This window comes from Streptomyces sp. NPDC004721 (assembly GCF_053601495.1).
The window spans coordinates 1-51,946 of sequence record NZ_JBSGBZ010000055.1; the positions used below are offsets into that span (position 1 = coordinate 1).

Sequence of the window (51,946 nt, forward strand, 5' to 3'; positions counted from 1 at the left end):
CCGAATAGTCTTTCATCGCCATCGGCGGTGTTCTCGCTTCCTCCGGATCAAGCAGATCCAGTATCAGCGTGTCCACCACTCAGGGGGAGGCCCCGGACCATCCACCAGCGTGGCCGCCCGGTGGGCAGACCGTCAGGGTCGATCGTTTGGGAGCAGCGTCTCCACAGCCGCCGCGCAGGTCACGGGCCTGGGCCAGTTCGTCCCAGTGCCGTATTGCAGGTCGCTTGGTGCTGTGGTGCTGGGCGGGGCCGTGCTGAAGGCGGCCTGTAGGGGGTGCTGTGGGTGCGAGGTGGCGTCTGGCCCCAAGCAGGTGGATTTTGCCTGACCTCATTCGGAGTGTCAGTGGTGGTCCGTACGCTCGGTGGTATGGAGGGGGACGAACTGCGCGAAGAGTTGGCCAGTCACGACGGCGATGGTGAGGCGTGGCAGCGGTTGAGTGCGTACGCCTACCTCAGCGCACCCGAGCGCCTGGAGTATGTGGCGGTGATGCGGGTGTTTTGCGGCACGCTGCTTGCGGACCTGGCGGTGCCTGAGCTGCTGGCCAAGCTGGCACACAGGGGCGTTCCGGGGGCGGCGCTGGATGCGGAGACGCTCACCGCCCGGCTCGAGCAACTGGTGCGCTGGGGCAATCTGCTGCGCAGCACGCATACCGTCAAAGCGGCGAGCATCGCCGAATACCAGCGCTCGCGGTCCCGTTACCAGTTGTCGAAGCTGGGGGAGCGCGTGCAGCGGGACGCGGACGAGGTCATGGCCGGGGCGGACGCGGCACGCGAGGTGAGCAGCGAGCTGCTGGCCCTCGTCGACCGAGGCCTGCGCGAGATCGCCGCCATGGCCGCGGCCCCGGGCGGTGCTGATCCGCAGCAGGCATTGGAGCGGATCAGCACGCTCTTTGTGCAGTTTGCTGAATTCGCCGAGTCCGTTCGGGACTTCTACGCCTATCTGGGCCAGGTGCTGGCCCGCTACGACCTCGACTCGGTCGAGTACCAGGGATTCAAGGAACTGCTCCTCGACTACGTGGAGGCCATCACCGAGGACGTCTCCTTCCGCGCCCCGCGCATCGCGGCCCACCTGGACGCCCTTGGGCCGCACCTGCCCGCGCTGCTCGCCCGTATCGACGCGCACGCGGCGGGCATCGGATCGCTTGCCGACACACTGCCTGAGACGCGGGTGCAGCGCAGCCGCGGACGGGACCTGGCGGACTGGGAAGGGCTACGCGAGTGGTTCACCGCCACCGGAGCACACTCCAGCCAGGTGGATCAGCTCCGGGACGCCACCTTGCGCGCCCTGCAGTCGCTGCTCGCCAATGCCAAGCGGATGCTGCGTTCGGCCTCTGGTGAGATGTCCCGTCGCAAGGACCTGCTGCGGCTGGCGGCCTGGTTCGACACTGCTCAGCCGGAGGAGGCCCACGACCTCGCGGTCGCTGCCTTCGGACTGTACGGAGCACGCCATCTGGGGGTGGCGCCGGATGCCGACCGGTCCGTGCCGGCGTACGTGAGCTGGTGGACCGGACCCGTCGTGGACGTGCCGGTGGCGCTGCGCGAGCGCGGCAGCAGGGCCCCACGGGGACGTGCCGCGGCGGCCGAGGACAACTCCGAGCAAAAGCACCGCCTCTTGGAGCAGGCGCGGCAGCAGGCCGAGGCCCGGCAGGCGGCGGCCGACGAACTCCACAGCGCCTCGGGCAGGTTCGAACAGGTGCGCCTCAGCGCCCCGGCCATGCGACTACTGCTGGAACTCCTCACCACTGCCCTCGGCAACGCCCAGCTGCACAAGGATGCCCGCGACTTCCAGCTCGACGGTGCGCAGGCAGTCGACGTGGACCTCGGCATCCGGCTGACCGCATGGCGCACCCCCGGCCGGTCCACCATCCTGCGGTCCGTGGACGGTGACCTGATGGCGGACGATCTCACCGTAGCCGTCGAGAGCGCGTCCACACCCGCGGCCGGGGAGGCGAGCGCCTGATGCCGCTGCCCTCCGCACACGACGTCGCCCTCGCCGCCGAGCGCCGCACAGCCGCCCGGCTCATGCTGGCCCACCCTCTGGTCACCAGTACCGGAGAACACAGCGACACCTTCCCGCTGATCCGGCGCCATGCCGACTGGCTCGCCCAGCGCTTCCAGCAGGTGTTCGGATACCGTCTGCTGGTGGAGGCCTCCTACGCCCGGCTGTTCAAGGCAGGTCTTGGCCCTGGCTCGGGCCACCGCCTTCAGCGACCGTCGACCGGAACGCCGTTTACTCCGCGGACGTACGCCTACGTGGCCCTCGCCCTGTCGGTCCTTGTCACTGCCCCGGAACAGCTCCTGCTCTCCCAGCTCGTTGCCGACCTGCGGGCCGCCGCCGTCGACGCTGGCATCGAGATCACCGACACGGGGCGGCAGGCTGAACGGCGGACCCTCGCAGCCGCGCTGCGGCAACTCGTCGACTGGGGCGTCCTGGTGGAGACCGAGGGACAGGTCGCAGCCGTCGCCGAGGAGCGAGCCGGAGAGGCGCTGCTGACCGTGGACCGCGAGATCGCTCGGGCTATCGTCGCCGGCCCGCTCGCCCAAAGCCGCGACGGCGCAGACCTCGTGCGCCGGGCCGCCGACCCTGGTTTTGGAGGGCCGCGTACGTACGTCCGCCGGCGCCTGGTCGAAACCCCCGTCGTCCACCTCGACGACCTCACCGACGCCGAACGCGAATGGCTGCGCACCCGGCAGCGCCGCGAGGCGCAGGCATTCTCCGAACTGCTCGGCCTGGAAGCTGAGATCCGAGCCGAGGGCATCGCCCTGGTCGACCCGGACGACGAGCTCACCGACCTGCACCTGCCGGGCACCGGGACGGTGGCTCAGGCCGCGCTGCTCCTCGTGGAACGACTGGTCGACCGGCTGCGCCCTGAGAACCCCGGCCACCCCGCGGTCGGCGGACGGCTGGTGATCGGCGTACCCATCCCGGACGGACTGCTGCCCGGCCTGCTCGACGAACTGATCGAGGAGTACGGCAGGCGCAGCAACTGGCAGCGCGGCCATCTTCAGGACCGGGACGGATTCCTCGCCGCCGTCCTCGACCTCCTCGTCCGAATGCGCCTGATCGCACCCGCCGGCCCCGTGCGGGCAGACGGCCACGGCCTGCCCGAGGGATACCAGGAGACGGTAGCCGAAGGCCGCCCCGTCACCGACGTCTCCCAGGCCCGCGGCCAGGGCCATAGCGACGGCCAGTGGATACTGCTCGCCGCGGCCGCCCGGTACGCCACCACGGTGGCCCTCAAGCCCCGTACCGACCAGTCCCCAGCGGACGACGTCTCCCAGGAGCTGCCCCGATGAACGGCCTGCCGAACCTATCCCGCTACCGTCTGCACCGCGCGGGCATCCGGAACGTCTGGCAGTACGACGAGCAGGAGTTCGCCTTCGGTGAGGGGCGGCTGCTGCTGCGCGGCAAGAACGGCGCCGGTAAGTCCAAGGCCCTGGAGATGCTGCTGCCCTATCTTCTCGACGGCGAGGCCCGCGCCCTGGATGCCACGGGAACCGGACGCACCACCCTGGCCTGGCTGATGCTCGACGGCTTTGCGCAGACCAACCGGCTGGGCTACCTGTGGCTGGAGTTCACGCGGACGGACGAGGAGGGAACCGACCACCATCTGACCATTGGCGCGGCCATCCGCGCGTCCCAGTCGACCAAGACGGCGAAGCCGTTCTTCTTCACCACGCGGCTGCGGGTCGGCGAAGACCTTGACCTGGCCCCGGCCGGCCAGCCCCTGCCCGTCGACCAGCTCAAGTCGCTCCTCGGCGCGGAGAACGTCACCGACCGCGCCGTCGAGCACCGTGCCAGGGTCGCCCGCGAACTGTTCGGCCTCACCGACCCGGCGCGCTACCGCAACCTGCTCCACCTACTGCACCGGCTGCGCCGGCCCACCATCGGCGACCGCATCGACTCCGGCGGACTGGTCTCCGTCCTCGCTGAGACGCTGCCCGCCCTCGATGACGAGGTCGTGCAGAAGGTGGCCAGGGGCCTGGACGACCTCGACACCGTACGGGCCGATCTCGGGCGCCTGGAACGCACCGATCAAGCGCTGCGCACGTTCCTGGCCGGCTACCGCGGCTATCTGCACGGCGCGCTGCGCCGCCGCGCGGACGAGGCGAGTAGTGAGCTGGAGCGGCTGATGCAGCAGCGCAGGTCCACGGGGGACGCGGCGCGCACAGCGGAGGGGCTGCGCGAGCGCGAGCAGGAACTTGTCGCTCGCGTCGAAGCCCTGGAAAGCGAGGCCAGCGCCGCCGAGACGGACCTCGCCGCCCTACACGCCAGCGCCGGATACCGCAGCCTGAAGGAACTCGGGGACAAACGCCTCACCGTCACCGCCCTGCACAGCGCGGCTGTCGCCGCCTTCAAGGCCGTCCGGCAGGCCCACAGCAATCAGGAGGAGGCCGGACGGCGCCTGACCGCCCAGGCCCGGCGGCTTGGCGAAGAGCTGGTCGAACTGAGCACGGCACAAGGAGAGCTGGCGCAGGAAGCGGAGCGGTCCGGGCTCGACCCCGTCCACCTGGGCGAGCCCGTCGCGACTCCCGCCACGACGGTCGCGCCCGCCACGACAGCCGAACTGAGCGCACCGGAAGACGATGTCCACCTCGTACGGCACAGCGAGGTGCTGGCACTCGACGCCGAGCTCTGTGCGACCGCGCTGAACGCCTGGGATGCCCAGCTCGGCGCCGCGCAGCCGGTGATCAGAAACCGGTCCCGGTCCGTCACCGAACTGGGCGCCCTCATCGAACGGTCTCACCAGGCCCAACGGGAGGCTAAGGAGGCCGACGCCGCTCGTGAACGCCTGGAGGAACAGGCAGACGGTGCGCGCACCCTGGCCGAGCAGCGCCGAGAGGAAACGGTGCGTGCGGGGCAGGCCTACGCTCAGGCGGCTCGGGCCTGGACCGAGCGGTTGCAGCACCTCACCGGGGTGCCCCTTAACGCCGTGAGCGCCCTGATTGCGCACGACCCGGCGGACGGACCGCTGGCCGCCCAGGCCTCCGACGAGGTGGCCGAAGCGGCACGGTCAGCCGTCGTCGCGTGGCTGGCGGAACTGAACGAACAACGCGACACCCTCGCCCTGACCGTCCACGACCTGGCCGCCGAACAAGACCGCCTCCACCGCCGGCGCGAGGAATGGGAACACCGCACCGACCCCGAGCCGCCGCCCCCGCCCCACCGCATCACCCCCCGCACACCCGGCACCGGAGCGCCCCTGTATCGGCTGGTGGACTTCGCTGACGACCTGGCGCCGGATGCGCGAGCCGGGCTGGAAGCCGCGCTGGAGGCCAGCGGCCTGCTCGACGCCTGGGTGTGCGCCGACGGCACCGTTGTGGACCCGGCCACGCGCGACACCCTGCTGGTCCCGGCAGCACCGGTGGCCGGGGTGAGCCTCGCCCGGGTGTTGCGGCCGGTCGCCGCGCAGGACAACGCAGTGACGGTGGAACAGGTCGAGCGCGTGCTGGAGGCAGTGGCTCTGGTCGCAGGCGGGCTCCTCACCGACACCGATGCCGCCGACACACAGGCGGCTGGAGTACACACCGCCATCGGCACCGACGGCTCCTTCAAGCTCGGCATCGCCCGCGGCCGCCACGCCAAGCCCACCGCCGAGTACGTGGGCGCGCAGGTCCGCGCCGAGACCCGTCGCCGGGCACTAGCGGAACTCGACAGCCAGTTGACAAACGTGCAGCAGGAGCTGGCCGAGCATCGGAACAACCTCCATGCCCTCACCGAACACCGCGACCAGGTCGGCGACACTCTGCGGCGACCGCCCTCAGCGCGTGCGCTGACCGATGCGTGGGCTCGCACGGCCGAGGCCGAGCGCACCGCCGAATCCCTCGCCGCACAGGCGGCCGCCGCCGCCCGCGAGGCGGAGCAGACACGTGCCCGCGCGGTCGCCGCCCGGCGTGAGACCGAGGCGACAGCCAGTGCCCACAGCCTTCCGGCGGACCCCGCCGCACTCGAAACGGTCCGGCGCGCTCTCGACCGCCTCGGCCAGGGCACGCAACAGCTGCGACGGCGCCTACGCGCGGTCTTGTCCGCGGCCGACGACCACCGCGGCGGCCAGGCGGACTACGAGCGTGCCACCTTGGCCCGCCAGGAGGCTGAGTCCGACTACGCCGAGCCCCTCGGCCGCCTGGAGGCCGCCCGTCGTACCGTCCGGACTCTGCAAGAGGCACTCGGCGCTACGGAACAGCAGATCCTTGCCCGCGAGAGCGAGGCGAAACGTCGCCTGGAGGCCGTCGACCGCCAGCTCCCACGCGTGCGGAAAGACCTGGCCGACCTGCACGACCAGCGCGTACGGGCGGAAGAGGACGTCAGAGCACGACGTGAGGTGCTCGCCGCCCAGGAGACCGGAGTGCTCGCCTGCGGCAGGCAACTGCGTACGGTCCTGTCGCTGCCCGGTGTGCTTAGGGGAGCAGGTCTCGACGCCGACGCCGACAATGGTGCTCTGAAGTTGCCGGACCCTGTCCACGACGACGTGCGGGAACGCATCACAGCGTTGCGCCTGCTGATCGACGCGGTGCGCCGAGGCTTGGACACTGCACGCCACGACATCTCGGACACCACACTCCTCAACCGTCACACGGAACTGCGTGACCAGCTCTCCGGAGGCTACGACGCCACGCTCACGGAACACGACGGCATCAAGCTCTGCCAGCTCGTCGACGACCACGGTCCGCACGACGTCGCCCTCGTCGGCGAGCGGATCGCTGCCCAGGCCGCCGACGCGCGGGACCGTCTCACGGACCGCGAACGCGAGGTCTTCCAGCGTTTTTTGACCGGAGAGCTGGGCGACCACTTGTCCTCGCAGGTGCTCGCCGCGGGCGCCTTGGTCGCCGCCCTCAACACCACCCTGTCCACGGTCCGCACCTCACACGGTCTGGGTGTCGCCCTCGACTGGAGACTGGCCGACGCAGTGGATGCGGACGTCAAGGAGGCTGTCGACCTGCTGCGCAGCCCCTCCGGACTGCGCACCCGTGAGCAGTCCGAGCAACTCCGCGACATCCTCCAGCGCCGCATCGAGGACGCACGCCGCGCCGACCCGGCCGCCGGCTACGCGGCCCATCTGCGCACCGCGCTGGACTACCGCAACTGGTTCACCTTCACGCCCTGGGTGGTCAACGACGCGGCACCGGGCAGCCGCCGCAAGCTCTCCGGCCGCACGGGCCTGAGCCAGGGCGAACAGCGGGTCCTGTCTTACCTGGTCCTTTTCGCCGCGGCGGCCGCCCACTTCACCAGCCTCGCCGACGCCGCCCCACACACACCCCGCCTGATCCTCCTCGACGACGCCTTCGCCAAGGTCGACGAGCCCACCCACGCCCGCCTCGGCCGCATCCTGGTCGACCTGGACCTCGACTTCGTCCTCACCAGCGAACGCCTCATCGGCAACTGGCCCGACGTACCCTCCCTCCACATCTACGAATGCCTGCGCGATCCGCATGTGCGAGGCGTGGCGACGCTGCACTACACGTGGAACGGACGACAGCGCAGACTGATGCCGGTATGACAGACCTGACAGATCCCGGGCGTGCCGACGCACACCCCCTCGACGCAGACACCCTCACCTTCCTCACCCGACCGGGCCTCACCCGTCTTTGGACCGCGGCCCGGGCCCGCCTGGAACGCAACGGAATCCAACCGGCCGGCAGCATCAAACTCCAACGCCTCAACGCAGCCGAACGCGAAGCCCTGTCCCTCCTGCTAGCCAGACCCCTCACTGGCCCCGCCGCCACAATCAGCCTGACGGAGCTGGACGCACGCCTGCGGGCCAGCGCCGTCGGCCGGGGCCTGGCCGCCACGCTGGAAGAACTGGGCCCACCCCTGACCGACCGCCGCGCCGCCCGCCACGCGGCGACCGCTGAACGAGCTCGCATCTGGTCGACGGCGCAGACCGCGATGAAAGCCACGTCGCTATCCACCCAACCCTGGACGGCTCAGTGGCTGGAGGAGATACGACGCGGCGGCGCACTCGCCCGCCAAGCCCCCGACACCGCGACCGCGGTCGTCACCCAGGCGGTCCACACCCTGGCGATACTCTTCCCCGACACGGACCCAGACCCCACCCCGGCCACCTGGGGCCGCGGCGAACTGGCCACCAGCGCCACCGGCTCCGCCCACGGCTTGGACGACGGCACACTGCTGTCCCGGCTGGTCCTGCGCGGCATCGCGCTGGCGCACGATGTTGAGTTCCCCGCCGACGCGCCTGCACGCCGAGCCCTGTGGCGCCTGGCATCGGTCACCCCGGACGAGGTGTCCAGCACCGTGCTCACCTACAGCTTGGGCCCCACAGGCGGCACCTGGGGCGAAAAAGCCCTGCGCGAGCGGTCAGAGCACCACCTGGAAACGCACCTCACCCTGCGAGAACTACGCACCCTGCACCTGCAGATGCCAGCCCACACCCGCATCCACGTCTGCGAGAACCCCCGAGTGGTCGAAGCCGCCGCCGACGCCGGCTGCACCGCGCCGCTGATCTGCACCTCAGGTAGCGCAACGACGGTCGTCCTCACCTTGCTCGACACGCTGGCCGACGCCGGGTGCGCCTTCGCCTACCACGGGGACTTCGACTGGCCAGGCATCGCACTGGCCAACCGTGTCATGCTGCGCTACAGGGCCCAGCCCTGGCGGATGACAGCACAGGACTACGAGTACCTCGCCACCCGCACCCAGGCGCACGGCACACCGCAACTCCTCCTCACCGGCCCGCGCACCGAGGCCACATGGGATGCGGAACTGGCCCCGACCATGGACGTCGTGGGAATGGCCCTGCACGAAGAGGCGGCACTCGACCTGCTCTTGGAAGACCTCGCGTAAACCGACCCTCGACGCACCCCATCACACCGCGTGCAGGGCTGAGAAGTAGCCGCTTTCCGCACGGAGCCTTCGACGGGACGGAGCGAGCTCGTTTGAGCGGGTACAGCAAAAGCACCAGCGAGAGGGGTGGAATGCGGGCGTGGGCAGGCGCGCATCACAGGGCGAGGTCGCGGTACGACAGGTCGACGGCGCGGCAGTCAGCAAGGACAAGCTCGGTCCGCGATGGAGTGCGAGATCCGCAAGGTGCGGGCGGAGGGCCAAGGCCGCAGGAAGCTGCCGGTGAGCGAGAAGAAGATGGAGGCGCGTGTGGTAGCCCACTTCGAGATTCGAGTCCTGGTCTGGCGCCCCCTCGAAGGCGCACCCCTGGCCTGGCTGACGTCGGTGGTCTGGGTCCCGACCCGGCACAATGAGGCCATCGCCGCCTTCACCGACGCGGTCGGTGAAGGACTCGCCCAGGCGGGACATCGCCCGATCGAGGGGTCCCAGACCGTTGACTAAAGACCGGTGATCGCCCGACGCGGCGTCACCCACGGCCCCAGGCTCGGCAAGGTTCGCTGGGTGGTCGAGCGCACCTTCGCCTGGCTGCACCAGTTCAAACGACTCCGTGTCCGCTACGAGCGACGCGCCGCCCTCCACCAGGGCTTGCTCGAACTCGCCTGCGAAATCATTTGCCTCCGACGGTTTCTGCGGTCAGACGCAGCCCAGCAGTAGGCTTCTCACGCGTGACCTCCCGTCCTCACGGCGAACCGCGCCGCTCCGTCAAGAGGCCGGCACCGAAGAAGCGGACGACGATGCCTGCCGCCCCGCTCCCCGGGCGGCCGGACAGGCTGCTGCCCTGTTCTGCCGGTCGTTGCCGCGGCCTGTCTGCTCCACCCCCGCGTGAAGCAGCCCGACGGGATACGCATTCACTAGCACTTGGCCCAAGGCCGCCGGCCGGGCGAGATCGTCCCGCTGTCCACCCTCACCCAGGAACTGGGTGGCGGCGCCCACTGGCCCGAGGTCGGCGACTGGGAAGCGGTGGTGGCCGACCTCGTCCGGCTCATCCGCAAAGAGGGCTGCGACGCGCTCAGCCTGGGCCTGCCCCTCATCGAGCGCGCCCTGCTGTGCAGCGGCCCTGACAGCACGATCCGCGCCATCGACCCGGCCACCCAGGAATGCACCGCCTATGGCCCGCAGGACCGAAAAGCAGTCCTGGCCCAGGTACGCCAGCACCTCGCCTGGGCCGAATCGGGCAGTGCTTTATGGCCTGGTGACGACCTGCTCAGCCCGCCCAGGACCAGGCTGTGAAACAGGTGCAGAGTTCACGGCGCAGCACCGGTCCGCAGCCGGAGGCGGACCGTACACCGCCACAAGCGGCACCTACCTTTCCAGCAGCCTTGTCGGTGCCCAGCAGTTGCCAGTTGTCTGGCATACGGGGGTAGGGCCAGCCGAACGCCCCAGCCAGGACCGCGGTGACGTGCCTGAAACCTGACGACTTTCTCAAGGGCTGCGTGATCGGTGTGGAGGTGAGCACCGTGGCGGGGAGCTGGCCCGTCATCCATTCCTATGGCGACGGGCCAGGCCTTTGCCTCGCAACCCTGCACACCAGTCAGACAGCTGCCTGGACAGCTTGGTGCTCGTGTGCGCGGGTTCAGCCGGTGGGAAGCCCGGCTCGGTTTCTGCTCTGTCGAGTGCGGATCTCGTATAGCGATGTGACGAGGGCCGCGAGGTTGAGGGGGAAGGCGATGACGTTGGCTATCTGGGGGAGGTCGAAGGCGCGCAGGAGGCTGGCGCCGAGCGCGATCAGGAAGAGGGACAGGGGGAGGTATCGGCGCCGCGAGGGGAGGTTCTGCATCCGGGCAACGGTGAGCGAGCACCAGAGCGTGAGGCAGAAGACGGTGATGCCCACGACGGCGATTGCGATCAGCATGAGGGACGTTGTCTCTGTAGGGGGAGGGGGGTCGTTCCGTTCGCACGTGGGGTCCGCGCGGCAGGGAAGGGGTGGTGCCCCGCGGAAGGTCTCTGCGGGGCACCACCGTATGGGTTGCTGGTGTGGAGGGGCTCAGCCCTTCGTGTAGACGATGCGGTAGCTGGACACGTAGCTCATGTACGTCCTGGCCCAGCTCCAGCCTCCGGTCCGGGTCCACTTGATGCCGGTGAACGCGATCCGGTAGGTGGTGCGGTCACGGTAGGAGTACTGGTAATGCGTCTCGTAAGTGGCGAGGATCTTCTGTCGGCCCCAGCCATACCAGGCCACGACCTTGCATTTGAAGATGTACTGCTTGCGGTAGCGGTACTGGCGCTTCCACGAGGTGATCGGCACGGGACCGTAGTCGCCGCTGACCACGTCCCAGAACCAGTGGTAGTTGTAGTTCTGCCAGCTGCTGTAGCTCCACCGGGTGGTGCGCAGGACGGTGCTGAAGCTCCGGCCGGTCCAAGCGTGTTTGGGGACGCGGCAGGTGGCGCAGCCGGTGACGTCGTCGTTGTTGACGGGATCGGCGCAGGCGTAGTCGTAGGCGTTGCAGCTACCACCCGGTACAGGGTCGGCGGACAGGAAGCGGCCGGTCGCCGGGTTGTACAGGCGCACGCCCATGAGGGTGAGTCCCGTGACGGTCTCCGCGGAGCGATGCATGCCGCCGTGCCAGCCGTAGCGGACGTTGGTCTGGGCGCCGGTGCGGTTGCCGTACTCGTCGGTGCTCAGAACCGTGGGTGCCTGGCCCGCGGTCAGCGGCAGCTGCATCACCACGTCGCCGTGCAGGTTCACCATCTGCAGCACGATGTTCCCGGTCTTGGCGGTGGTGGCGACCAACTGGCCGTCAAATCCGTTGATGTTGCGGGTGAGCGCCCCTGTCGCGGTGTCCTCCACGATCCAGCGGGGGACGTCTACGTCGGAGCCGTAGTGGTTGAGCTTGGACTGAGTCTGCGTCCAGGTGCCCGAGGAGTTGGATTCGACTGTCCAGCCGCGGAAGCGGAGCTGGGAGTCGAGGGTCCAGGTCTGACGCTGGCTGCCGGCGATCTGCTGGCGGACCAGGTCGTTGGTGTAGTACGTCAACGTTGTGCCGGGGGCCGCCGTGGTGCGGCCGAGGGCGTCGTAGGCGTAGCCGGAGTCGACCAGCCGGTCGGCGCTGTCGTAGGTGTGGCTCACCGTCGTCGCACCACTGCTGGTGCACTCCAGGCCGGGCTGTGCGGCCGAGGTGGCCAGCGTCTTGCGGTTGGAGTTCTTGTCGAAGGTGTAGCTGCGGGTGACGCAGACGGCGTCGACGGTGTCGTCCTCCGCCTTCACCAGCCGGCCGACCTTGTCATACCGGTAGCTTTGGTTGGAGGTCTGCCCCAGCGAACCGGTGTAGAGCGACCGCTGTCCGTGGACCGTGGGCACCAGGGTCTCGGAGAAGAGGACCTCGCCGTCGCTGTCCCGGGTGTAGGTGCGCTGGGTGGCCATGCCTGCGGGGTTGGTGCTCTGGCGCAGGGTGTAGCCGCTGGGCAGCTTTTGACTCAGCACCTGACCGTCGGCGTCGTAACTGACCGAGAAGGAGCCGGCCACCGAGTCCGTGATCGAGGTGGGCAGGTCCCGCGGGTCGACCGCGGTGTCGTAGGCGTACGACGTGGTGGACGGCACGCTGTCGCTGACACTGAGCGGGCGGTCCTGAGCGTCGTACTCGCTGGTGGTCACGCCGCCGTCGGCGTCCGTGTAGGAGATGAGGCGGCCGAGCTTGTCGTAGACCTTCCTGATCGTTCCGCCGTTGGTGGATGTGATCGTGGCAACCTTGCCGCTGGCGGAATCGTACGTCGTGGTGACAGCCGGGACGGCCGTGCCGAGGCCACCGGTGATCGTCACGGTCTTCGCGCGGCCGGCGGCGTCGTACTCGGTCGTCTTGACACGGGTGCTGCCGTTCGCGGTCTCCGTCAGCTTGGCGGTCTCGCCCCAGCGGTCGTACTCGGCCGTGGTGGTCGCCAGCTCCGCCGGGTTCGAGCCGCCGCCGGTGATCGCCGCCGCCGGGCGGGTGCGGCACACCTCGTCGGCCCACTCAGGGCGGCCGCCGCAGACGCCGGTGCCATCACCCGTGTAGTAGTCGGTGATCACGGTGCCGGCGTCGGATCCGCTGGACGCGGGCAGGCTCCGGCTGATCTGGAGTCCGGCGGCGTCGTAGCTCGCCTTCTCGGTGATGGCCAGACCACCGGGATCCTGGATGGTGCTGGTGGGCTTGCCGACCACCCAGTCGTAGACGGTCTGCGTGACCCGGGCGTCGGCCGTGAGCGTCGGCCAGTTGCGCGGCTGTCCGCCCTCGGTGCTCTTGGTGACCTTGTCGGAGACGGATGCAGTGCCGTCGGTGGGACGGCCGCTGTCGTACTCGTTGACCGTACGGTGACGGACGGCCAACTGCTCACCGGCGGCGGCCACCGTGGTAGTGCCGTCCTTCAGGTCGCTCTCCAGCACGACGCGGTGCAGCGGCCCGAGAGTCTCCAGCTCACGGGAGCCGTCGGTGTTGTAGACACTGCGGTTGGAGAGCAGTTCGGCGCGCTCGCCGGCGGGCAGGGCTGAGATACCGAGGTCGGCCAGCTGGGCCTTGTCGGCGTCGGTAGTGCCCAGCGCCAGGGCGCGGTTGGCCGCGGACAGCTCGCGCACAGCGTTGCCGGACGCGTCGTACTCCGTGGTGGTGATGTTCTTGGCCGGGTCCAGGGTGTTGACCTCACGCCCGGAGGCGTTCAGGTAGTGGACCATGGCGCGCCCGTAGGCGTTTGCCGTCAGACTGGCGCCATCGTGCGACGCCGGGGTGACGCCCGTGGGGATGATGGCTGTGGCGTCGGTGGGGGCATCCAGCTGACCCCACGCCTGCACATCGCCGGAGCCCATGGCGCGCGGCGCCTTGGCACCGGTGAGCGGGACTCCGTAGACGATGGAGGTCTCGGCGGCATTGCCGTCGAGCTCGTCGGCGGATCCGGCCTTGAGCGTGGGGCGGGAGACCTTGAGCAGCATGCCGTCGCCGGCTACCGGGTCGGTGCCGACCTTGCCGTAGACGAAGGTCCACGGCAGCTGGCCGGGCGGCGTCATCTGGGTGACCCGTCCCAAGCTGTCATAGGCGTACGTCGTCTTCAGCGCCGGAGAGATCCGGGGGTCCCAGGTCTCGCGCAGGCGGCCGGAGTTGTCGTAGGCGTACTTCGCCACGGTCGTCGCCGTCGAGACCGTGGCTCCCGGGAGGGTGGCCCAGGCGCGGATCTCCGCCACCTGGTCCTTCACATCACCGAAGGCGCCCGCCGTGGCCGTCGTCGAGGTCGCGTAGACAAACTCCAAGACGCGGCATCCCCGGGTGGCCGGGGCGGTCTCGCAGGTGCCGACGCTCACCGCGCTGGTGGCAGCGATGACACGCTTGGGCCGTGCGAGCACCTTTCCGTCCACCGTGACGGCCTCGGATACCACCTCGGTGGTCGAGTGTGCCTGGCCGTCGATCAAGGAACGCGACACGGTCCACGCTGCAGCTGAGGAGTTCACCCGGCTGAACGTGGTCACGGTGCCCTCGGTGTCCGACAGGGTGAAGTCGCCGCTGGAGAAGCTGCCCTTGAGGGTGAGGTTCTCGGCTCCCGGCTCGGGAATCCAGCCGGTCTTGGCCGCGTTCGCGGTGAAGGAGATCGTCTCGCCGTCAGTGGTGACCACGTCGAGCGAGGTCGCGGAGGTCTTGACCAGCTCGGAGTAGTCGGACTCGACGGTCTGGGCCGCCGTTCCGCTCGTCCACTCCTTGCCGAAGATCGCCGCCTGGCCGTTCTGGGCCGCCCCTGCCTGCGGGGTACGCGAGGACGCAGCGCGGGTCACCGTCGTGTCGAACAGCGAGACATCGGTGCCCGACAGGCTGTAGTCGCCGGTGAGCAGGTTCAGCGAACCGGGGCCGGCCTCGGCCGCGGCCGCGCCGCTGGCGTTGCGATCCACCACGGCCGACAGCGGCTGGGTGCTGCCGGAGGCGCTGTTCGGGCCCGTGAAGTCGGCCTTGACCTGGATCGAACCGTCCGGGTTGACGGTGTCGGTGGTGTTCCAGACCAGGGTGCTGTTCTTGCCGTTGGTGACGGGCACCGGCCACGCGGTCAGCGGGCTGCCACCGGAGGTCACATCACCGGCCGGGATCTTCACCCAGTCGTCCGCCTCCGAGCGGCGCCAGGAGAACGACACCTTGTCATATTTCGCAGCGTCGGCCTCGGCGACCAGCGGCAGACGGCGTGCGGTGCGCTCACCCTCGGCGGGCTGTACGAAGCCGCCGGGACCGGCGTGGAAGACGTACTCGGCCGGCTCGGACTTGTTGTCCGCCTTGTCGACCGAGCGGACCTGGAGCGTGTGCGTGCCGTCCTTGGGCGGGGCGACGCTGATGGCCTTGTCAGCGGTCGATCCGCCGGTCGGGACCTTGGTCCAGGTCACCCCGTCGAGTGACCACTCCAGCCAGTCGTGGTCACCGCCGGCGGGCGGGGTGACGGTGAAGGTGCCGGCCTGGCCGGCGCCCTTGACCCACTTGTCCGACGGGTAGTCCGTGGAGACGATCTTCGTCGGGGCGGACGGGGCCTTGGTGTCGACGGTGAAGGTCTTCCACGCCGACCAGCCGGCGTTGTAGTGCGTTCCGTCGTAGGGGCTGGTGCGGAACTTGTACGTCTTGCCGTCCGCGAGCACACCTGCCGGGACGGTCACCGAGGCGACCTGCCCGGAGGGCACGTACTTCGACACCAGGACGTTGCCGACCTGGGTGTTGGTGGCGTTGTCGTAGATCTGGAAGGTGCCGTTGACCTTGTCGCCGTCGGCGTCGACGAAGGTGTCCCGCAGGGTGGGCGTGGTGGTGTTGACGACGTAGGTGCCGCCGTAGGAGAAGTACGGCGGGCCGGCCTCCTGCTTGGTGCCGGTGCGCGGCCGGTAGTTGTAGTTGACGACCAGCTTCGGCGGGTTGGAGGCGGCGTTGGCGGAGTTGACGCGCTTCCACTGGGCCACGACCGACTCGTCGGTGGCGCGGATGCCCATGTGGCCGCGGGTGGCCTTGGCCGAGGCCCACTCCTGCACCAGCGTGGTGATGTCGGCGTTGATCCAGCCCTTGGGCTGGGTGCTGGTGCACGACGGGTTGCCGCGCGTCTCGGTGGAGGTGGCCTTCTTCGCCGTCATCGTCGGGCGGTTGGTCCACCGGCTAGAGGTGGAGGCAGCGGGGGAGGACCACACCTCCCACGGGTACGCCTTGCAGTCGGTGTTGCCCGAGTGGAAGTTGTACAGCGACAGCTTCGCGTCCAGCACCAGCGCGTCCTGGATCGGCGTGGTGTTCCAGGAGATGAAGGACTGCGCGGTGCGCGGGGTGCCGTCGGTGTTCTTGGTGCCGGGGTTGCCGAAGTCCAGCTCGGTGTCGGTGGACCAGTCGACGGTCTCGCCCTGCTGCACGTAGGTGTCGAAGACGTTGGACAGCGAGGAGGTGGACGGGTCGATGGTGACCGGGTACTTGGTGTCCGGGTCGGTAAGGAAGTCGGCGTCCGGGGTGATCACCAGGTCGACGGAGGCGCCCTTCTGGACCACCTTCAGGCCGACCCTGGTCTTGCGGGTGTGCTCACCGGAGCGCTCGTCGACGGTGGCGTCCCACATCACCGGCGCGGGCATGACAGCCCGCTTTTTGTTCCTCTTGTCGGTGAATAGCACGCTGCCGTCGGCGAGTTGCTTCGCCTTCAGGCCCTCGGCCTTCAGCGGAAGCGTGTAGGAATAGCCGCCCGCGTCACCGGTCTCGGGACGCTGCTTGAGCTCGACGTACTGCTCGAAACCGGTCCGGGTGGCCTCCACTACGACATCCGCGCCGGGTACGGCGTTGACGTACTCCGCCCGCGTGCCGTCCAGCTTCGGCTGCGGCAGGCCGCCCTTCCACTGGAGCGTGATCTGCTGATCGCCCTCGCCCAGGGTCACCAGGTCGGTGGCTTTGGCCTGCTGAGCGGCCTTCAGTGACTTCGCCGGGGTCCCGGACCTGCCGGACAGGCGCAATCCGCCCGGGTGGGCTTTGGGCTCGACGATCCCGTCGGCGACCTGGACGAGGTCCAGGTCGACCTCGCGCCACTCTCCCGTGGCCTCGTCCGTGAACCGGACGGGTCCGGCGGTGAGTTCGGTGCTGAGCGAGCCGTCCTTGTTCACCCAGGTCGTGGAGGTCTCGGTGCGCTCCGAGAGCGCCTCCACGCGCTTGCCGGACAGCCGGGCGGCGACGCGCGCCGACGGGATGTCCGCCGCCTGCGTGGCGGCCGCGCTCTTCGCCTCCTTGGGAGTCTGTGGCGTGGCGAGGGCCGAGGTGTACGCCCCGTCAAGGAGCGTGACGGCTAGGGCCAGGGACAGGCTTCCCGCTATCCAGCGAGTGCTTCCCCCAGACCAGGAACGTCTGCGTCGACAAGACGCATCGTTGCGAATCATCCTGATTCTCCGGTCTTTTCACTGCGAACACGCCGCAGATGCGGCGCAGTCGTGAAGCTAGCCGAAGTAAAAAGAGACCAAAGGTGGCAAGCGAGAGGTAAAAGGATCTTGAACCGGCAGATCAAGGCCGTGACCTTTGTCACTAAACGTGTAGTAGCCATAGGCCGTCGGTGAGAAGGTGACTGCCTGGCCGGTCTGGAAGTTGTGCCAGACCGCTGCCGCCAGCGCGAGGACGTGCTGCACGACGCGCACGGCAACGCCCTCGAGCCAGCCGCGAAGCCCCGGCCGGGGCCGACCGCGATGCCGTCATTTTGGCCGCATGATCAGCAGCGTGGCCGCCGAACTGGCCGAACGCGCAGGACTGGAAGACGTGGTCGACGAGCCGCTACTGGAGGCCGACGTTACCAAGCCCCTGGAGCTGCCGCAGATCACCGAGGAGCTGGCCCAGCAGCTTCTCATGCCACGAGCGTGGCTGCGGGAAACCGCCCAGCAGGATGGCAAGAGCCGTGTAACGGGAGACCATTACGCACGGTTCTGTGGGAGCCCGGGGGTGAGGTCCCCCCGGGCCACCCGACAACGACTTGCCACCGGATCTAACTAGCCTCCGCACTTTATCGCCGGAATCGTTCTCTATTCCGGCGCTGAGCGCCTCCACTTCGGAGAGCGGACGCGCCCTGCCTTCTTGCTCTCGTTGCCGAGCTCGTTGCTGGTGATCACGAACTGTTCCGCATCCAGGCCGGAAAGCGCGAGTCGCGCAACCTGCGCCGGATCAGCTTTGGGGTACGACCGCCGGCCCTCAATGTCTACTCCCCTGCGAGCCGGCTACGGACCTTCACCTCGGCGAGGGACAAGGGATTGGTGTGCGACTCAAGTTGAATGCGCACATACCGGCCGGGTGTTTTGCCGAGGTCGATGCTCGTGGGCCGTCCAGCGACGTTCGACTGGTAGATGGCTGTGACACCCGGGGTCTTGCGCGCCTCGCTGAGAGAGCTGCTGGTGATCGGCGTTTCCGAGACGAGCACCCAGTATTCGGCCAATCGCGTAGAACAGCAGTCCGTGCGGTTCCAGATCTCAATCTGGTCGATCATGTACTCGTTCTGAAGATCGACCTGCCACCATGCCTGATTCGACGGCTCGGCCGTGTGGGTCGCGGAGTTGTCGCCGAAATAGTCCCCGCCCGTGTTGCCGTCGACGGCTCTGCCGGCCACGCCTCCCCACGCCGTGCTCGACTGCGTGGCCGGTTTACCGACCGCCACGTTCGGCAGCACGACGTTGACCTCGGCGGTCAGGCCGAGGGCGCGTGCGTCGGTGTCGAGATCCGAATGCAGCCGGTAGGTGCCCGGCTCGCCCTCGCGGGACACGGACAGCTCGATCGGCTGGGTCCGAGTCGCACCCGGTGGCACCATCACCGCCGCAGCCGGGCCAGGGGCGAACGGCCCCTGGCCGTCCAGTCCGACCTGACCGGTCACGGTCCGGCTGCTCAGGTTGGTCACGTGCACCGGGATTGGCGCCGTCGCTCCGAGCTCGACTGGGTTTTGCGGCTGCGACCACGCGACCGCGGTGCCGGTGGGCCCGACCATGACGGCGTCGATGCTCACTCCGAGATCCTGGGATGGGTACTCCGGTTCGGCTCTGGTGATGGTGAGGGGCAGCACGCGGCCGGGTTGCACGACGAACGGTCCGACGGCCGATGAGACCAGTTGTTCCCCGGTCACGACCTGATCGCGGCCCCCGAGCCGGACCCGGTACCGGGCGGCTGGGTCCGCGCGTCCGGCAAGGGCGATCGAGACAGGTCCGCCCCGGTGCGCGCGCAGGTAGGCCGTGTGACGGACCACGGTGCGACGGGTGCTGTAGTAGGAGCCGTTGTCGGCGTAGCTGTAGCCCGTTTCGATGTCCTCGGGGGACAGCACCCACGCGCCTTCAGTGTCGGCAACCGTGCGCGTCGGAACGATCCGCAGGTTTCCGGCCAGCTCGACCCTGATGACCGGCAACACCTCGTCCGCGGCATCGGCGGGCAGGCTCACAACCAGGTCGGTTCCATCCCACCGCCACCCAAGCTCTCCGGCCCCGTCCTCGAGCACCCGCCTGACCTCGGTCGCCAGGCCGGGCAACCTCAGCTCCCCGTCAGCCGGCCATCGAGTGACGTGGAGAAAGAGGTCGTGGCCGTTGACGGTCACCTCACCCCACGGTTGGCCGCCGAACCGGGTCGGAGAGGCCCCGAGGACCGCTCCGGGGTGGCGCTTGAGCCAGGCTCCGATGCCACGGAGGACGTCCGCCTCGAACTCGACGATGCTGCCGTCGCCACGGGGGCCGATGTTGAGCAGGTAGTTGCCACCCCGGGCGCGAACGCTGGCCAGGCCCTTCACCAGGTCGCGCACCTTGCCGGGCAGGTCGTCGCGGACCTGCCAGCTGCGGTAGCCCCAGGTCGAGTGGTAGATCGACGCCGGTGTCTGCCATGCGCCGTCCACGGCGACCGATGGGATCTCGTTGTCTCCGAGGGTTCGGAAGTCGCCGACGTTGTTCCAGATCCGGCTGTTGATGACGGCATGCGGCTGCAGCTCACGCACGACGCTCGCAAAAGCCTCGCTCTGTTTTTTGGTTGGTGACGACATGTCGAACCACACTTCAGCGATCTCCCCGTAGTTCGTCATCAACTCGCGGAGCTGCGCCTTGATCACCGGCTCCATCGCCGGGGGTATCGGGTTGTTGTTGTTCCCATCGAACGCGTGGCCCTGGTGCCAGTCGACCAGCGAGAAGTAGAAACCGAACTTCAGTCCCTGGCTGCGGCACTCGTCGGCGAGCAGCTTGAGCGGGTCCTTGCCGTACGGCGTCGCATCCACAACGTTGTAGTCGGTGGTGCCGGTATCGAACATCGAGAAGCCGTCGTGGTGCTTGGTGGTGATCACGACGTACCGCATCCCGGCGTCCTTGGCCAACGAGCAGATCGCCTTCGGGTCGAACCGGTCCGGCCGGAACCGCTCGGCAACCTTGAGGTAGTCCGCCTCGGAGATGTTCGCCCACATCTGGATCTGTTCGCTGTAGCCCTGCCTGACCGGTTCGCCCTGCCAGACACCTCCGAGTTCGGAGTACAGACCCCAGTGGATGAACATGCCGTACTGCAGCCGCTGCCAGGCGGCCAGGTCCGCGTCCTCGCTGACGGGAATCGTGCCGGGGATGCCTTTCACCTGTTCCGGTGGCGTCCCGGCTGGCTCGGCCGCCGCGGCCGAACCGGACAGCGGCACAAGAGCGGCGAGGAGTAACCAGACCAGAATGGTCATCAACCAGTGACGGTGGCGCACATCAGGCTCCTTCGCAGGTGGGCAGCGGCCGAGCGATCATGGTTTCGCCCCTCACGCTCAGCCGATTCCGACATTCCGGACCCGGATATCGGGAGCGTTTGGTCACGCGGATGCAGGAGTTGCGCCCATCCCGGAAGATCCCGTCGCCATCGCTCGGACGTCCATGCCCCCAGTCCGGGCACCCAGCATTGGGCACGTCAGACGAGCAACCCGAACACACCAACCTGGGCCTTAGAGGTCCGATGTCTAAGGCCCACCTTCTCCAGCTTCCGGCGATTGACTGCTAAGCAATTGCACATGCAGGCACGAACATAGGATGACTCCGGGCGATCGTCAAGGCCTGAGGTTCAAGAGGAGAGTGCGCAACAACAGCCAAAAAAGCATGCATAAACGAGCAAGATCGCCAGCTTGATCATGCTGCATGTTCCCCCATCGCCCACACGCACTCACTGGCGAAAGATCCGACCTTCTCTCACATTCGTCGCGCTGATGACCGCCGTTTTCCCGTGCTCGCACTACCGGCACAGGCCGAACGCGGCGAAGGACATGGCGGGACTATGGCTGGTCAGGAGCCAGGACGGTGCCCCGGCGAGCTGGGGTGCCGTGGGGGAAGACCCTGCCCCGTGAGACACGTCCGGCCGCCGGATGCACGCGGACTGTCGCCTCGACCGGTTACAGACGTCATTGTGCAGAGGGAACGGCCATGCTGCTCAAGGTCCTTGGCCTTCGAAACGACCTCGGGGCGCCAATGATCCGCATGCCGTACGGCCCGACCGCATGCGCAGCGGCCGAGTGGGCTCGTGAGGCGTCGGCCTGGTCTTCGTCGTCCCTGTCACCCGCCTGGAAGGTAACCCCTGGTTTCTGCAGGACTCCGTGGTCCGGAATCGTCGTTGGACCGTCGATCTCGGTGCATTGCCGGAAACCGCATTCCGTCATGCACAACAGACCGGTGATTGCCGTGCCGGCAACGGGTACCCACCACGGCGAGCTCGTCGCGTCCCCGGGCGACAGTCGACTCCGACACCTCCGCCAGCCTGCCACGGCCGAGGTCCCGCCATACCCCAGCGCCTCGGCCTCGGAGGCGACCCGCCGCCATCACACTTCGCCGCACCATCAGACAGTCACGCACCCAACAACGTGACAGCGCCGGGCGATGTACGGATGCTTCGTGCATTGTGCCCGCTGCGGTGCGTGTTCAGGTTCTCGCCGTCCTACGTCTCGGGCGCACTGCAGCATCGCCCCGGCGGCCGGGGGCCTGCCGGGGCGATGCAGACGTCGCCCGGGGCGGGCCGCCCGAGCCGGGTCAGCCCGCAGCGGCGGCGAGCAGCTTGCTCGACTTGACGGTGAACGGGACCGCCTCGCCGTTGACCGTCACCGATGCCGCCCAGGGCGCGTGGATCCTGACGGTCTTGTCGGCGTCCGTGCTGGGGACGAGCCCCGTGCCGTCGATGGCGACAGTCCCGCGCGCCGGGTCGAGGCGGACCGCGAAGTCCTTCAGCGCCACTGGGGAGTCGACGAGCACGGTGTCCTTCGTGGCGAGCCTGCACCCGCCGTACAGCAGCCACGTCCGCCGTTGCGAGGCCGCCTCCGCGTAGGCCACCGTGCCGTCGAAGGTGTACGCGCCGAAGGCGATCGGCGACCGCGGCGCGGTGTGTGCCACGGCGTAGGTGGCCGTGCGCTCCGTGCTGAACGTGATGGCCATCGCCGAGGCCTCACCGGCCGACGCTCCCGCCACGGCGAGGTCCTCGACCGTGGCGGTGGACTGCTGGCCGGCGGGAACGGGCAGCAGCAGCGCGTCGAAGGTGACCGGGCCGGAGCCCTCGCGCGTGTAGGTCGCGTACTTGCTGTCCGTGACGCTGTAGAAGACCGGCGAGTAGTAGCCGTTACGGACCTCCGCCCGGAGCGACGAGGGGCGGACGGGGACGAGACGCAGATTGCCGTCCTCGGCGAAGTCGGTGACGATCGCCCGGCTGCCGTCCTCCAGCGTCGGCCGGGCCTCGGGCAGCAAGTGCCAATTCTGCCGGTAGACGTGGTTCGCGGTGTCGGACGGCCTGAGATGGTCGGAGACGATCCACAGGCCGGGCCGTACGAACAGCACTGTGCGGGTGTGCCGGGCGGCGGAGTTGCCGTCGGTCCAGGCGCGGGTGAGGTCGAAGGCGGCGTTGGTGGCGAAGAGGTCGAAGGAGGCGGCCGCGCCGACCTTCTGGGCGGTGGCGTCGACTTCGACTGTGCTGTGCGACTCGGTGGTGAAGCGCAGCCAGTTGCTCCGCGGGTCGTTGGAGTACGTGAAGGCGCCCATGTCGGGCAGCAGCCGGTTGCCCTCGGCCCAGACGGTGACGGCCAGATCGTCAGGATGGGAGTGGGGGCCGCGGTCGGCGTTGATCCGCAGATACGCCGCGTCCGGCCGCCAGCCGCTGCGCTGGACGGCGACGCGGGTGTCCGGGTAGAGGACCGAGGTGTGGTCGGGGGCCGTGCCACGGGCGCCGCCGGAGCCGATGTACGTCAGCGTGGCATCGCCGAGCAGTTCGCCGTACTGCAGCAGCACAGGGCGGCGGTCGAAGGTGCCACTGTCGCCGTAGGCGGGGCTGAAACCGCCGGGCAGGTTCTGGTCGGCGAGGAAGCGCACGAGCCGGTCCAGCTCGGCCTTGCCGCCGAGCTCGTAGCCGTTGTCCTGGAGGTACTTGGTCAGCCCGCCGAAGGTGTCGACGACACTCCAGGCGTAGCCGTCGGTGGACTCGACGTAACCCCCGTCGGGATACAACGCCGTGCGGAACTGCTCGGAGAGGTACGTCCGGGCGTTCTCCAGCCACTCGGCGCTGCCCCGGAACTCGGGGAAGTGCACGGCGATCGCCGTCAGCGCCTGCTTCTGGAACTGGATCCAGTTGGGGTTCGGGCCCGAGGCTACGGCCAGATAGCGGCCGGACTTCTCGATCGTGCGCAGCATTGCGGTGTTGTCGGCGGCGCTGAGGGACGGGCTGGTGCGCAGGGACTCGTAGGCGTACACCCAGTTGACGATGCGGTTGCCGGTGTCGAGGCTGCGCGGGAAGGAGCCGGCGCCATAAGCGGTGCCGTAGCTGTCGGCGTCGCGGATGAAGTCGGTGATCAGGCTCGTCAGTCCGGCGGCGATCGTCTCGTCGTCGCTCTGGCGGTAGGCGTCGGCCATCGGGCCGGCGAAGTACAGCCGGGGCAGCTGGTAGCCGTACTCGGGGTCGGCGCCCGCGGGCCTCTTCCAGTCGAATCCGCCCGGGTCGCCCTGCCAGGAGAAGGTGTTCTGGACGGAGTTGGCCCAGGTGCGGGTGGTCTCGTTGAAGGCTTCGAGGGTCTGGAAGACGATGATCCGCTTGTCGGCGGCAGCGGTGGCGTTACGGCCGGTGAGCTTGAGGCGCGCCGACCTCGGAGCCTGGGTCACACCCTCGATACGGAAGGCCAGGTACGCCTTGCGAGTCTCGGCGGCGAAGGCGCCCACGCCCTCGTCGCGGACCTGCAGCTCGCTGTCGGAGCCGAAGTTGCGGGTTGCGTCGTCGCCGGCCTTGATGTACGTGTCGGCGGTCGCGGGGAAGGTGACGGTGCTCCCGTCCGCCTTCGTGACCTCCAGTACCGGGGCGCCCGCGCCCGCGTCGCGGCTCGCGAAGACCGCGGTTGAGGGCTCTTTGTCGCGGGCCATCAGGAAGAACATCACCTCGGATGCCTTGCCTTCCGCGGCCCGAGTGAGCGCCTCCGTCACATCGGCGGAGACGGTGGACGCGGCGCCCGTGACGGTGACAACGTCCTGGTAGATCTCGCCAGTACCGAGCGTCCAGATGTGGTCGATGAACAGGGGTATCTGGCCCGGGCGGAAAATGCCGTTATAGAGGAACGGCAGGGGCGCCTTCGCGGTGCGGGATCGGAAGTGCTCGCGGAGGGCCTCACCGGCGGCGGCGTAGTCCCCGGCTTTGGCGGCGTCTTCGACGGGCTTCAGCGAGGCGGCCGCGGTGTAGTCCAGGCGCGGCTGGGTGGTCCAGGTGCTCCCGTCCCATATGCCGAAGAAGCCGGCGTCCTCGGCGGAACCGCTCGACGTGGCATGCGTCTCGGCCGCGCCGGCGGTGGACCCCAGGGGCAGCAGGCCGGCGGCGGTAGCGCCGGCCATGGTGCCGAGGACTCGTCTGCGGGCGAGAAGGGGGTGTCGCTGGTCCATGGGGGTCGTCCCTTCCGTCTGGCGATAGAAAGCGGTTGCGTCTGTTGTCGGTCGATGGTCTACACCAGCGGCGGCCGGGTCAACGGGTCAGCAGAGACTGATGAGGAAGACTTCTGGAGGGCGCGACACGCTCTCAAAGGAGAGACAGGCCGACGCCGAAACGCCCAGCCGCGATGGCTCTCGGTGTTCTCCGCACCGTCCGAGGTCTCCTCACAGCGTCCCTACTACTTGTGCTGCGCGCCCTGCCCTGCGAACAGGGCCTCGGGATCTGACTCGCACTCTGCTCGGGGTACTGCCGCGTTTCGCGATTCTCAGGTGTGCTCGGCTACGGCACGGCGATCGCCATCCCCACTAGACGCTGATCACCTGGGCCGCGATCACTCTCATGACCAGGCGTTTGGCCTGCGAAGGTGCCCCTCCGCCGCTGGTCACGCAAGCCCGCTTCGGCCGCTTGAACCGCCGCGACTGGCCGGCATTGACACCTCTCGGGACGCCGTTGCAGCATCCAGGCGGTCTTCGAGTGTCAACGGACGTGAATGCGCCCGACCCCTTGCACAATCCCCTCATGCAGCCGCTGCCGGTTCCTTGCCCCGCCCACCTCATCCCCGACGCCAGCGGCACTACCGCTTTCCACAAGGCATACAGGCAGGCCATGGTGCATCGCGCCGTGTTCGTCGCCATCGAATCGGACGGTCCACGGTGGACCGTGAAGGCGGACACGCTTACCGCCGGCCGCGAATACTCCGTCGACGACGCCGTGTACAACGCTGTCCGGGCCGCGATCACCTGCCTGGTCCGCAACCGCGAGGTCGGCTTGGACGCCTACACAGGCCCCGTCTACTTCATGATGCACAGCGTGTCGAGTGAAAGCCGAGCACGCGAACTCGCGGCCGCACTCCACGCCGCCCTGCACGGGGACCTGGAACCACTAAACCGCGCAGTCCCTCCCATGACCTGACCTGAACGCTGCATGACCTGCTGACTCTAGCTGGCCGGCGCAAGAAGAAGCAGCCGATCCTCAGAAAGCTGACTTTCGGCCCGAAGCGGGCTCAACTACGCGACGCCTTCCGTCACCGCCGCGCCATAGATGTCGAACGTTGTCCGCGCCGCGCGCGCCCGTCCGCGTCCAAGGTGATGTCAAACCTGACCCGCAGGGCACGAAGCCGTGAACTCCGCCGCCCTCACATCGCAGTCCTGAGGCTCGGTCCAGGGGTGCCTGACGAGTTCTCAGGGATCCAGCGGGCGCAGTGAATCGTGCGCTGCTGAAATCTTCCGTGCAGTCCGACATGCAGATCATCGAAACACGAGGGGGCCCGCCGCCCGGTCCGGCGGCGGAGGCCGGCAGTGAACCGGCAGCTGGTTGCGGGGTCGGGAGGAGGCGGGGCGGCGCCATTTACGTGTTACGGGAAATCGTTACAGTGAATGGTTCATGACAAACCGTCGGCGGTGAGCGCCGGCCGGGAACGTGCGGGAGTTCCGGAGCCATGGAGCAAGGGCCAGGGAGCCAAGGGCCTTGAAGCGGCCATGAAACCAAGGGGCTCTGCCGCACGGGACGTCCGGCAGGCCGTGCCGCGACCGATCTACGCCCTGCCGATGAGCAGGGCGGCAGAAAGGAACCGGAATGTCTGGCAACCGAAGATTGTCCCGTGGGGTGCTGGTGACAGTGCTCTGTGTGGCGGCGGCCATGGTCTCTCCCGTCACGGCCCAGGCGGATTCCATGCCCCCGCCGACAGCGGCCCTCTCCCCTGACGGCCGGTACGCCGCCTGGGTCGTGGACGGCAACGAGGTCTGGGGCGCGACACGCACCACCACGCACGCGCAATGGGACACCCCTCACCGTGACCTGACGATCCGTGGCACAGTCGGGGATGCGGCCTTCTCCCCAAACGGCCGTCAACTCGCCTTTGAGAACCCGCGCGACAACCACGGCTTCATCGCGGTCTTTGACTACCGGACGCGGCGCATCAGCTACGTCGACCCCGTCTTCGCGACCGACTCCGACCCGGTGTGGTCAAAGGACGGCAAGGACATCACCTTCGTCCGGCACGTGGACGGCCTGACGGACCGGACCGTGACCAAGCCGGCACCGAGTCTGAGCGCATGGAAGCTGCCCCCGGGGCGTGACGGGGACAGCTACTCGTTCGCGTCGCTGCTCGCGGCGCCGATCGCCTACCAGCCGGAGCCGTCGGCAGACGGCCGTACGGTGGCGTACGTCTCCTGGGAGTCCACCCGCCGGGCGATCAACGTCATGCACGTCGGCAAAAAGGCGACCCGCGTGGCGGACTACCCCAAGGACGACGGCATCGAGCTGTCGCAGCTGAACGTCTCCAACGAGGGCGGCGCGGTCGCCTACGTACGCGGCAGCTCGCCCAACAACAAGGGTGAAACCCTCAACCCGCGGTCGCTGCCCGACCCGCTGTCCCGCCAGGTCTGGATCGTCCCCACCGACGCGCACACCGCGCCGATCCCGCTGGGCGACGGCTACCAGCCGCGCTTCTCGCCGGACGATATGCGTCTCGTGTGGACGAACGGACAGAGCGTCATGTCCGCCGACCTGACCTGGAAGAACGGGAAGCTCCGCAAGGTCGGCACGCCGACCACCCTGTTCACCTTCACCGGATCGCTGTCCACACCGCGCTTCTCCCCGGACGGCACCCGCCTTGCCTACCAGCGGGGCTCGGCCGTCGAGGTCTACGACCTGACCACCGGCTCCACCTGGGCAGTCCCACACACGGGAGCAAGCGATGCGGCGCCGTCCTGGTCCCCCGACGGGCACAGCCTCGCCTTGAGGCGCACGGTCTCGGGGCAGCCGTGGGCGATATGGCTCGCGGACCCGGCCACGCAGCAGACCCGGCAGATATGGCAGGCGGACACCGGCGTCGGATCCACCTTCTACGGCCTCGACCAGAACACCACGTTCGAGGCACAGCCCGGGGACCAGCTGCTGTGGTCCGCTAACGGGCAGATCGCCTTCGCCTGGGAGCGCGACGGCTGGCGGCACCTCTACACCGTCCCGGCTACCGGCGGCTCCGCGCGACTGCTGACGCCAGGTGAGGGCGAGGTGGAATCCGCCGCGCTCACCCTGGACCGCACAAGACTGGTGTACTCCACGAACATCGGCGACACCGGCCGCCGCCACCTGGCCTCCGTCGCCTTCGCCGGCGGGGCGCCCACAGCGGTCACCGGCGGGCGTACGAGCCAGTGGGCGCCGACACCGCTCGCGGACGGGACACTCGCCTACGTCAACGCCAGCTGGTCCCAGCCGCCGTCGGTCACCGTGCGGGACGCGCGCGGCGCCACCACCACAGCCGCGCTGCCGCAGATCCCGGCGTCCTTCCCGGGCGACAAGCTGCTGGAACCGCAACTGGTGGACTTCCCCGCCACCGACGGGCAGCGGGCCTACGGCCAGCTGTTCGTCCCCAAGCATCCCACCGGCTGCTCGGTGATCTTCCCGCACGGCGGCCCGCGCCGCGCGATGCTGCCGGGCTTCCACTACTACGACACGTACTCCGTCCTCTACGAGATGAACCAGTACCTCGCGAGCCACGGCTGCGTGGTGCTGTCCGTGGACTACCGGGGCGGCATCATGCACGGCTACAACTTCCGCACCGCACCCGGCACCGGCGGCACCAGCGCCAGCGAGTACCGGGACATCCTGGGCGGAGTCGACTTCCTGCGCGCCCGCTCCGACGTGAACCCGGACGAGATGTCGATCTACGGCCTGTCCTGGGGCGGCTACATCGCCTCGCTCGGCCTGGCCCGCAACTCCGATATCTTCAAGGTCGGCTTCGACATCGCCGGGGTGCATGGCGCCGCCGTCACCGAGATCGACGGCCTGACCTCGCCGCTCATGCTCGTGCAGGGCGACGACGACCGCAACGTCGACTTCCAGCACGGCATGGACCTGGCACAGGCCCTCCAAACTCACCACCCGGGTGGCGAGTTCGTCCAGCGCGCCTACCCCAACGAGATGCACGAGATCTACCTGACCTATCAGGACCTCGTCGACACCTACAACAGCGGCGCCCAGTTCCTCCTCGACCACCTGCCGCAATCCGACCGGCCCAAGAACTGAGGCCCAAGGACTGAGGGCGTGAACATGCCGTCTGCCACTGCCGCAGGGCCGTGGCAGACGGCACGGAGCGGCGCGGCCCTCGGGGAGTATCGGAGCTCCTCAGCGGGCGGGCCGATGCTGCGTATCTGATCGATTAGGCGGCCGCGCAGTTCCTGTGGCGTGGAAACAGTACTTGGCTGCTCTTGGAAGACTCCGCTTGACGTGCTCCCTGGACTTTAGGCCAGGGAGCACGTCAACCGAGCTCCCCAGCCTTGCGGACCTCGACCATAGGTGAGAGGAGCCCGAGCACGTGCAGGGTTTCCTCGTGGTAGTCGTCGCCGACGCCCGCGCAGGCGTCGGCGACAACTGTGACCTTCCGACCGGCATCCGCTGCGGCCAGCACGGTGGCCAGGACGCAGCAATCCGTGGCGACTCCACACATCACCAGCGGGGCACCGTCGGTGATACGGTCCAGCTCGCTTCCCCACTTACCGAAGGTGGGGAGCGAAATCACGGGGGTGCTGTCGGGGACGGGGAACGTCACGTCCCACAGCGGATCGTCGGAGGGAGCTCGCATGGTGGGCCACCGAGCGTAGTAGCGGGCCCACTGGCCAGGTTCGGCTGGGTCGGGCACGAAGCGCGTGACGACAACCCGTCCCTCGAAGCCGTCGCACAGCTGCTTGACGACGGGCTCGATCTCGGAGTAGCGCGGCACCGCCCAGGCGCTGCCTGGGTCGGCGAAGGCCACCTGCATGTCGATGACGACCAGCCAGGGCGCGTCGGCCTCGCGGCCTCCTGGCTCAGGCGCGTTATCACGCAGTCTGTGCTCGTGTTCGGCGTTGGTGGCCGTGGCCATGTAGCGCCTCCTCAAGTCTCTCTTGTATGGCAGGAAATTACGGAGATGATCTCAGGGGGGTCAAGAGACCTGCATCTAAGTGCATTTTCGTGCCGAGTGACGCCCCTCATGTAAGTGTTTCTTGCATGCAAGCAGGCGGGTCGTGGTGGACTAAAGAGGATCGACCAGGAAGTCGACAGCACACCTGATCTGTCGACCGACATTGCTGATGGTGTACGGGGCGCTTGGGCGCGGTCCGGAGAGATGGGAGTAGTCGTTTAGGCGGACTGGGCGCGGCGATGGTGGACGCCGATCTCTTGGAAGATCAGCGGCGACATGACCGAAATCGGCCTACTGCCCCGCGCTGGCGCGGTCAGGCTGCCATGGCCTCGCCGGCAGCCTTCACGACGTTGCCCCGTTTGCTTTGCTCAGGCGGGGCAACGTGTCAGTCGTCCGCAATGGCCCGCTGACTCGTTATCGGTGGGCAATTCTGCCGCACGTGCCGCATGCATTGTCTGGCCAGTCCCTTGCTCAGCCCTGTGGAGCGGGCGAGTTCGGCGGCGGTCACCGATGTCGAGCTTCGTTTTTGTTGAGCATCCAGTGCGGCTGCGACTCGTTGCAGAGCCCATGAGGGAAGCTCGTGCGGCATGGTCTTTGCTCTCGGGTGAAGGAGGGACAGAGATGTGAGGCAGAGGCTGTTCGTGGTGATGAAGGCGTTGGTGCTGAAGCAAGGTTGAGGGGCCGACCGCTGCCGTGGGATGGGAATGCCGGCACGGCGGATGGAGAATGCGCGTGCTGTGAGGGGAGGCAGGCGGCCAACGCCATACCGTCTCCCAGATCGACGGCGGCGACGCCATCCCCGATGACCAGTGGGGCCGGCCTGGCAGGCAGCTGCCAGGCCCGGATGCACGGACGCCGCCTGTCGGTTGGCACCTCGTCACTGATTGTGCGAAGCCACCGCCCTGGAACGATCGGGTTCGCCTGAGGACTGGCGTGTTTCGCCCGCGTCCTTCATCCAGAGCGGTTTGAGCCGGTAGGTCAGCAGGTACAGGACCGCGCCTGCTCCGGTTGCGACGAACATGCTGAGGTCGCCGGCACCCGGATGGGCCACCGAGAACGGTCCGGTGTAGAAGTCGGACTGCCAGAACGGCACGGACGCGGCGACCCCGCCCGCCCACGCGACGAAGCCCCAGTCCAATACGCGCGAGCGGTCGTAGAGTTCGGGGATGCGGCTGGCGTCGGAGCGGCCGCCCAGGTAGTAGTCGAGCAGCAGCACAGCGACGAAGGGGGCGATGAAGTACGCGGTGAGGTTGAGGAAGACCTTGAACTTGGCCTCGGTCCCGGACTCGCCCCACAGGCTGAGGGCGTACGCCAGCACGCAGATGCCGATGACGGCCTGGGCGCGGGTGACGGGCACCTTCAGGGTCTGGATGGAGATGGCGCCGCCGTAGACGTTGAGGAAGTTTTGCGCCAGTGCCGAGAGGCCGACTGCGAGCAGGGCGGGGATGGCGAAGGGGCCGGCGAGCTGGTGCAGGGCGGTGATCGAGTCGGAGCTGGTCGCGCTGCCGCCGACGACCACGCCCAGGATGCCGAGCCAGCAGATGGTGACGAAGTTGCCGAGGCCGGTGTACCAGGCGGTGCGCGTGACGACGTCGGGGGTGTCCGGCAAGTAGCGGGAGTAGTCCGAGGCGAAGGGCGCCCAGGCCACCAGGAAGGACAGGAACCAGGCGCCGAAGGTGACCAGGCCGCCGGTGGAGCCGATGTACCCCTGTGCGTGGGGGTTGGCGTGGAAGATGCTTCCGCCGCGTATGACGGCTACCACGGTGATCAGCGCGAACAGGGGCGTCAGGACGTAGGTCAGCGCCTTCTGCAGGAAGTTGATCATGTTGTAGCCGTAGACGGCGACGACCAGCTCGACCAGTGTCAGCAGCCCGGCGCACAGCCAGAACGGCAGGTGGGTCAGTCCGGCGAACGCCTTGCCGCCGAGGATGACGGTCACGGACGCCCAGCCGATGCCGGCGAAGACGTTGATGTAGGCGACGGGCACGAAGTTGCCGAAGAAGCCGAGCGGTCCGCGGGCCTGGATCTGCTGCGGCACGCCGAGCCGTACGCCCATCCGGGACATCACGGCCATGAGCAGGGATCCCAGTGCCGCTCCGATGACGATGGCGGTGACAGCGGCGGGGAAGCTCAGTCCGAACCAGGCCGCACTGAAACCGAGCAGGATGATGGGAAAGTTCAAGCCGGCGGCGAACCAGACGAAGAACTGCGAACTGGGCTTGCCGTGCCGCTCGTTATCGGGGATGTGGTCGACCCCGAAGGGTTCGACCTTTGCTATCGCGCTGCCGTACACCGGCGCTGAGGCGTCGTGGGTCATGGCGTGCTCCTGGAGACCGGGGGAGGAGGCTGCTTCAGTGGGTGGTGGGGGGCGACTGCGGGGTTCTCACCATGTCGGGGGCGTGAGATGTCGGATACAACCGATGTTGTAGACCTGCGGGAGGGGTGGCGGATGGCGACGACCCAGCCGGTGAGCGGGGCTAGAACGCCTGGAGCCGCTCACCGATCTTCACCTTGAGCTGGGTGCACGATCCGTTGATCGGAGGTGTGCGGGAGTGGCTTTGTTCAGGCCGGAGGGCGAACTTGTCGGCCATGTGAAAACGGGGCCTCGCCACCTTCGTGACCGAGATCAGCCGCATCCAGGATGCGGGCCGAGGAAGGTCGAACGAGCTGCAGTGCGCTTTCCAGCGAACTGGGCGAGTCCGCCTCACAGTTGGATGACCTTCCTGGGCCGCGGCTTTGCCAGGCAGTATCGACTTACTGGAACGCCGGGATGACTTCCTTGACGAACAGCTCCAACGACTTGCGCTTCTCCTCGTGCGGCAGGCTGGTGTCGATCCAGAAGCTGTACTCGTCGACGCCGAGCTCCTCGTAGGTGCGCAGCCGTTCGATGATGTCGGCAGGGGTGCCGATCATCGCTGTCTTGTGCAACGACTCCGGTTGGAACTCGGGGCGGCCTTCGAACTTCGACTCCGGGCTGGGGGCGAGGAACCCGTTCTGCGGGGTGGTCTTGTTGCCGAACCAGGCGTCGAAGGTCCGGTAGAACCGGCCGATCGCCTCCGCGGCCGGCCGCCACCCGTCGGACTCGTCGGGGGAGTGGACGTGGGTGTGCCGCAGCACCATCAGCTCGGGACGCGGCACCTCGGGGTGGTTGGCCACCGCAGTGTCGAACTTCCGCTTGAGATCGACGACTTCCTCGTCTCCCTTCATCAGCGGGGTGACCATGACGTTACAGCCCTGAGCGACGGCGAAGTCGTGGGAATCGGGGTCGCGGGCGGCGATCCACATGGGCGGGGTGGGCTGCTGTACCGGCTTGGGCACGCTGGTCGACGTCGGGAACTGCCAGATCTCGCCGTCGTGGGCGTAGTCACCCTGCCAGAGCGCCCGGACGGCGGGCACAAGCTCACGCAGGTGCTTCCCGCCGTCGCGAGCCGACAGCCCGCCCGCCAGCCGGTCGAACTCGAATTGGTAGGCGCCCCTGGCGATACCGACCTCCATCCGGCCGTTACTGATGACGTCGAGCAGCGCGCATTCACCGGCGGCTCGGATGGGGTTCCAAAACGGCGCGATGATGGTCCCGGCGCCGAGACGTATGGTCGAGGTCTTCGCAGCCAGGTGGGCGAGCAGCGGCATCGGGCTGGGAGAGATGGTGTATTCCATCGCGTGGTGCTCGCCGATCCACACGGTGCCGAACCCGCCGGCCTCGGCCATCAGGGCCAGCTCGGTGAGATTCTCGAAGAGCTGGCGGTGGCTGACCTCCTCGTCCCAGCGCTCCATGTGCACGAACAACGAAAACCTCATGACTGCTCCTTACCTGCTCGGGTGACCAGGTGTCGGGTGTTGTCCTGGTCGCTGCGCTCATCCGTGGTCGCGCCGGACTGCCCCGTGCCGGCGGCGTCCATCTCGGTGAGGGTGACGTCGCCGGTGGCCCAGTGCGAGCGGGGAACCTCGCAGACGACGACACGGATGTATTCGGGCCGGGTGTTCGTGGTGCGCAGGACCGCGGCGTGCACTTCGTGCAGCAAGTCCCGGATCTGGGCCGGGGTGCGGCCTTCGGCGAGGGTGATGGCAACCTGTGGCATGTCAGCTCCGCATGATGAACGGGTCGGCCACGGGCTCCTCGCTCGTGTTGATCCACACGCTCTTGAGCCGGGTGTACTCCTTGATGGACTCGGTGCCGTGCTCGACGCCGACGCCGCTGGTCTTGAAGCCCTGCCGCGGGGACATGGGAGACATGGCCCGGTAGGTGTTGACCCAGACGGTCCCGGCGTCCAGGCGCGCCGCCATCCGGTGCGCCCGGGCGAGGTTCGTCGTCCAGACGCCAGCTGCGAGTCCGTAGTCGGTGTTGTTGGCCAGGCGTACGACCTCGTCCTCGGTGTCGAACGGCATGATGGCCAGGACGGGGCCGAAGATTTCCTCACGTACCACGCGCATGCTGTTGTCGACGTCCACGAGGATGGTGGGCTCGTAGAAGTAGCCGCCGAGTCCGCCGTCGGTGGAGTGTCCACCGGTCAGCACCCGGGCGCCTTCGCTGCGTCCGAGATCGACATATCCGGCCACCTTGTCGCGCTGGTCAGCGAAGGCCAGCGGGCCGAGTTCGGTCTGCTCGTCCAGGGGGTCGCCGATACGGATGGTCTTGGCGCGTTCGGCGACTCGCTCGAGCAGCTCGTCGTAGACCGACCGGTGAGCGAAGACGCGGCTGCCTGCGATACAGGTCTGTCCGGCGGCGGCGAAGATGCCGGCGACGACTCCCATCGCCGCGTTCGGGATGTTCGCATCCTCGAACACGATGTTGGGTGACTTGCCACCGAGTTCGAGCGTGGAGCCGATGAACCGGCTCGCGGTTGCCGCGGCGATGCGGGCCCCGGTGGCGGTGCTGCCGGTGAAGGAGATCTTCGCCAGGTCGCGGTGGTCGACCAGGGCCTGTCCGGCTTCGGCCCCGAATCCGGTGACGACGTTCACCGCCCCTGGCGGGAACCCTGCCTCCAGCGCCAGCTCGGCGAGCTTGAGGACGCTGGCCGAGGTGTATTCGGAGGGCTTGATCACGACGGTGTTGCCGGCGCAGAGAGCAGGGGCCAGCTTGCTGCTGGTCAACGTCAGCGGCGAATTCCAGGGCGTGATGGCTCCGACGACTCCCAGCGGTTCCCGGGCCGTGTAGTTCAGCACCTGGCGGTCGGAGGTGGGGATGAAGTCGCCGTGGATCTTGTCGGCGAGTCCTGCGTAGTAGTGGTAGTACTCCGGCAAGGCAGCCAGCTGCCCCCGCATCTCACGCAGCAGCTTGCCGTTGTCCTGCGTCTCCATCCGGGCGAGGTCTTCGGCGTTCTCGGCGATCAGGTCACCGAGGCGACGCAGCAGGTGGCCCCGTCGCGTCTGGCTGAGGTCGCGCCAGCGCCGGTCCTCAAAGGCCTTCTTCGCGGCGGCGACCGCTCGCTCGATGTCGGCGGCGCCTCCACGCGCTGCCCGATAGAGGACCTCGCGCGTGGCCGGGTTGGTGCTCTGGAAGTACTCGCCCGACGCGGGCTCCACCCGCGTCCCCCCGATGAAGTGCTGCAACGTGGGGAGGTCAGACATGGGCGCACTCTCCAAGGAAGGTGGTGAGGGAGTCGACGAGCGCATGGGGACGCTCAACGGGCAGCATGTGACGCGCCTGGGGGATGACCACTGCACGGCAGTCCGGAAGTGCCGCGGCGAGCCGATGGGTCATCTCGGGGGTGGAGCCAGGATCGCTCTCCCCCGTCACCGCCAGTGCGCGTACGGTGATGGCGCCCAGGTCCGGCCCGAGTTCGGCGTCCGCCGTGGCGAACACGCGATAACAGTTGAGGAAGGAGCCGAGGTCATTGGCAAGCAGTGTGGCCTCGGTGCGGGCCACCCAGATGGGATCGACGTCCGTGCCGGCGTACCACCGCTGAAGGGATGCGGCCGTGCTTGCCATGAAGTCGGCCTCCGCGGTGCGCAGCCGGTCGAGGACCAGGGCCCGATCCTCGGCCGTGCGCTCGCACACCGAGCTGACCGAGGTCAGCGTGGCCACCAACTCGGGGCGGTGCAGCGCCACGTGCTGGGCGACCAGCGCACCCAGTGAGAACCCGACCAGGTGTGAGTCGGCCGGGATCTCACCGACCACCCCGTCGGCGAGGTCTGCGAGTGTCACGCCGGTGCTCACCGGCGGGCGAATGCCGTGGCCAGGCAGGTCGGGGGTGATCACGGTGAAGCGGTCGGCAAGGAGTGCGGCGGTGGGCTCCCACATGGAGTGGTCGAGGCCGACGCCGTGCAGCAGGACCACGGTCGGCTTGCTCATGAGTACCTACTGTTCGGTCGAGAGCGGCGCCAGGCGCTGCTGGGGGCGCCCCTGAGCGGCGGCGGCAAGCGCGATGACGATCTCGTTCGGGTGCGGAGCGTCGCTGATCCGGACCTCGAAGCTCTGGTGGTGCGAACGGATCGTGGCGTCGGTGATGTGCTTCAACGGGATGTCGAAGGCCACGCCCGCGGGCCCACGCTTCTCGACCGCCGGCAGCAGGGTGGTGGCATTGGCCGCCTTGCGGAAGTGGTCGCCGAACTTGAGTGTGTGGATCAGCGCCGAGCCATGCTCGATCTCGCCGTCCAGGCCGACGATGGCGGCCTTGCCGTATGCCTCGGCGGGGGCATCAAGGGCGTCCAGGACCGCCGGAGCCAGCAGCGCGCCGAGGTCGGAGGCGTGCGCGTCGATGCCGGGGCTGAGGTCCTCGACGAAGCCCTGACCGGCCCAGGGATTCTCAATCACCGCTGCGACGACGGCAACGCGGGCAGAGCGGTTGACCTCCCGGCCGCCCTCGGCGTGGATCTCTTCGACGACGGTCACGATCTTGCGGACGCTCATGAGGGAACAACCTCCAGAGTTTCGGTGGTGACAACGGGGTCGGTCAGGCGGTCCCCGATACGGGGGTGCGGTCGCGGCCCCGTTGACGCGGCTGCGATGACGACGATCTCGTCCGCACGCGGCGCGTCGGGTACACGAGCGCTGATGGTCTGGTAGTGACTGCGCGTTGCGGCATGTGTCTTGTGCCAGAGGGGGACGATCAGTGTCTCTCCGGCCTCGGCACGCGTGTCGGCGAAACAGATGATGGACTCGCCCTGGAGGAACTCTCTCACCAGGTTCCCGAAGTACGGGGTGTGGATGAGTGCCCCGGCGTGCTCGATCTCGCCCGCCGTACCGACGATGGCAGCCTTGCCGAACGATTCGATCTCGTCCGCACCGCCCAAGGAAGCGATGAGCCGGTCGGTCAGCAGCTTCGCGAGTACCGGAGCGATGCGAGCCTGCTCCATCGACAGATCAGCCGAAGGGCCGGAGCCCACCCATGGATTCCGTATGACCGCAGCGACGCTGGCTCGCTGCACGGGCCGCACGGCTGCCTTGCCCGCCTCGGTGAAGACGACATCACGGTAGAGCACGAGCTTGCGGAGACCGATGCTCTCGTCAGATTGTTCCAAGCTCTCTTGCATGGCACAGGACCATAGGCACCCACTCTCAGACCGGTCAAGGGGCTCAGCTAAACGACTTTCGCGTGCCCGTCGGACACTCAAGTCGACAGCCACAAGATGGCATCTGAACTGCCCGTTTCAGAGACCTGGGGGCTGAGTCGCGATTCGACACCCCCGAACCCTTGACGCTCCATCTGTGGCATGCCTTACTGCTTCTTGTATGCCAGTGCAGCCGGGTGTCGGCCCGGTGGGCGCAGAGAGTTTCATGTCCCTTCACCTTCGAACGGATAGGGAAAAGGCGCCCGTGCAGCCATCGGGAAGCAGGGAAGAAACCATCAGGAACGGCACTACCGAGGGCAGCGGCGGAGGGGACAAGCAACGGTTCCGCTTCCTCCGCCTCGCTTGGCACCTCCAGCAGCGTGTGGCGCCCCGTCCCTGCCGGCGGAGACCGCACTCCAAAGACCCTCCTGTGAAAGGAGAAGAGATGGCGCACACTGACGCCCGGCGAGAACTCATCGAGAAGGTATGGGCCGAGGCCTGGGGGCAGGGCGACGTCGATGCCCTCGACGCGTTGCTGAGCTCGGCCTACCTACGCCACGGAACAGACCCGCACCCGCAGAACCTGGACGCCTTCAAGGCAGCGATCCTCTCCACACGAGCGGCTTTCCCGGACCTGACCACCACCATCGACGACATCGTGGTCGAAGGTGACAGGGCCGCGATCCGCTGGCACAGCAGCGGAACACACGTGAACTCGTTCCTCGGTGTACCGCCCACCAAGCGGCGCGTCGAAGTCAGCGGCGCCACGTTCGCCCGCTTCGAGTCAGACCGGATCGTCGAGGAACACGTGACGTGGGACCCCCGGGCGCTGCTCTCGGCGCTAGGCATCATCAGCGTGGGACAGGACTGACGATCAAGATGACAAGGAGCCCTTCCATGGCCGCCCTCGCCTCGACCCCCGACATCGACGTGATGAAGCAGGTCAACCGGCAGTTCGTCACCGGTGTCACGGTCGTGACCGCGATGGATGAAGAGACCCCCAAAGGGCTGGCCGTCAACGCGTTCTCGAGCATCTCGCTCGACCCTCCCACCGTCATGGTGTGCGTCCAGCGCACCTCGTCCACCCATGACTGTCTGTACCGGGCGGACCACCTTGCGATCAACATCCTGTCCACCGACCAACTCGACGTCGTCGGCACGTTCGCAAGCAAAGCCGCTGACAAGTTCAAGGACCTCGACTGGGAGAGCGGCCCCTTCGGCAGCCCGCTGATCACTCAAAGCAGCGTGCAGATGGAAGTGCAGATCCGCGAGCGGCTCCAGGCCAGCACCCACACCATTTTCATCTGCCGAGTAGTCCACGCTGCAGTCGCCGAGCGGCATCCTATGGTCTACAGCGCGGGCAAGTTCTTCGACGGCGGCGCCCTCACGTCTCTGGGATGATCCAGCGGGCGGCAGGGGAGATGGAGGAGTACTCGGTGAATCGCGCGAAGAGCGAACCGAAGAACGGATCGATGCAAGCCACGGTGATCGCCGAAATGCGCAGGCGCATCATCAAGGGCGACATCGAACCCGGAGCTCCGCTCTCGGAGCTCGCCCTCGCGGACGAGTTCGGCGTGAGTCGTACGCCCGTGCGTGAAGCCCTCAAACAGTTGCAGACCGAAGGGCTGGTCGAGATCCGGCCCCGCGTCGGAACCTTCGTCACCATCCCCTCCCGCCGTGAGATCACGGAACTCTTCGAGATGAAGGAACTCCTCGAGGGCGCGGCCGCCCGCCTCCTCGCCCAGCGCGGCCGTGTCCCGGAGATCGACTCGCTCGAGCGAAACCTGCGCGAGGCCGATGAAGCGGTGGAGCGGGACGACCGAGAGCGGTACGCAGAGTTGGTCCATGAGTTCCACGACCTGCTCGTAGCCGGCGCCGACAACACCAAGTTGCAGGCCCACTACCGGATGTTGATGAATCAGCTGGCGTACTCCCGGCTGGTGAACACCTCACTGAGCCAGCCGGGCCGCGCCACCCAGTCCGACCGGGAACACCACCTCGTCCTGGAGCTGATCTTGGCAAAGGACGGCGACAGTGCCGAGCACGTGATGCGTGAGCATGTCAGGGCCAGTCGGCGCGCTCTGCTGGCGGGCCTGCCCATCCGCGGCCAGCACGAGAGATTCGGCGCGGCAAGTTCCTGACCTTGGGCCTATCCAACCTCTTCATCGCGTCCCACCTGATCGAGCCAGAGCGGGTGGGCGCGGTGCCGGTCCCTTCGCGCGTCCTCGGGCCGCGATGGATGGCCGCTTCCCGGTTTTGGAACCTTTCGCCGACTCCGCGTACGCCACGCCGGGACGCGGCTGCCAGCTCCAAGCGCGCGGGCGATGACCGCAAGGTGATCGCCACGCAGGGCGGCTGGGCGGCCAAGCCGCGGCGATGCGTGGGAGCAGCGGGGAGCCCGGCTACTCCAGGTTAGCCTCGCCGGAGCCGAGTCGACGGGGCAGGGTGCCGGCGCAGCGCTCGGCTCTCCGCCCCTCGCACGAACGCGGCCGCCAAAAGCGTGTTGGGCCCGGCGGGCGGCCTGCTCGCCGTGGCTCCGGAGGACGTGTGGACGGCGGCGGGCGTCGGCGCGGTTCTGGTCGCTGTCGTCCTGCTGTTCAGCAAGGAACTGGTCGCGGTCAGCCTCGACCGCGAAACCGCCCGCGCCGCAGGGCTCCCCGTCCTCCGCCTCGACCTGATCCTCTACGCCATCGTCACCGCCACGATCGTGCTGTCCCTGCAGGCGGTCGGAAACATCCTCGTCCTCTCGCTCCTCATCACCCCCGCAGCGACGGCCCGCATGCTCACCGACCGCCTGTGGGCCATGACACTGCTCGCCTCACTCCTCGGCGGAACGGGAGCCCTGGCCGGGCTGTACGTCTCATACGCGTACGACCTGGCGGCGGGCGGCTCGATCGTCTGCGTCCTGACGGCGGTGTTCGCGGTGGTGTGGTGCGCGGCGCCACGGCACGGCCTCCTGCGAAGGCTCCGGCCGCAGGCCGCGTAGCGGCCCAAACCGGCTCCGGCACATGGGGCGGCCCGCACCCGCCGGAGCCGGTGCGGGTCGCCTGTTCAGCGGTGTCATCCTGGGTGCCTGGTCAGCAGAGCGTCGTGACGGCCGGCGCCTGGGCGGCGCCCCGAGGATGCACGGCGTCTGCTCCCGACTCCCCGGACGGGAGCGGGACGTCACACGGTCCGCGCCCAGTCACGCGTTCAGTCGTCGGCCGGGAGCAGGAGACCGTAGCGCACTGCGGGGCGGCACCAAGCATGATCAGTCGGTGCGGACGGCCAGCCCCACGGTCCGCTCCGCCAATCAAGTCCACCCAGGTCACCAACTCGCAGCCGACTAACTTCACTGTCAAAGGACAGCTCTTTCCACCGACAGGAGCGCGTGGCTGCCGGCGGCAGCCACGCGCTCCTGTCGGCCAAGGTGGTTGCTACGGATCCCGTCGCCGCCCCTGCCTTGGACGGTCACGCGCTGCGGCGGCGCAGGGTGAGCCATGTGCGCCTTGGCGCCTTGGCGGGCTCCTCCGTGGCGCGGAGCTCGGCCAGGTCGGGGAAGCGGGCGCGCAGTTCCGATTCGAGGCGGGAGTGGAGGGTGAATCCGGCGGCCGGGCAGTGGGTGCAGGTGCCCGCCAGCCGCACCTCCGCGTGGCGGTCGTGGGCGGAGACGATCGTCACTTCGCCGCCGTGGGAGCGGATGTAGTCGCCGGCGGATCCGTCCAGGACGTCCTGCAGTGCGGCGCGCAGCAGGTCGTCCTCGGTGACCACGTCGGCCGGCCGCCACCGCTGGGGGTGCTGCAGTGCGGCGCTGAGCGCGTCGCGTACTCGCGCTCCTGTGCCGGACCAGCGCTGGCCGTCGGCGAGCCGGATCACCACGGCCCCTGTTTCCACCTCGATGGAGGCGATGTCTTCGGAGTGGAGCATTTTCCCGAGCTCGTCCGGTGCGTCGGCGATCTCTCCGACGACCGGCAGCGTGCCGGCGGGGATCACCCAGCGGACGGTCTGCGGGTCGGCCGTGGCCTCGGGGTGCATGGGGATGACGCTCATGCCAGCAGTCCTACGACGGTGTGCGTCAGGAAGGCCATGGTCCAGGCCAGCACGAACATGTAGCCGAAGGCGACCGCGGGCCATTTCCACGAGCCGGTCTCACGGCGCATGACCCCGACGGTCGACATGCACTGCAGCGCGTAGAGGAAGAAGACGAGCAAGGCGGCCGTCGTGGCCGGGGTGAAGAGCTTCTCTCCCTGATGCGGCCCGTCGGTGTAGGTCATGTGGGACAGGGTTTCGGCCGGCTGGTCGGGGTTCTGGGCGGCAGCGACCTGGCCGAGGGTGGCGACGAACACCTCGCGGGCGGACAGCGATCCCAGCACGCCGATGTTGATCCGCCAGTCGAAGCCGAGGGGTTCGAAGACGGGTTCGATGGCGTGACCGATGTCGGCGGCGTAGCTGTGGTCGACCTCGTAGGCCTGGACCGCGGTCCGGTCGGCCGGGTCGACGCCGGCGGAGCGCAGTTGGGCATCGCTGTGCATGGGCAGGCTGAGCAGCAGCCACAGACCGATCGTGACCAGCAGGATGATGCGGCCGACCTTGTGCAGGAAGCCCTTGCAGGCGCTCCACATGGCCTCGATCACCGACCGCGGCCGCGGCAACCGGTAGGACGGCATCTCCATATAGAACGGCAGCACCGGGCCGCCCCGGCTGCTGAACCGTTTGAAGACCCAGGCCGTTGCCATGGCCGAGAGCGCACCGACGAGGTACAGCGCGAACATGACGATGCCCTGGGCGCCGAAGGGACCGACGCTGGTACCGGGGCTCACCAGCAGGCCGGTCAGCAGCACATAGACCGTCAGGCGCGCCGAGCAGGTCATCAGCGGCGCGCCCATCATGGTCGCGAAGCGGTCCTTGGCCGACGGCAGGGAGCGGGTGGCCATGATGCCGGGGATGGCGCAGGCGAGGGAGGAGAGCAGGGCGACGAACGCCCGGCCCTCCAGCCCGGCCTTGGACATGAGCCGGTCCATCAGGAAGGCTGCGCGGGAGAGGTAACCGCTGCCCTCCAGCAGCGAGATCATGAGGAACAGCAGGGCGATCTGGGGCAGGAAGACCAGTACGCTGCCCAGGCCGCCGATCAGGGCGTTGCCGAGGAAGCCGGAGAGCAACGGGTTCGAGACGTAGTCGGTGACCAGCGTGCCGAGCCAGTCGAAGAGGCTCTGCACCGCGTCCTGCAGCGGTGTCGCGACGGTGAAGATGATCTGGAAGAACGCGAACATGGTCGCGAAGAAGATGAGCGTGCCCCACAGCGGGTGCAGCAGCACGGCATCGATGCGCCGGGTGCGGTGATCGACCTCGGGCACCTCGTAGCCCGCGCTCTGCAGCAGCGACTCCACCCAGGCCCGTCTCTGCGAGGGGTCGGTGGGCGGCGGGAGGACCGGCCGCTCCCATGCGGCCAAGTCGAGCAGCGTGGACTGCAACTGCGCCAGGTCGTTGCGTGATCCGCTCGTCACCGCGACGACCGGCACACCCAGCGCACGGCGGAGGGCCGAGACGTCGAGGGTGCCGCCGCGACGGGCCAGTTCGTCACGGAAGGTGAGCACCACACAGATCGGCAGACCGGTCTGCATGACCTGGGCGAGCAGCCCGAGGGAACGACGCAGCGTTGTCGCGTCGATCGTGACGAGGATCCCGTCGGGTGTGCCGAGGTCCGGGTTGTCCGGGTCGAGCACATCAGCGACGACCTGCTCGTCCGGGCTGATCGGGTCGAGGCTGTAAGTGCCGGGCAGATCCTCGATGACCACCTCGTGCTCGCCGACGCGCGCCAACCCCTCATAGCGCGCGACGGTCACTCCGGGGTAGTTACCGGTCTTGGTCCGCAGGCCGGTCAGGGCATTGAAAAGCGTGCTCTTGCCCGAGTTCGGGCTGCCGACCAGAGCCAGACGAGTATTGCCAGTGACCGTCTGGGCCACCGGACCGCAGTGCGCGCTCATGCAATGCGCCGTACATGGATGCCGGCGGCCTGCGCTTTGCGCAGTGCCACCTCGTACTCCACGACCTGGAAGACAACAGGGTCGCCCAGCGGCGCCTTCCGCAGCACGGTGACCTCCGCGCCGGGGGCGAACCCCAGGTCGAACAGTCGTCGCGCGGTGCTCGGCTCGACCGACTCGTCGATGTCGATCACCTGGCCACTCATCCCGGGTCGTAGGTCGGCCAGTCGCGCATCCCCCGCTGAATCCGTCGGCAAGGACGGACCGCTCTGACGCGCACCCAACTGCACTGAGACCATCGACATCCTCAACCCCGGGATCACCTAATTAGCTTAGGGCAGGCTAACCTTTCATCCCGGTAGCAGCAATATCGATCCCCTTCCTGACGCCGGCCCAGGGAGGGCTGCGGATCTGCGGGAGCCAAGCCGACGGCGCACATGATCACTCGTACTCACGCAACAACTCTTCGATCTTGCGGTTGGCAATCTCCTGCCGCCCGTCGATGCAACCGTCACGCGGTGAATTCAGGCTGAAAATGAAGGTCGATTCCATTCGGAATTGCGACACCATCCCATTCGCCCGCGCGGATAATGCGCGCGGGAGGCCATTCGCTGATATTCCTATTCAGAGGGGGCATATCTGGATGAACAGGAGTTTCAGCATGTCCACCAGCACCGACCATCGCACGCACGCCGCCCACGAGCACGTCCATGGCGAAGGCTGCGGCCACGTCGCCGTCCCACACGGAGACCACACCGACTACGTCCACGACGGCCACGTCCACCGTCCTCACGAGGACCACGTGGACGAATGCGGAGCCGGCGGCCACGTCACCCACGAAGGACACGAGCACCGGCACGGGCCGGACTGCGGCCACGTCGCCATTCCGCACGAGGACCACACCGACTACGTCCACGACGGGCACCGCCACGCCGCCCACGAGGACCACTGGGACGACCACTGACCCGCAGCGGGGACTGCCTGCGTGCCCGGTTCCGGAATACGGACGGCGAGCGACAAGCTCGGCGCCCCGGCCCGTTCGGGTGGGTTACGCAGTAGGCGGGTCTTCACCAGGACGCTGGGAAGACCCTGCCGGGCAGAGCGAACCGCTCTCCTCGCTCCGGGAGTCTTCGCAAGCGGCTCCGGTCCTGCCTTGACCGCTCCCCGCACGGGCAGGCCGACATCGCGCGGCCACGCGCATGCGTGCTTCCCGTCGATGCTGCCCGCGATCGGCGAGCACACCACCGTCGGGCTACTCGCCCCCGACGCCGGGCGCACGGGGGAAGCCGCCAGGCGCCTTTCTTACGACCGCGTGCACCATCCGCATGATCGCGCGGCGTTCTGCGTCGCCAGGGGGCGTCCCCGAGTGAGCCGAGTACGCGGCACGGGAGGGCATGGGCGCCGCAAAGACCTGGTCGTTCTGCTCGGCTGGACACCCGCCCGGGTCCTGTGCCTGCGTGTCCCTATGGGACCGTCGGCCGGGCGGCTCACCTGTCGTCGTCTTCCGACCGCGCGGGGCGTAAACCGGGGCGCTGGGGGAAGTGCTTAGTGCAGGAGGCAGCCGGGGCGGCGTGGACGTGGGAGGGGTGGGCTGTACGGCATGGGCGACACCCTTTACCTGGAACCGCAGTTGGGGGCACCCATTGCCGCCCTGCTGGAGCCGCCGGCGCTGCTGCACACCCTCGCGGACGCGCTGGGCTCCCCGCTCGCGGTCGTCCTTCCCGAGCAGATTGCCCGCAACGCGGACGCCTTCCGCGCCGTCTACCGCCGCCACCGCCTCGGCGGCCGGGTCTGCTACGCCCACAAGTCGAATCGTTCCAGTGCCCTGCTGCGCCGCCTCGCCGCCACGGACGTCGGCGTTGACGTCGCCTCACTCGGCGAGTTGCAGCATGCCCTAGCCTGTGGTTTCACCGGCGATCGGATCACGGCCACTGGCCCGAAGACCCCGGAGTTCCTCTGGCTGGCCGCCCGCGCCGGGACCACCGTCGCCCCCGACTCCCGCCAGGAACTGGACCAGGTCGCCGCCCTGGTGCGGGAGCAGGGCTTACCACGGGTGAACGTGCTGCCGCGGCTGTCCGCCTTCCGGGGCGGCGGGGTACGCACCCTCTCCCTTCCCAGCCGCTTCGGCACCAGGGTCCGGGAGACGGACGCGCTGCTGAAGGCCCTGGAAAGGCACGGCGACGCGGTCGAGGCGGTTGGCGTCTCCTACCACCTGGACACCACGGCGATCGGCGAGAAGGCCGCGGCTGTGGAGGGCTGCCTGGCGGTGCTGGAGGAGTTGCGCGGCCGCGGACTGCGTCCCCGCGCCCTCGACATTGGCGGCGGGTTCGGCGCCAACTACCTCGCCCACGGCGCCCAATGGGAGCGCTACACTACTGAGCTGGCGAACGCCGTCCTCGCCACCCGGCCGCCGATGGCCTGGGGCGGCCACGGCTACGGCCTGCGCGCCGAGCACGGCACATTGCGCGGCAGCCTCGGCCTGTACCCGGCGTACCGGCCGGTCGCCGGCCCGCGCTACCTTGACGAACTGCTCTCCCAGCGCGCCACCTCGCTCGGGAACCGCCCGCTGGCCGCGCTGCTGCTGGAGCACCTCTACGACCTGCACACCGAGCCCGGCCGGGCGTTGCTCGACCAGTGCGGCCTCACCCTGGCCCGGGTCCTGGAGGTGCGCGACGACGAGGATGGCGGCCCGCTGTGGGTCCGGCTGGCCGCCAACGCCCACGACATCGGCCTGGAGGAGCACGGCGTCCTGGTCGACCCGGTGCTCGTCCCCCGCAGGCCCGCGCCCGCCGGGCCCGTCGCCGTACACCTTTTTGGCAACCTCTGCCTGGAGACCGACCTGATCACCCGGCGGATCGTGCACCTTCCGCGCCGCCCGCGCCCCGGCGACCTGCTGGCGTTCGCCAACACCGCCGGGTACTGCATGGACTTCCATGCCACCCGCGCCCAGAACCAGCCCGTGGCCCGCAAGGTCGCCGCCTGGCAGGAGGGGCCGGACAGCGCCTGGCGCTGGTGCCTGGACAAGGAGTACTGGCCGAGATCCGCCCCGGGAGGCGAGCAAGCGCCGTGAGGTACGACAGCATCACCGACGCCATCGCCAACACCCCGCTGGTCCGCATCGACCCGCAGGTGCACCGCCTGCCGGAGTGGAGCTGTACGCCAAGCTGGAACTGCTCAACCCCTTCGGCTCGGTGAAGGATCGTGCCGCCTGGCACATGGCCCGCCCCCACCTGGACGCGCCGTCGAACAGGGCAGCCAACTGGTCGAGCTCTCCAGCGGCAACACCGCCAAGGCGCTCGCCGTCATCGCGGGCATTGTGGGTGCCGATTAATCATCCGGGCTGCTCAGGCGGCATGTTGGTACTCGTGGAGGGTTCCGCCGAGTCGGTCTCGCCGATGGACCTCCGGGTGCCTGATCTGCGCTGGGGTGTTGATCGGTTCGGGTAGTGGGCGAAGCGGCGCGGCTTGCTTCAGCGTTCGGTGGGGCCGATGCCAGTTGTAGAAGGACTCGAACTCGCGGAGCGCATGCAGAAGGTGGCTCTGGTTCCAGATCAAAGTGCGGTTCAAGAGCTCCCTGCGGCAGGTCTGTATCCAGCGCTCCATAAGGGAGTTCATTCGCGGAATCTGGATCCCGGAGGTGACGACCTTCAGCCCGGCGTCGGCCAGCAAGGCGTCGAAGGCGGTGGTGAATTTCGAGTCGCGGTCCCGGATCAGGAACTTGGCCCTGCTGCCCGCATCCTGCAGGTCCATGAGGAGATTGCGGCCGAGCTGCAGGATCCACTCCGCGGACGGGTGTGCGGTGGCGCCCAGGATCCGGACGCGCCGGCTGGAGTGCTCGATGACGGCGAAGACGTACAGGCGCGCCCCGGTCAGGGTGCGGGTCTCGAACAGGTCGCAGGCGAGCAGCCCGTCGGCCTGGCTGCGCAGGAAGTCGGCCCAGGTCGTGCTCTGCCGTTCGGGAGCGGGTGGGATGCCGTGCTCGCGGAGGATCTCCCAGACGGTCGAGGCGGCGACCTTGATGCCCAGCGCCGCGAGCTCGCCGTGGATGCGCCGATACCCCCAGGAACTGTTCTCTCGGGCCAGTCGCAGCACCAGAGCGCGAATCGAGCGCACCGTGGGCGGGCGCCCACGGTGCTTCGGCGCACAGGTGGCGGCATGTCGTCGCTTGAGCACGTTGCGGTGCCAGCGCAAGATCGTATCCGGGCGTACCAGCAGCAGGAGGTGCCGCAGCTTCTCTCTCGGGAGGTGGTGGAGCAGGCCGGCGAGGACCACACGGTCGGTGTCTGTGAACGTGGGCTTGCCGACTTGGCGTTGAAGGACGAGCAGTTGGTGACGCGGCGCCAGGATCTCGATGTCTTTATCCCGGTCGCTCATCGGCAGCAGGCGCAAGAGCGCGAAGGTGTTGGTCGCGGCGAGGTAGGCCAGGCGCAGTAGCACGCCTGATCATGATGCCGCCCGGGCCCTGTCCCCGTAAAGATCGCGGGGCGAGCAGCGGGTGCCAGCCAGAGATCGGCGCTCGGCGGTCAGACCTTGACCACCTCAACAGCAGATCCACAGAGGAGCGTGAGGTCCTCAGGGTCAGATGTGAGGACCGTGACCGGCCGGGGTGTCGTGCGGGCGATCGCGGCGAGGACAGCGTCGATCGCGTACTTGTGGCCGTGCAGGTGGTGGGCGCGCAGGAGTTCGGCGGCCTGGTCGGCGATCTCCTTGGTGACGTCATAGACGTCGATGCGGGAGAGGACCCACCTGATGCGTGCGGGATGGATCCGCTCGTAGTCGGCTCCAAGGGTGGTCATGGCCGTGGTGGCCACCCGCACGCCCTCTTCCACTGCGGCTTGGACGAGCGCCATAACGGTGCGGTCCTTGAGGTAGAGCTTGGAGAGGCCTTCACTGTCGAGGAGAAGCATGCCGGGCATCAGGCCGCAGCTCCGCCGGCCTGTCGGCGATCATGGCGCAGCAGCTCACGGGCAGTCTCGACCTCCGCGCGGGTCAGCGCGTCGTTGTCGGCCTCGAAGTCGGCGACGAGCTCACGGAGCTTGTCCATCGCGACCTTCTGCTCGAGGGCTTCGGCGACATAGGCGGAGAAGCCGCCGGGGCCCACCTGTGAGCGCACGCCCTCGGCGAGATCCTCGGGCAGGCTGATCGAGTACTTCTTACTACCGCTCATGGATTCGATACTACCATTGGTAGCATCTTGGAATCGTGGACGTGCAACACGGCCTTCAAGTCAACAGCAGCGCACGCAGCAGGCAAAGGCGATGGTCGCGACGAAGCAGGCCGGGGACACCACAACAGATCACATAGATCAATGATCAAGGTCGTGACCTGGTCTGATGATTTTTCGGCACCCGCAACCCCGACACGGCCATGTCGGTGGTGATCGGCGATCCGATCCCGTGCACCGCGGTCGCCGTCAACATCACACAACTGCGGGTCAACCGGTTCGGGGGAGCAAAACTCCTCGGCCCCGTCGACGCTGCGGCCATGGCCCGGGTCGACCAGGCCCTGCGCGCCGTCCAAGACCTCTAGGACCTCGTCTGTCCGCGCGTCTTGCCCCAGGCCCGCCGGGAGGAGCGGTTCCCTGACCTGATCCCGTTGCTCGAGGTCCACGTTCCGCCAGACAACAGCCCTGTACGTGGCCTGCGAGATGCGGGCTCAGCTGACCGGCTGCTGGAGCGCACGGGGATCCCCGTGCGCGTCGTCAGGGGGTTCGGCAGCCAGAGCTACGTGCAGGTCGTACGCGAGCGCACGGCCCGCGATCCGCGCCCGGCCGTGCTGCTCTACACCTGTCCGGGCGCGGCGGGGCCGGCCCCGAGGGTGCGGCGCCCGGCCGCTGGGCGTGATTTCGGCTCGGCGGCCGGGGTGGCGGGGAGGCGTTCAGCGGCGAGCTGGGCGCGTGGCGCGGGCGGGAGCTCGGTGTCTCGCGTGCGGGAGACGTCGGCGCGGTCGGGTCCGGTGCCCAGCGGGCGGCAGTCGGTCATCGCCCGATTCTCGCGGTGCGGCAGGAACTTCTTCACCGCCTCGCCCTAGGGAGTGTCGTCAAAGGGCTACGCCCACATGAGAAGTGAGGCGAGGGTGACGGCTGCCTGGTAGCACTCGGCGGTCGTAGCGAGTTGCGATGCCTCGCCATTGCTTCAGCCTGTTGAAGCAGCGTTCGACGACGTTACGGCGTTTGTAGATCTGCTTGTCGAAGGCGGGCGGGCGCCCGCCGGAGCGGCCGCGTCGAAGGCGGTTGGCGATCTGATCCGCTCGTTCGGGAATCGTGTGGGCGATGTTGTGCCGCCGAAGCCAGGCGCGGATCGCCTTCGAGCTGTAGCCCTTGTCGCCGATGACATGGGCGGGTCGGGTCCGGGGCCGTCCCGGACCCGACCGGGGCACCCGGATGGCGCCCATCACAGCGGTGAACCGCGTGCAGTCGTTGACGTTGCCGCCGGTCAGGACCAGGCCGAGCGGGCGGCCGAGTCCGTCGACCGCCAGGTGGAGCTTGCCGGTCAGCCCGCCGCGCGAGCGGCCGAGAGCCTGGTCGCGAGCCCCCTTTTCGGGCTCCGGCGGCATGCTGGTGGGCTCGGACAATGGTGGAGTCGACCGAGGCGACCCAGTCGATGTCGCCGGCTGCGTCCGCCTTCGCCTGCGCGGCTTGCAGCATCCGCTCGAAGGTGCCGTCCTTGGCCCACCGGCGGAACTGGGTGTGCAGGGTGGCCCAGGACCCGTACCGCTCGAGTACGTCCCGCCGGGCAACCCCGGTGCGGAACTTCCACACGATGCCGTTCAGGACCATACGGTCGTCCAACCGGGGACGGCCTGTCGCAGCCGTGGGCAGCAAAGTCCGCAGCAGGTCCCACTCGGCATCGGACAACTCCTGGCGACGTATCACCCAGCCATGATCCACTGCCCAAGATCACGGGTCGATGCCGTGACGGACTGAGCGCCAAGGACTACCTGGCCTGCGTCGGACCGTGCGGGCTCAGACTGCGAAGCCACCGTCCACCGCCAGCTCCGCGCCTGTGACGTATCGGGCGCTCTCGCCGACCAGGTACGAGACGGCATCCGCGACCTCCACCGCCGTGCCGTAGCGGCCGAGCGCAGTGAAGCCGCGCTGGAAGTCGGCGGAATCGCCGTCGCCCGGGTTCATGTCGGTGTCGATCGGGCCCGGGTGGACCAGATTGACGGTGACCCCATGCGGGCCGAGCTCCCGGGCCATGCCCTTGGTGAAGCCGATCAGAGCGGCCTTGCTGGTCGCGTAGAGCGCGCTTCCGGGGAAGGCCACGCGCTGGGCGATGCAGCTGCCGATGCTCACGATCCGTCCGCCCTCGACCATGTACTGCAGCGCCGCCTGGGCATAGAGGTAGGGCGCGCGAACGTTCACCGCCAGCACCCGGTCGATCTGGTCGCATGTCACCGCCTCGATTGGTCCGACGGCGCCGACACCCGCATTGTTCACCAGGATGTCCAGCCGCGTGAACCGCTCGGCGACCGCCGCCACCGCGCCGCACACCGCCTCCGGGTCTGCGCTGTCCGCGCGGACGGCCCAGCCGCTCCGCCCCATCGCGGTGATCTTGGCGACCACCTCCTCGGCCAACTCGGCCGAGCCCTGGTAGGTCAGCGCCACGTCTGCGCCGTCCTCGGCCAGCCGCAGCGCGACCGCCGCCCCGATCCCCCGGCTGCCGCCGGTCACCAGCGCCACCTTGCCGTCGAGCGCCGTCGCACCGTTCATCGTCATCTCCGTAAAACTCCTTGTTCCGGTCTTGGACACGCTCAATCCAAGACCGGAACGCCCTGCGGGTCCGGCGGTATTCAGACGTCACGTTTAATCTTCAACGACGACTCCGTACACCCCGGAAGTACGAACCGACCCTGGCTGCCCGGTGCAGTTCGGTCCGCCCGCCGGATCGGCAGCCACGTGGACCAAGGGGCAGCTCGGCCGGCGGACCGCCGCCGTCCAGCAGCAGCACAGCACACGCACCGCCATGCGCCAGATGATGGGCGTCTTCGCCCAGCTGGACCGCGGCATGACCGTGGCCAAGATTCGTCGAAGCCGCCGCATCAAGGGAGAGAAGGGCCAGTACGCCTACGGCGCCCCGTCGTATGACTGGCAGGCGCACAGGAACGAGCTGACCGAAGAGGAGATGGAGCAGGCCGGCCGCGTTCGCGCCCGCCAGCTCCGGGACCAGGACGAGCTGTCCTACCGCGAGATCGCCGCTGTGCTGGCTGCCGAGGGCATCCGGCCCAAGCGCGGGGAGCGCTGGCAGCCGGAGACCGTCCGCCGGATGCTCGCCAACACGACCGACCGGCCGCCAGCCCCAAGGCTGGGACCGCCACACGCGAGAAGGCCCGGCCCCCGGTGGACAGACCAGGAACCGAGCCTCCTGCAGTTACCGAGCCCGGTCGAGCTCTACGCGACCGGGCTCGCTGCTTGTGCAGCTGCCCCTCACCATCGACGGGACCTCAGGGTGAATGCGCAGCTCCAGCCGAACATCCGCCCCTGCGGAGGCGATGACCGCCGCCAATAAACTCGCCGTCGCCAGGATCAGGGCGACTTCAAGTTCCCGGTAGGAGCGGGCTGTCGGTGATGCCCCAGATCCAGACGGCGTGTTCGGGTGCATCCCGGATCGCTCGGGTGGTCTTGGCGATGTTGTCCGCTCCCAGCAGCCGTAGCCTGCCGATGGCCAGGTTCCGCAAAGCGGCCATCGCCCGCGGCGCGCTGTCGGTGTGGACGGTGGAGGCATCCTCGGCGAACACCACGTCCCTGACATAGTGGCTGGAATTTTCGATTCCCCAGTGCCCGCGCACGTATCCGCCCAAGTCAGCAGGGCTGGCCTGGTGGGTGTCGAGGCTGGTGACGGCGTAGACCGTCTCCCGGGTCTGTCGCTTGCCGCTCTCCTGGCGGCGCCGGTGGAT

The 51,946-nt window shown here is 68.4% G+C and carries 37 protein-coding genes and 5 pseudogenes; 19 read left to right on the forward strand and 23 right to left on the reverse strand.

Annotation, left to right across the window (positions count from 1 at the left end; translation table 11 throughout):
- The first annotated feature begins 366 nt into the window (after window positions 1-366).
- The 7 genes and pseudogenes from ACWEK3_RS33910 to ACWEK3_RS33940 all read left to right on the forward strand — a co-directional run bounded on the left by ACWEK3_RS33910 (window position 367) and on the right by ACWEK3_RS33940 (window position 10,089).
- Window positions 367-1,959 (forward strand): TIGR02677 family protein, encoded by a 1,593-nt coding sequence (locus ACWEK3_RS33910; protein ID WP_450546005.1) that lies wholly within the window; start codon window positions 367-369, stop codon window positions 1,957-1,959.
- Window positions 1,959-3,296 (forward strand): TIGR02678 family protein, encoded by a 1,338-nt coding sequence (locus ACWEK3_RS33915; RefSeq protein ID WP_450546003.1) that lies wholly within the window; start codon window positions 1,959-1,961, stop codon window positions 3,294-3,296. Before ACWEK3_RS33910 ends, ACWEK3_RS33915 begins: the two co-directional genes overlap by 1 nt.
- Window positions 3,293-7,498, forward strand: coding sequence for a TIGR02680 family protein (locus ACWEK3_RS33920; protein ID WP_450546001.1), 4,206 nt, complete (start codon window positions 3,293-3,295; stop codon window positions 7,496-7,498). The genes ACWEK3_RS33915 and ACWEK3_RS33920 overlap by 4 nt, the downstream gene beginning before the upstream one ends.
- Window positions 7,495-8,802 carry a TIGR02679 family protein gene (locus ACWEK3_RS33925; RefSeq protein WP_450545999.1) on the forward strand — a complete coding sequence of 436 codons (1,308 nt, stop codon included), beginning with the start codon at window positions 7,495-7,497 and terminating at the stop codon, window positions 8,800-8,802. The genes ACWEK3_RS33920 and ACWEK3_RS33925 overlap by 4 nt, the downstream gene beginning before the upstream one ends.
- Window positions 8,803-9,024: 222 nt before the next feature.
- Window positions 9,025-9,300: a hypothetical protein gene (locus ACWEK3_RS33930; RefSeq protein WP_450545998.1), complete on the forward strand. Its 276-nt coding sequence runs from the start codon at window positions 9,025-9,027 to the stop codon at window positions 9,298-9,300.
- Between the two features lie 3 nt (window positions 9,301-9,303).
- Window positions 9,304-9,513, forward strand: a pseudogene (locus tag ACWEK3_RS33935) (transposase); the annotation flags it as partial.
- 204 nt (window positions 9,514-9,717) lie between these two features.
- Complete coding sequence (locus tag ACWEK3_RS33940) at window positions 9,718-10,089, forward strand: hypothetical protein (protein ID WP_450545996.1); 372 nt, start codon at window positions 9,718-9,720, stop codon at window positions 10,087-10,089.
- A gap of 343 nt (window positions 10,090-10,432) precedes the next feature.
- On the opposite strand, the gene ACWEK3_RS33945 is transcribed toward ACWEK3_RS33940, so the two are convergent.
- From ACWEK3_RS33945 to ACWEK3_RS33955, 3 genes and pseudogenes are all read right to left on the reverse strand, one after another.
- On the reverse strand, window positions 10,433-10,711 hold the full coding sequence (locus ACWEK3_RS33945; RefSeq protein WP_453251422.1) for a hypothetical protein: 279 nt from the start codon (window positions 10,709-10,711) through the stop codon (window positions 10,433-10,435).
- Window positions 10,712-10,843: 132 nt separating this feature from the next.
- Complete coding sequence (locus ACWEK3_RS33950) at window positions 10,844-17,176, reverse strand: DNRLRE domain-containing protein (RefSeq protein WP_453251423.1); 6,333 nt, start codon at window positions 17,174-17,176, stop codon at window positions 10,844-10,846.
- Between the two features lie 153 nt (window positions 17,177-17,329).
- Window positions 17,330-17,440: pseudogene (locus ACWEK3_RS33955) on the reverse strand (IS982 family transposase); the annotation flags it as partial.
- Between the two features lie 55 nt (window positions 17,441-17,495).
- Here ACWEK3_RS33955 and ACWEK3_RS33960 point away from each other — a divergent pair.
- Complete coding sequence (locus ACWEK3_RS33960) at window positions 17,496-17,777, forward strand: hypothetical protein (RefSeq protein WP_384442284.1); 282 nt, start codon at window positions 17,496-17,498, stop codon at window positions 17,775-17,777.
- A 202-nt stretch (window positions 17,778-17,979) separates the two neighbouring features.
- Here ACWEK3_RS33960 and ACWEK3_RS33965 read toward each other — a convergent pair whose 3' ends face one another.
- On the reverse strand, window positions 17,980-20,454 hold the full coding sequence (locus tag ACWEK3_RS33965; protein WP_453251424.1) for an alpha-L-fucosidase: 2,475 nt from the start codon (window positions 20,452-20,454) through the stop codon (window positions 17,980-17,982).
- Between the two features lie 1,324 nt (window positions 20,455-21,778).
- A complete protein-coding gene (locus tag ACWEK3_RS33970; protein ID WP_453251425.1) occupies window positions 21,779-24,649 on the reverse strand; it encodes a heparinase II/III family protein in 2,871 nt (956 codons plus the stop codon).
- A gap of 565 nt (window positions 24,650-25,214) precedes the next feature.
- Between ACWEK3_RS33970 and ACWEK3_RS33975 the strand changes: the two genes are divergently transcribed.
- Together ACWEK3_RS33975 and ACWEK3_RS33980 are read left to right on the forward strand one after the other, a co-directional pair.
- A complete protein-coding gene (locus ACWEK3_RS33975; RefSeq protein ID WP_384442293.1) occupies window positions 25,215-25,607 on the forward strand; it encodes a hypothetical protein in 393 nt (130 codons plus the stop codon).
- A gap of 759 nt (window positions 25,608-26,366) precedes the next feature.
- Window positions 26,367-28,724, forward strand: a complete 2,358-nt coding sequence (locus ACWEK3_RS33980) for a prolyl oligopeptidase family serine peptidase (RefSeq protein ID WP_453251426.1) — start codon at window positions 26,367-26,369, stop codon at window positions 28,722-28,724.
- A 232-nt stretch (window positions 28,725-28,956) separates the two neighbouring features.
- On the opposite strand, the gene ACWEK3_RS33985 is transcribed toward ACWEK3_RS33980, so the two are convergent.
- The 8 genes from ACWEK3_RS33985 to ACWEK3_RS34020 all read right to left on the reverse strand — a co-directional run bounded on the left by ACWEK3_RS33985 (window position 28,957) and on the right by ACWEK3_RS34020 (window position 37,071).
- Window positions 28,957-29,559 carry a cysteine hydrolase family protein gene (locus tag ACWEK3_RS33985; RefSeq protein ID WP_453251427.1) on the reverse strand — a complete coding sequence of 201 codons (603 nt, stop codon included), beginning with the start codon at window positions 29,557-29,559 and terminating at the stop codon, window positions 28,957-28,959.
- A gap of 916 nt (window positions 29,560-30,475) precedes the next feature.
- A complete protein-coding gene (locus ACWEK3_RS33990) occupies window positions 30,476-31,915 on the reverse strand; it encodes a purine-cytosine permease family protein (protein WP_450547331.1) in 1,440 nt (479 codons plus the stop codon).
- A gap of 437 nt (window positions 31,916-32,352) precedes the next feature.
- Window positions 32,353-33,396, reverse strand: a complete 1,044-nt coding sequence (locus ACWEK3_RS33995) for an LLM class flavin-dependent oxidoreductase (protein ID WP_450547332.1) — start codon at window positions 33,394-33,396, stop codon at window positions 32,353-32,355.
- On the reverse strand, window positions 33,393-33,677 hold the full coding sequence (locus ACWEK3_RS34000) for a tautomerase family protein (RefSeq protein ID WP_281157084.1): 285 nt from the start codon (window positions 33,675-33,677) through the stop codon (window positions 33,393-33,395). The genes ACWEK3_RS33995 and ACWEK3_RS34000 overlap by 4 nt, the downstream gene beginning before the upstream one ends.
- A gap of 1 nt (window position 33,678) precedes the next feature.
- Complete coding sequence (locus tag ACWEK3_RS34005; protein WP_453251428.1) at window positions 33,679-35,166, reverse strand: aldehyde dehydrogenase; 1,488 nt, start codon at window positions 35,164-35,166, stop codon at window positions 33,679-33,681.
- Window positions 35,159-35,890: an alpha/beta fold hydrolase gene (locus ACWEK3_RS34010; RefSeq protein ID WP_450547334.1), complete on the reverse strand. Its 732-nt coding sequence runs from the start codon at window positions 35,888-35,890 to the stop codon at window positions 35,159-35,161. Before ACWEK3_RS34010 ends, ACWEK3_RS34005 begins: the two co-directional genes overlap by 8 nt.
- A gap of 6 nt (window positions 35,891-35,896) precedes the next feature.
- Window positions 35,897-36,448 (reverse strand): amino acid synthesis family protein, encoded by a 552-nt coding sequence (locus tag ACWEK3_RS34015; RefSeq protein WP_450547335.1) that lies wholly within the window; start codon window positions 36,446-36,448, stop codon window positions 35,897-35,899.
- Window positions 36,445-37,071 carry an amino acid synthesis family protein gene (locus ACWEK3_RS34020; RefSeq protein WP_450547336.1) on the reverse strand — a complete coding sequence of 209 codons (627 nt, stop codon included), beginning with the start codon at window positions 37,069-37,071 and terminating at the stop codon, window positions 36,445-36,447. The genes ACWEK3_RS34015 and ACWEK3_RS34020 overlap by 4 nt, the downstream gene beginning before the upstream one ends.
- A gap of 463 nt (window positions 37,072-37,534) precedes the next feature.
- On the opposite strand from ACWEK3_RS34020, the gene ACWEK3_RS34025 reads away from it, so the two are divergent.
- From ACWEK3_RS34025 to ACWEK3_RS34040, 4 genes are all read left to right on the forward strand, one after another.
- Window positions 37,535-37,960 (forward strand): ester cyclase, encoded by a 426-nt coding sequence (locus ACWEK3_RS34025; RefSeq protein ID WP_450547337.1) that lies wholly within the window; start codon window positions 37,535-37,537, stop codon window positions 37,958-37,960.
- A gap of 26 nt (window positions 37,961-37,986) precedes the next feature.
- Window positions 37,987-38,490: a flavin reductase family protein gene (locus ACWEK3_RS34030; RefSeq protein WP_383058567.1), complete on the forward strand. Its 504-nt coding sequence runs from the start codon at window positions 37,987-37,989 to the stop codon at window positions 38,488-38,490.
- A gap of 35 nt (window positions 38,491-38,525) precedes the next feature.
- A complete protein-coding gene (locus tag ACWEK3_RS34035) occupies window positions 38,526-39,230 on the forward strand; it encodes a GntR family transcriptional regulator (protein WP_450547338.1) in 705 nt (234 codons plus the stop codon).
- Window positions 39,231-39,589: 359 nt separating this feature from the next.
- Window positions 39,590-40,075 (forward strand): iron chelate uptake ABC transporter family permease subunit, encoded by a 486-nt coding sequence (locus ACWEK3_RS34040; protein ID WP_453251429.1) that lies wholly within the window; start codon window positions 39,590-39,592, stop codon window positions 40,073-40,075.
- Between the two features lie 464 nt (window positions 40,076-40,539).
- Here the strand turns inward: ACWEK3_RS34040 and ACWEK3_RS34045 are convergent, their stop codons facing one another.
- Genes ACWEK3_RS34045 through ACWEK3_RS34055 form a run of 3 tightly spaced genes read right to left on the reverse strand, consistent with a single transcriptional unit; the run spans window position 40,540 to window position 43,354 of the window.
- Window positions 40,540-41,118 carry a NifU family protein gene (locus ACWEK3_RS34045; protein ID WP_453251430.1) on the reverse strand — a complete coding sequence of 193 codons (579 nt, stop codon included), beginning with the start codon at window positions 41,116-41,118 and terminating at the stop codon, window positions 40,540-40,542.
- Entirely contained in the window at window positions 41,115-43,052 is a 1,938-nt protein-coding gene (gene feoB, locus ACWEK3_RS34050; protein ID WP_450547355.1) for a ferrous iron transporter B, read from the reverse strand. The genes ACWEK3_RS34045 and feoB overlap by 4 nt, the downstream gene beginning before the upstream one ends.
- Entirely contained in the window at window positions 43,049-43,354 is a 306-nt protein-coding gene (locus tag ACWEK3_RS34055) for a FeoA family protein (RefSeq protein WP_453251431.1), read from the reverse strand. Before ACWEK3_RS34055 ends, feoB begins: the two co-directional genes overlap by 4 nt.
- A 356-nt stretch (window positions 43,355-43,710) precedes the next feature.
- Here ACWEK3_RS34055 and ACWEK3_RS34060 point away from each other — a divergent pair, with 356 nt between their 5' ends.
- The 3 genes and pseudogenes from ACWEK3_RS34060 to ACWEK3_RS34070 all read left to right on the forward strand — a co-directional run.
- Complete coding sequence (locus ACWEK3_RS34060) at window positions 43,711-44,013, forward strand: hypothetical protein (RefSeq protein ID WP_453251432.1); 303 nt, start codon at window positions 43,711-43,713, stop codon at window positions 44,011-44,013.
- 636 nt (window positions 44,014-44,649) lie between these two features.
- Entirely contained in the window at window positions 44,650-46,119 is a 1,470-nt protein-coding gene (locus ACWEK3_RS34065; protein ID WP_450547353.1) for a Y4yA family PLP-dependent enzyme, read from the forward strand.
- A pseudogene (locus ACWEK3_RS34070) lies at window positions 46,116-46,371 on the forward strand (pyridoxal-phosphate dependent enzyme); the annotation flags it as partial. The gene ACWEK3_RS34065 and the pseudogene ACWEK3_RS34070, both read left to right, overlap by 4 nt.
- Before the next feature lie 22 nt (window positions 46,372-46,393).
- Here the strand turns inward: ACWEK3_RS34070 and ACWEK3_RS34075 are convergent.
- The 3 genes from ACWEK3_RS34075 to ACWEK3_RS34085 all read right to left on the reverse strand — a co-directional run bounded on the left by ACWEK3_RS34075 (window position 46,394) and on the right by ACWEK3_RS34085 (window position 48,215).
- Entirely contained in the window at window positions 46,394-47,485 is a 1,092-nt protein-coding gene (locus ACWEK3_RS34075) for an integrase core domain-containing protein (protein WP_453251433.1), read from the reverse strand.
- Window positions 47,486-47,571: 86 nt separating this feature from the next.
- Window positions 47,572-47,964 (reverse strand): type II toxin-antitoxin system VapC family toxin, encoded by a 393-nt coding sequence (locus ACWEK3_RS34080; protein WP_453251434.1) that lies wholly within the window; start codon window positions 47,962-47,964, stop codon window positions 47,572-47,574.
- Complete coding sequence (locus ACWEK3_RS34085) at window positions 47,964-48,215, reverse strand: hypothetical protein (RefSeq protein WP_384087526.1); 252 nt, start codon at window positions 48,213-48,215, stop codon at window positions 47,964-47,966. Before ACWEK3_RS34085 ends, ACWEK3_RS34080 begins: the two co-directional genes overlap by 1 nt.
- Window positions 48,216-48,415: 200 nt before the next feature.
- Here ACWEK3_RS34085 and ACWEK3_RS34090 point away from each other — a divergent pair, with 200 nt between their 5' ends.
- Entirely contained in the window at window positions 48,416-48,577 is a 162-nt protein-coding gene (locus ACWEK3_RS34090) for a hypothetical protein (protein WP_450547351.1), read from the forward strand.
- 251 nt (window positions 48,578-48,828) lie between these two features.
- Here ACWEK3_RS34090 and ACWEK3_RS34095 read toward each other — a convergent pair whose 3' ends face one another.
- From ACWEK3_RS34095 to ACWEK3_RS34105, 3 genes and pseudogenes are all read right to left on the reverse strand, one after another.
- Window positions 48,829-49,029 (reverse strand): hypothetical protein, encoded by a 201-nt coding sequence (locus ACWEK3_RS34095; protein ID WP_450547350.1) that lies wholly within the window; start codon window positions 49,027-49,029, stop codon window positions 48,829-48,831.
- A 66-nt stretch (window positions 49,030-49,095) separates the two neighbouring features.
- Window positions 49,096-49,919, reverse strand: a pseudogene (locus ACWEK3_RS34100) (IS5 family transposase).
- A gap of 93 nt (window positions 49,920-50,012) precedes the next feature.
- A complete protein-coding gene (locus tag ACWEK3_RS34105; protein WP_450547349.1) occupies window positions 50,013-50,768 on the reverse strand; it encodes an SDR family NAD(P)-dependent oxidoreductase in 756 nt (251 codons plus the stop codon).
- A 145-nt stretch (window positions 50,769-50,913) separates the two neighbouring features.
- Between ACWEK3_RS34105 and ACWEK3_RS34110 the strand changes: the two genes are divergently transcribed.
- Window positions 50,914-51,558, forward strand: a complete 645-nt coding sequence (locus tag ACWEK3_RS34110; RefSeq protein ID WP_453251435.1) for a recombinase family protein — start codon at window positions 50,914-50,916, stop codon at window positions 51,556-51,558.
- A gap of 28 nt (window positions 51,559-51,586) precedes the next feature.
- Here the strand turns inward: ACWEK3_RS34110 and ACWEK3_RS34115 are convergent.
- Window positions 51,587-51,946: pseudogene (locus tag ACWEK3_RS34115) on the reverse strand (ISAs1 family transposase); the annotation flags it as partial.

What these genes read in the sequence shown, in the direction of transcription:
- ACWEK3_RS34080 (WP_453251434.1), bottom strand. Translation starts at nt 47,964, where the DNA reads ATGCCCGGCATGCTTCTCCTCGACAGTGAAGGCCTCTCCAAGCTCTAC.
- ACWEK3_RS34065 (WP_450547353.1), top strand. Translation starts at nt 44,650, where the DNA reads ATGGGCGACACCCTTTACCTGGAACCGCAGTTGGGGGCACCCATTGCC.
- ACWEK3_RS34085 (WP_384087526.1), bottom strand. Translation starts at nt 48,215, where the DNA reads ATGAGCGGTAGTAAGAAGTACTCGATCAGCCTGCCCGAGGATCTCGCC.
- ACWEK3_RS34105 (WP_450547349.1), bottom strand. Translation starts at nt 50,768, where the DNA reads ATGACGATGAACGGTGCGACGGCGCTCGACGGCAAGGTGGCGCTGGTG.
- ACWEK3_RS33910 (WP_450546005.1), top strand. Translation starts at nt 367, where the DNA reads ATGGAGGGGGACGAACTGCGCGAAGAGTTGGCCAGTCACGACGGCGAT.
- ACWEK3_RS33970 (WP_453251425.1), bottom strand. Translation starts at nt 24,649, where the DNA reads ATGGACCAGCGACACCCCCTTCTCGCCCGCAGACGAGTCCTCGGCACC.
- ACWEK3_RS34045 (WP_453251430.1), bottom strand. Translation starts at nt 41,118, where the DNA reads ATGAGCGTCATCCCCATGCACCCCGAGGCCACGGCCGACCCGCAGACC.
- ACWEK3_RS33925 (WP_450545999.1), top strand. Translation starts at nt 7,495, where the DNA reads ATGACAGACCTGACAGATCCCGGGCGTGCCGACGCACACCCCCTCGAC.
- ACWEK3_RS34010 (WP_450547334.1), bottom strand. Translation starts at nt 35,890, where the DNA reads ATGAGCAAGCCGACCGTGGTCCTGCTGCACGGCGTCGGCCTCGACCAC.
- ACWEK3_RS33945 (WP_453251422.1), bottom strand. Translation starts at nt 10,711, where the DNA reads ATGCTGATCGCAATCGCCGTCGTGGGCATCACCGTCTTCTGCCTCACG.
- ACWEK3_RS34090 (WP_450547351.1), top strand. Translation starts at nt 48,416, where the DNA reads ATGTCGGTGGTGATCGGCGATCCGATCCCGTGCACCGCGGTCGCCGTC.
- ACWEK3_RS34005 (WP_453251428.1), bottom strand. Translation starts at nt 35,166, where the DNA reads ATGTCTGACCTCCCCACGTTGCAGCACTTCATCGGGGGGACGCGGGTG.
- ACWEK3_RS34025 (WP_450547337.1), top strand. Translation starts at nt 37,535, where the DNA reads ATGGCGCACACTGACGCCCGGCGAGAACTCATCGAGAAGGTATGGGCC.
- ACWEK3_RS33965 (WP_453251424.1), bottom strand. Translation starts at nt 20,454, where the DNA reads ATGACCATTCTGGTCTGGTTACTCCTCGCCGCTCTTGTGCCGCTGTCC.
- ACWEK3_RS33995 (WP_450547332.1), bottom strand. Translation starts at nt 33,396, where the DNA reads ATGAGGTTTTCGTTGTTCGTGCACATGGAGCGCTGGGACGAGGAGGTC.
- ACWEK3_RS33930 (WP_450545998.1), top strand. Translation starts at nt 9,025, where the DNA reads ATGGAGTGCGAGATCCGCAAGGTGCGGGCGGAGGGCCAAGGCCGCAGG.
- ACWEK3_RS33915 (WP_450546003.1), top strand. Translation starts at nt 1,959, where the DNA reads ATGCCGCTGCCCTCCGCACACGACGTCGCCCTCGCCGCCGAGCGCCGC.
- ACWEK3_RS34000 (WP_281157084.1), bottom strand. Translation starts at nt 33,677, where the DNA reads ATGCCACAGGTTGCCATCACCCTCGCCGAAGGCCGCACCCCGGCCCAG.
- ACWEK3_RS34095 (WP_450547350.1), bottom strand. Translation starts at nt 49,029, where the DNA reads ATGACCGACTGCCGCCCGCTGGGCACCGGACCCGACCGCGCCGACGTC.
- ACWEK3_RS33975 (WP_384442293.1), top strand. Translation starts at nt 25,215, where the DNA reads ATGCAGCCGCTGCCGGTTCCTTGCCCCGCCCACCTCATCCCCGACGCC.
- ACWEK3_RS34030 (WP_383058567.1), top strand. Translation starts at nt 37,987, where the DNA reads ATGGCCGCCCTCGCCTCGACCCCCGACATCGACGTGATGAAGCAGGTC.
- ACWEK3_RS33980 (WP_453251426.1), top strand. Translation starts at nt 26,367, where the DNA reads ATGCCCCCGCCGACAGCGGCCCTCTCCCCTGACGGCCGGTACGCCGCC.
- ACWEK3_RS34020 (WP_450547336.1), bottom strand. Translation starts at nt 37,071, where the DNA reads ATGCAAGAGAGCTTGGAACAATCTGACGAGAGCATCGGTCTCCGCAAG.
- ACWEK3_RS34055 (WP_453251431.1), bottom strand. Translation starts at nt 43,354, where the DNA reads ATGTCGATGGTCTCAGTGCAGTTGGGTGCGCGTCAGAGCGGTCCGTCC.
- ACWEK3_RS33960 (WP_384442284.1), top strand. Translation starts at nt 17,496, where the DNA reads ATGATCAGCAGCGTGGCCGCCGAACTGGCCGAACGCGCAGGACTGGAA.
- feoB (WP_450547355.1), bottom strand. Translation starts at nt 43,052, where the DNA reads ATGAGCGCGCACTGCGGTCCGGTGGCCCAGACGGTCACTGGCAATACT.
- ACWEK3_RS33950 (WP_453251423.1), bottom strand. Translation starts at nt 17,176, where the DNA reads ATGATTCGCAACGATGCGTCTTGTCGACGCAGACGTTCCTGGTCTGGG.
- ACWEK3_RS33985 (WP_453251427.1), bottom strand. Translation starts at nt 29,559, where the DNA reads ATGGCCACGGCCACCAACGCCGAACACGAGCACAGACTGCGTGATAAC.
- ACWEK3_RS34060 (WP_453251432.1), top strand. Translation starts at nt 43,711, where the DNA reads ATGTCCACCAGCACCGACCATCGCACGCACGCCGCCCACGAGCACGTC.
- ACWEK3_RS33920 (WP_450546001.1), top strand. Translation starts at nt 3,293, where the DNA reads ATGAACGGCCTGCCGAACCTATCCCGCTACCGTCTGCACCGCGCGGGC.
- ACWEK3_RS34015 (WP_450547335.1), bottom strand. Translation starts at nt 36,448, where the DNA reads ATGAGCGTCCGCAAGATCGTGACCGTCGTCGAAGAGATCCACGCCGAG.
- ACWEK3_RS33990 (WP_450547331.1), bottom strand. Translation starts at nt 31,915, where the DNA reads ATGACCCACGACGCCTCAGCGCCGGTGTACGGCAGCGCGATAGCAAAG.